Genomic DNA, 57,671 nt, shown 5'->3' on the forward strand with positions numbered 1-57,671 from the left:
GGACGAAAAACAACTGGCACAACCTGAGCGAATCTTGGACTTGTGTACAGGTTCTGGCTGTATTGCCATTGCGTTGGCAAGCCGTTTTCCAGATGCCTTTGTTGATGCCAGCGATATTGACAAAAACGCCCTTGAAGTGGCAGGCGTGAACGCCAATCACCACGAAGATATCACCCATCAGTTAAACTTGATTGAGTCGGACTTGTTTGCCAAAATCCCTGCCGAAAATCAGTACGATTTAATCGTTACCAATCCGCCTTATGTGGATTCGGCAACGATGGCGGACTTGCCACCTGAGTTTTTGTACGAGCCTGACCATGCCTTGTCCGCAGGGCAGGACGGTTTGGATATCGTTCATCAAATCTTGTTCCACGCTCCAGATTATTTAACACGTGATGGTCTATTGGTGTGCGAAGTGGGCGATAGCGAATGGGCGTTACGCCAAGCCTATCCCGACATTCAGTTTGATTGGCTGATCTTTGCCAATGGTGGTAGTGGTGTGTTTGCGATGGACTTTGACGAATTGATGGAAAACCGTGAATATTTTCGCCATTATGTAGAAAAATTAAACAAACTTTGATTTTAAAAGGGCTTTACCATGAGTATTGATTTTAGTGCAAAACGTTTATCTTATGAACAAGGCGAACTTGATGAACAAGGCTTGCCCACCACGCCTTATCCGTTAATCCAAAATTGGGTAAACGAAGCCCTAGAAAAGTACCAAGGCGAAGCCTACGCCTTTTTTTTGGCGACTTGTGGTGATGACAATTTGCCATCGGTGCGAACGCTGTTGATGCGTGAAATTGTATCGCTTGACGATGACAATATCGGCTTGATTTTTTATAGTAACTATGACAGCCAAAAAGGGCAAGATTTGGACAATAATCCCAATGCTGAAGCCTTGTTTTTTTGGGCAAGTTTAGAGCGTCAAGTGCGTTTGACAGGCAAAGTGAGCAAAATTAGCCGTGAACAATCCGCCCAATATTTTCACTCTCGCCCAAAAGACAGCCAGCTAGCGGCATGGGTCAGCACGCCACAAAGTGGTGTAGTCGCCAGTCGTGATGTGATGAATGAGCGGTTTGAAAATTTGGCAAATCAATACCAAGATAGCGAAATTCCATTGCCAGATTTTTGGGGCGGTTATCAATTAACGGTTGAAAAAATTGAGTTTTGGCAAGGACGAGCCAACCGTATGCATGACCGCATTGTTTATCAAAAAAATGGCGACAATTGGCAAATTTTGCGTTATTTGCCTTAGCCTTTTTTTGCTTTTTGGGTGTTGTTTGAGCGACTTAAATTTTCGGATGTTCTACGTAATTTTAGGCTTAACAACACCGCAATGCCACGCAAAATTTCAATGCCAATGCGTGGATAATCGGTCAAAATCGTTTCAAAATCTTTTTTGGATAATTTTACCAAAGCCGTCAACTCGCTTGCCTTGACCGTTGCCGAGCGTGTCAACATGTCAATCAACGCCATCTCGCCAATGCTGTCGCCTTGTGAAATATTGCCAATTTGGGTCAGTCCGCTATCGTTGGCATTATTTTTTAAAATCGCCAAATTACCAAGTAACACAAACGCCAAATAATCGCCGTGTTCGCCTTCGTTAAACAAAATTTCATTGGGGACGAGTTCTTGAAATACCAAATGTTGCTCCAAAATTTGAAACATAAAAGGATCAAGATTGGCAAAAATTGGGCTGTTTTTTAGGTGGTCATATAATAAATTTGACATATCAATTGGCTTTTTAAATTTTTTTATAAAAATAGTTTAAGGATTTTTAACATCAAAACGCTGACTGGCAAACAAATTAATTTGATTACGAAAGCGATTTTGTTCATCATTATCAAAATTTGCTACGACAATTTTTGCGGTATCAGGATATTTTTCATCACTCAAATAGTTTAAAATACTGGCATTTGGCAAAAATGTGCTGGCAAAATGGCTTAAAGGCAAATTTTTGAATAAATCTGTTAAATCTTGTTGGCTATTTGGCGGTAAAAATTCATGAGAAATTGGCTCGCCAATGCTTTCACCAAAAGCATTTATCATGTGGCTATGTCCCCACGTTTCTCGTTGATTGACTCCTTTTGACGTGTTAATCAGATGTTCGCCACCTTGTGCCGAACCGACTACCAAGCATTGACTGTCCAACGCACGAGCGGTCAAAAGTGTTTGCCAATGGGCTTTGCCAGTGGTAAAGGTAAAGGCGGACGGAGCGGTCAAAATGTCGGCATTTAACTGGCGTAAACGTGTGGCAAGCAAGGGAAAACGCAAATCAAAACACACCATCAAACCGATATTGCCCATCGCTGTCTTGGCGACAACAGGCGTATCGCCCGCTTCAAAAGTCTGCCCTTCGTCATAATTGGCGGTTTTGTCATTGACGGTCGCTTTAAACAGATGAATTTTATCATAACGAGCCAACAAATTGCCATCAGGCTCAAACAACAGCGAGCTTTGGCGAAACTTATTATCCGCTACAGGCGTACCATCTGGGCGATACGGACAAGGTAGCGTGCCTGCGAGCAGATGAATTTGGTAATGATTGGCAAGTTTGCCACACCAATTTTTTAAATCCTCAAAATACTGACTAGCCAACCCTTGTTTGCCAAAACAAAACGCATTTTCGGGCAACACCACCAAATCAAGCGGTAAATTTTTGGCAGAAAAATGCTGTTTTGCGGTGATGATGGCGTGTTCAATTTGGATAATATTGTCCAAAATATTGGTCTGACTGTTCAGTTCAATATTAGCGATAGTTGGCATATCTGTCCTTATCATTGGTAAATTTGGCAAATATTTTACCACGTTTAACAAAAATATCCGCCAAAAATTGTCTTGTATCGTTTATTTTGCAGGTTTTATGCCAACAATGCAATCAAATCTATACCAATTTGTTAAAAATAGGTTAAAATATTGCCAAATAATGACGAAATAGTAATATAAGTTTTAAAAATGTTGTTAAAAAAATTAAATAATCTATGTGAAAAAATAGGAGCGTGCCAATGAAAATGGGATTAGGGGCAAAGCTGTCCACAGGCATGACCTTAACGCCACAAATGCAACAGGCAATCCGTTTGTTGCAGTTGTCAAGCCTTGAACTAGAGCAAGAAGTCCAACAAAAACTGGACGAAAATCCGCTTTTAGAACGGATTGAAGAAGACAATTTTGAACAGGCTGATTTTGATGACAATTTTTTTGACAATCATACAGACACACCAGAATACAGCAGTGAGAAAACCTTAGACGATTTTAACCAAGAAAATTTGCATGACTTTGATAAGGGATTTGATAAAGATTTTGACGACAATTTTGATAATGGCAGTTTTGATAATTTTGATAAACAAAATGATGACTGGCAATCCGATTGGCAAAATAGCCTAAGCAAATCTAGCGATAACTCACGCAATTTGGACGATGGTTATGACAAATATGGTGGGCTAGATGGTAGTTTCTCGGACAGTGATTTTTTGGACAATGATTTTCAAGATTTTGGTTCAGATGCGATAGACAGTAGCGAGCATTTTGCCAGTGATAATTTGGAAATGGTGGTGGATACGCAGTGGGACGAGATTTATACCAATGAGCCGACAGGTTTGTCAAAGGTGGATGATGATTTTGATGATGATTTTAAATTTAGCACGCAGGGCAATATCCAAGACCATGTACGTTGGCAGTTAAATTTTAAACATTTGTCCGATATTGAAATGATTATCGCCGAATATTTGATTGATAGTATGGACGATAAAGGTTTTATCCATCTCCCGACTGATGAGCTGTTTCATAGTTTGGATATGATGTTGTCCTTTTATCAAATTGATGAAGTGGAATTGGATTTGGACGATATTGAAGTGGTGATTAAGCAAATCCAAAGCTGTGAACCGCTTGGCGTAGGGGCGAGAAATCTGTCGGAATGTCTGTGTTTGCAGTTGCAACGCTTGCCAAAAGATACGCCTTATTTGGACAAAGCCAAACAATTATTACAATATTCTGACTTAATTATTAGTAATAATATTAAAGATTTATTAAAAAATACCGATTTAAAATTGGACGATATTCAGCCGTCTTTGGCATTGATTCGTACGCTTGACCCAAATCCTGCATTAAGCTATCAGCAGTCACAAAGCCATTTGGACTTTGCCCCAGACAGTTATGATGTGCCTGATGTGTTGGTCAGTCCGTTTAAAGATGGTTGGCAAGTTACCTTAAATCCTGATACCTTGCCAAAACTGCGTGTCAATAAAGAATACGCCAGTTTAATCAAACGCAATGATGACAGCAAACAAAATAATTATTTGCGAGAACATCTGTATGACGCACGATTATTTATTAGAAGTATTGAAGAAAGAAATCAAAATTTGTTAAAAGTGGCAAGTTGTATTATCAAACGCCAACAAGCCTTTTTGGAACAAGGCTCAATCGCCATGCAACCGATGATTTTAAAAGATGTGGCGGACGAAGTGGGCTTGCACGAATCCACCGTGTCGAGGATTACCACCAGTAAGACAATTTTAACGCCCAAAGGTTTGTTTAGTTTAAAATATTTCTTTTCCAGTCAAGTGTCAAACGAAGAGGGCGATGGCGTGTCATCAACGGCGATTAGTGCGATGATTAAGCAGATGATTGACAACGAAGACCCCAAAAAACCGCTATCAGACAGCACGATTATGGATAAGTTAAAACAAGATGGCATTGATATCGCAAGACGAACCGTAACAAAATACCGTGAAGCGATGAATATCGGCTCATCAACTCAGCGAAAACAACGGTTTTAACAAAAAAATCAACCTTGCCAATTACCCACACCATAAAACAGCACTTTTGCTTGTTCGGTGCAACGTTTCACATAGGCGGTTTTTTCATCGTTTTGTTCTGGCGTGAATTTTAGCCATTGATACACCCACGAAAAAAATAAATTCACGCCCATATCCGCAACTAATAAGCGAATATCTTCTGATAAACCTTTAAATGCAGGTTGTAAGCCCAAGTCATCGCTCAAACTTTTGACAAAAATACGAATTTGTGACTCTAAGGCTTGATACACCGCTTGATTGCCACCATAACGCTCAGACACGATAAAATGCCAATACAAAGGCGACTGACTAATTGACTCAAAAAATAACGCCACCGAGCCTGAAATCTGTCCATCATGGGTGCGAGTTTTACCCAGTTGTAAATGCTCACGCAACGTATGCAAAGCCGAGCCTAGTTCTTCATTGACAAGGCTTTGTCCCAAATCGTTCATGTCTTCAAAATGCCGATAAAAAGCTGTTGGCACAACGCCGACTTCACGAGCGACATGGCGTAAAGAAATCGCTGAATAAGCAAAACCTTGAAAAGATAAATCTAAAATGGCTTGGAAAAAAGCTTGTCGGGTTTGGCGTTTTTGTTCGTTTCTTGGGATACGGGTTTTGGTTGTCATGTTATCTTAAAATGGTTGTGTATTAACAGCGTGAAAAACCGATATTTTAAGGCGATTGATGATAAATTACAACCCAAAATCATGACTTTAGCGACAAGATAAGTACAAAATCATTAAAAAAAGTTATCAAATTGATAAAAAGGATTGATAAAAGCGATTAAATAACCCATTAAAATGACAAACGGTCTCGCAAAAAAATTATTGTTATAATTATGTAACATTTAGCAGTTATAATGTTAATAATCAGATAACTTTGTAAAGTTTTACCATAATAACACATTGTGTTTTGTTGTAGGAAAATCAAAATATATGGTTCAACCTACCATGAATAATAAAACCAGTCCAAATCATAACACTAAAGGAAACAATGCGATGTTAAACCCAAGCAATGCACCCTTAAATCATGATGATATCCGTCCTGTTACCAAGCCAACTGTAACCATGCACAGTTTTGTTTGGGTGTTGGTATTGATGATTGTGTTTAGTTTTTTGTTTGTGGCAGGTTCCAGTTTGTTGGGAACAATTTAACGATTAGTAAACTATTAGTAATCTTTTTTTGATAAAGCCTGATAGCGATTTGGCAAAAATTTTTGCTATAATGTGCCATTTCGTTAACTGATAAGTATGATTTGGCGACAGGACAACCGATTGACCCAATTGGCTTGGCAGAACCCAACAAAAATCCAAAATATCCGCAACGATATGCCAAGCTGATGGGCGGTTATCTGCCACAATCACCGACCAAAAGTGTTACGCCCAATAGCCTAGATGATACAGTGATTAACGAATTGACAGCGATGGAAGTGGGTTGGATAAAAGATTAATAAGATAAAAAATTGATAAAACCTAGCAGTTAATCCATCAATTGATAAACGCCTGCAAAAATTTGCCCCATTTTTTTATATTTGAAAGCGGTAAGATTATTGTTATACTCGCCCAAAATCTGTTGATGTTCTTGATTGGCTTCAATGTAAATTAAGCTATTTTTATCAATTAATTGATTGTCTAATAAAATTTTTAATAAATCTTGCCAAAGGTTTAACGCATAAGGTGGGTCTAAAAATACCACATCAAAGGTTTGTTTGGGTAAATTTGGCAAAATTTGTTCGGCACTACCACATTGACAGTTTAATTGACTATTAATATTTAATGTTTGTTTGGTAATAAGCAGTTGTTCAAATTGTTGGCGGTTTGGCTCTATCATGACCACTTCACTTGCCCCACGAGACAAACTTTCAAAGCCAAACGCACCGCTACCTGCACAGCAGTCCAGTACACGTGCATTTATCAAGTCATCATTGAGCCAGTTAAAAATGGTCTCTCGTACACGGTCAGGCGTGGGGCGTAATCCGTCAGCATCTACAAAGCCGATGTTACGTCTGCGGTATTGCCCTGCGATGATGCGGATTTGGCTGATGTTTTTGGGGCTTGATTTCTTTGTTTTGCTTTGTTTGTTTGCTTTCATGGGTTTTTGGTTGGGCGTTGTGGTTGCTTGTGTATTAGAAGCAATGCCAAGTTGTTTTATTGTTTGGCAAGTTCTTCAGTTTTTAGTTTTGCCTTTTGTTTTTCTTCATAAATTTTGGTAAGTTCTTCAATGCTAGGCGGTACAATCGGGTTTTTTTCACGTTGTAGTATCCAGTAATCTAAGACTTTACGAGCCAGTGGGGCAACATGGCTACCACCACGTCCATTTTCTACAATAATGGCAAGGGCGATTTGTGGATTGTCCGCAGGGGCAAAGGCAATAAACCAGCCGTGGTCACGGTGGCGTTCGCTTAGGGCGGCTTCGTTGTAGCGTTTGCCTTGGGCGATGGATTTGACTTGTGCTGTCCCTGTTTTACCTGCTAGGCGGTATTGACTGGTATAAACTTTTTTGGCTGTACCACTTTTGACGGTATCTTCCATCGCATTTTGCATTCTTAGCCAGTCTTGTTCTGTGCCTTTGAAGGGGATTTTACCGTCAGGTCGGTTTAACACTTGCACATTGACCGCACCTGTGGATTTTTTTAGGATATGTGGGGTCAAATGCTGTCCTTTGGCAGCGAGCATGGCGGTGGCATTGGCAACTTGTAACGGCGTTGCCAAAAAATACCCTTGTCCGATACTTGCTGAGATGGTTTCCCCCGGTAGCCATGCTTTTTTGTAGGTTTTCATTTTCCATTCGCTTGATGGGTAGACACCTGTTTTTTCACCAGGTAAGTCAATGCCTGTTTTTTTGCCAAAATTAAAACGTACCATCCAGTCATGTAAACGGTCAATCCCCATTTGATAAGACGTTTTATAATAATAAGTATCTACCGATTGGGTGATGGATTTGTGCAAATTCACCGTACCATGTCCAGATTTTTTCCAATCACGAAATTTGTGCGTATCGCCCGGAATGCTAAAATATCCGGGGTCAAAAATGGTGCTATTCCACGTCATCACACCAGCGTCAATCAGCCCAAGCCCTGCAAATGGTTTGATAGTAGAAGCAGGCGGATATTGCCCTTGCAAAGCTCGGTTGTACAGTGGCATATCAGGGTCTTCACGCAAGGCTTTGTAATCTTTACCACTGATACCAGAGATAAACGGATTGGGGTCAAAACTAGGATTGCTGACAAATGCCAACACCTCACCTGTGTTCGGGTCCATCGCCACAATCGCCCCACGCTTGCCTGCTAAGGCTTCGTGAGCGACTTTTTGCAAACCATAATCAAGACTTAAATACAAATCATTGCCAGCAATGGGTGGTTTGGTGTCTAATTTTTTGATAACATCGCCATAGGCATTCGTTTCAATGGATTGATAACCCGGTTTGCCAAGCAGTAATTCTTCGTACTGCTTTTCAATGCCCAATTTACCGATTAAATCCGTCCCTGCGTACAGTTTTTTGTCCAAGGTTTCGCTTTCTTTATCATTGATTCGTCCGACATAACCAATCACATGAGCGAATAACTCGGCGTGCGGATAACTACGAGTGAGTTTACTTTGGATACTCACGCCTGTCAAAAACGGTTTTCGCTCACTAAACTGGGCGACTTGTTGCTCGGTCAAGCCGATTTTGATGGTAACAGGTTCGTTTTTGCTCTTTTTTAGAGCTTTTAAACCTTGTTCCACTTCTTCTGGGGTTAATTGAAAAATAGGCGTTAATAATTCTAAAGTTTTAACAGGGTCTTCAATTTCGTCAGGACTGACAACGGCGGTAAAAACAGGGTGATTGTCCGCCAACAAATAACCATTGCGGTCATAAATATAACCACGGCTGGGCGGTGCAGAGATGAGTTTGATGCGATTATTGTCCGATTGGATGGCATATTTTTCATGACTATAAATTTGTAAATAGGCATAGCGAGTTACCAAACCTGCTAACCCAAATAAAATAAAAAAGCCAGCAAAAATCACTCGGTTTTTAAAAACCAAGTTTTCTTTTTGTTGGTTGTCTTCTTTTAATGCTTTCATCGTCAGTCAAAAATGCCTTTATGTTATGTAAATATTGCTAAACAGTTGTGAGAGTGTAACTAACTATTTTAACAAATCAACAACTGTTTATCAAAATCACTAGATGTGATTAAAATAATGATTTTTATAGAAAAAATTTTATTTGTTTTAAAAAATATTGGCTATTTTAACATATTTTTATCAGAAAAAAATTTCAATTTTTTAAGTTTTTTGGTAGGATAGCACATTAAATATAGATTTGAGATATTTTTCCCAAAAATATATAATTAGATAATTTTTGTTGGGTTTTTTGTTGTGCTTTTAATATTTTTTTATTGATAATAGGCGTTTTTATGTTGAGCCAAATTTGGCAAAATCTTGTCCATCACCCCCAATTTTTTGCAATGATGACCATTCCGTTTGTGACGGCGGTGGTGACGTGGGGTCATGTCTGGATGGCGTTAAAAATGCTGTTTTATCCCATCACTTTTTGGGGTATTCCCATCAAAAATTTTCCGTTTGGCGGTATTGGTTGGCAAGGCATTGTCCCACGCAAGGCAGGCAAGATTTCGGGTGTTATCGTAGACCAAGCCTTGTCAAAATTGGGTTCGGTTGATGAATTTTTGCAAGCCATGCACCCAGAAGAAGTGGCGGATTATATCAGCCAAACCATGAATGACAATTTGGAAAATCTGATTGATGAAATCATGAATGAGCGTTCGCAAGCCTTGTGGGCGAGCCTGCCGTATGCGGTGAAACGCCGAATTTACGCCTATGGACATGAACAGTTGCCTGATGTGATGAAACATCTTGTTATGGAATTGACCGAAAATGTGGAAAATTTGGTTGATATGCGAGAGATGATTATCAACCGAATGGAAGGCGATAGAGCCTTGATGGTGCGAATGTTTTTAAAAGTTGGACAAAAAGAAATCAACTTTATTTGGCATATCAGTGCGTTGATTGGGTTTTTATTTGGCATTATTCAGATGGCGATTTTTTGGTTTGTGCCACAGCATTGGACAGTGCCATTTTTTGCGTCTATTTGGGGATTTTTAACCAATTGGATTGCGATTTGGATGGTGTTTAATCCGATTGAACCGCATTATATCCGTATTCCAAAATTTTTTAGCCTAAGCAAAATTTTTCCTTTTATTCGTTTTGAAAAACCGCACATGGGCGTGTATAACTGGCAAGGCGGTTTTATGAAACGCCAAGAAGAAGTGTCCGAAGTGTTTGCCGAAATTGTCGTCAAAGACTTGGTAACGCTTAAAAACATCATGCAAGAAATGATGTACGGCAGTCGTGCCAGCCAAACTCGTGGTTTAATCAAAGTGCATATTCATCAAATTTTGGAATCGCAAGTGATTCAAACAACGCTAAAATATGGGCTTGGGCGTAAAGAATTTGGACAATTAAAACACACCATTATTGATAAATCCATTGAAGCAACCATGATTCCGATGAGCAATCCTGAATTAAACCAAAGCCGTGCGGACAAGATTTTTGGTATGTTTCGAGACCGTATTCGGGCGTTGACTCCTGCGGAGTTTCAAAATCTGTTGCGACCTGCATTTCGTGAAGATGAATTGACCTTGATTATTTTGGGTGGGGCGACAGGATTTTTGGCAGGTTGGTTACATTTGATTGCGGTTTTTTATTAGTTTTTTTATTTTAAATTTATTACATTTTAGCAAACGTTTCGCACACAGGCGACAGGAGCAAAAAAGTATGTTAATCACAGAGTTGGGCTATGTGGCTCTAGTGTCAGCCTTAGTGATTGCGATGTTGCAAGTCATTTTTCCGACTATTGGCGTGTTAAAAAATCAACCTGCTTGGCAAAAATTGGCAGGCAGTTTGGCAGTTTCCCAGTTTTTTGCGGTTGGTTTTTCGTTTTTGGCGTTGATGTATGGTTTTTATGCCAATGATTTTACCTTAAAATATGTCGCAGGTCAGTCAAATTCGCTGTTGCCTTGGTATTATCGTCTGTCGGCAACGTGGGGCGGACATGAGGGTTCGTTGTTGCTGTGGGTTGCGATTTTGGCAACGTGGGGTATGGCGGTTGCTTTATTTAGTAAAAGTTTGCCATTGGCAATGCGGGCTCGTGTGTTGGTGATTATTGCAGGTGTACAGCTTATGATGGTGGCGATGGTGATTTTTGTGTCATCGCCATTTGACCGCAGTTTGCCAAATATCCCTGTTGATGGTAAGGATTTAAATCCGTTATTACAAGACCCCGGTTTAATTTTTCACCCACCCATGCTGTATATGGGCTATGTTGGCTCGGTTGTGCCGTTTGCGTTTGCGATGGCGGCGTTGTGGGCGGGTCGTCTTGATGCGGTGTGGACTCGTTGGAGTCGTCCTTGGACGCTGGCTTCGTGGGCGTGTCTGACCGCAGGGATTTCCATTGGTTCTTGGTGGGCGTATAATGAGCTTGGCTGGGGCGGTTGGTGGTTTTGGGACCCTGTGGAAAATGCATCTTTAATGCCTTGGCTTGGTGGTACGGCGTTATTGCATTCGCTAATCGTTACCGAAAAGCGTGGGGTGTTCAAGGCTTGGACGATTATGCTTGCGATTTTTACCTTTGGTTTAAGTCTGTTGGGGACGTTTTTGGTGCGTTCTGGTGTGATTACCTCTGTTCATTCGTTTGCTGCTGACCCAACTCGTGGTTTGTTTATTTTGACGATTTTGGGCATTGTGGTGGGCTTTGGTTTGGCAATGTTTGCATGGCGTGGCTGGCGTTTGACCCAAGAAAGCCATTATCAGCTAAAATCTCGTGAAACTTTGTTTGTGATTAACAATGTGATTATTTTGGTTGCCACCATTGTGGTGGTGATTGGTACGTTGTATCCTATGCTTGCTGATGCTTTTAAACTGGGGCAAGTGTCTGTCGGTACACCGTATTTTAATGCTTTGTTTGTGCCTTTGACGTGGTTGTTATTGGTATTTTTGGCATTAGGGCCGATGAGCCGTTGGAAAAAAGACACACGCCCATTTTTGGGAGCATCGCTTGCGATTTTGGCAAGTAGTGCGGTGTTGGGTGCGATTATCAGTTACTTTTTGGCAAATTTTGTTAATTTTAACATTGCGGTTACGCTCTCGTTGTGTATTTGGGTGCTGATTTGGATTGGCATTGATATCAAAGACAAAACTCGCCATGCCAAAACCTTTGTACAAGGGCTAAAACGCCTAAATTTAAGCTATTGGGGTATGCACTTTGCACATATTGGCATTTTGTTAATGGCGATGGGAATTGCGATTACCACCAGTTTAAGCATTGAAAAAGACATCGCCATGACCGAAGGCGAAACGGTGAATGTACAAGGTTATGATTTTACGTTGGCGGATTTTAAAGCGGTGCATGGCTCAAATTTTGATGCGACCCAAGCCGTTGTCAATGTCAGCAAAAATGACAAAAAAATCACCACCTTATACCCTGAAAAACGCCATTATGTCGTGAGCCAAATGCCGATGACCGAAGCGTCCATTCATTACAATCCATTTCGTGATGTGTATATGGCGTTGGGCGAGCCGATTATTCAAGGCAAAGATACCGAATACACCACCAAAACATGGTCGGTGCGTATCTATGTCAAACCTGCTATCCGTTGGGTTTGGTGGGGTTCTGCGGTGATGATTTTTGGGGCATTGTTGGCAATGCTTGACAAACGTTATCGTAAAGTTTCACAACAAAGTCTGTTAAATGAAAATGTATTAAATCAAACAACATTGCTAAACAAGTAACAAAAGAGGTGTGATATGGTGTTAAAGAAAAAACAAATTTGGTTTATTGTTCCATTGATTGCATTTGCCGTGGTGGTGGTACTGTTTTATTCTCGTCTTGGCAAAGATACCACCGTTGTTACCAGTGCCATGTTAAATAAGCCTTTGCCAAACTTTAGTTTGCCATTATTAACCCAGCCTGACAAAATGATAACACCAGCCGATTTGCCAAAAAATCCTTATATTTTAAATATTTGGGGTTCTTGGTGTATCACGTGCAAAATTGAGCACCCATTTTTATTACAAATGAAAGACCAAGGCGTTACCATTGTCGGTGTCAATTACAAAGACGAAACGGCGGACGCACTGAACTACTTGAATGAACACAAAGACCCATTTTTGTTAAACGTGCAAGATAGCGGTAGTTATGGCATTGATTTGGGTTTGACAGGTGCACCTGAGAGCTTTGTCGTGGACAAAACAGGCGTGGTACGTCAGCATATCATTGGCGAAATTAATGAAGAACGTTTTAACAATCAAGTGCTACCTTGTATCACAGCTTTACAAAAAGACGTGTCTGAAAGCCAAATGATGAAGGCTTGTCAAAAATCATAACAAAAACAAATGTGAATGAGATTTTTAGATGAATTTTAAACAAAAGTTTGGTATAATCGCTTTGTCTTTGGCAATTAACAGTGTCGCTGTGGGGGCGATTGATGTGTATCATTTTGACAACCCACGCCAAGAGGCCCAATATCGTGCCTTGATTGAAGAATTTCGCTGTCCAAAATGCCAAAATCAAAACCTAGCAGGCTCGGACGCACCGATTGCCAAAGATTTAAAACAAAAAACCTATGAAATGGTGATGGACGGGCGTACCGATGGCGAAATCCGTGATTATATGTTTGAACGCTATGGCGATTTTATCAGTTATAAACCGCCCATGCGACCATCAACGTGGATTTTGTGGTTTTTTCCGCCGATTTTGTTGGTGGTGATTTTGTTTGCATGGTTTGTTAAAAATCGCAATCAAAACAAAAAGATACAGCACATTGACAATGAAACAAAACCACTTTCCCAAGCCGAACAACATCAGCTTGAACAATTGTTAAAATCTGACCCAAACGCCGACAAACAGTCACAAGGAAACTGATAAAACATTATGCCAACTTACATTTTATTTATTCTGTGTGCCATCATTTTGGCGTTGTGTTTGGCGGTGATTATCATGTTGCCGTGGTTTCGTTATCAAGCCGAAAGTCGCAATGACAATCAACTGTTGGCACTTAATATTGATGTGTTCAAACAGCGTTTGGCAGAGTTAGAAAACGATTTTAACGAGCAACAAATTGACCAAGCGACTTATGACAGCCAAAAATTAGCCCTAGAGCGACAATTATTAGACATTAACCAAAGCACAAGTGTTCATAGTTTTGTACCAAATTTTAAAAGCCGACTAATTTTTATTATTTGGATTCCGTTTTTGGTGGCGATGGCGTATTATATTATTGCCGACCGTTCCGAAACTTTTAAACTGTGGCAATCGCAAGACCACATTGGCAAAGTGGCGGACGATTTATTAACAGGCAAAATCAGCACGCCACCTGAGTCCGCTGCCAAAGATGCGATTGGGCTTATCAACACCATGCAAACCAACGTCCACCACAATGCGACCGACCCTATGCGATGGTTTAGAATGTCAGAAATTTATATGGCATTAGAAGCCCCAGAGCAAGCGTTAGAAGCGTTGGCTCGTGCTTATCGTCTAAATCCTGATGATGAAAAAATTGCGATTACTTATGCACAGACCAGTTTTTTTGCACAAGGCGGTGTGTTAAGTCAAAACATTCGTCAAGTATTACAAAAAGTGTTAGCCAACAATCCAACGCACCAAGGGGCTCAAATGCTGATGGTGATGGGTGAAATGAAAGATGGCAACTATGCCGAAGCCAGAAAATGGCTCAATATAGTGAAACAAGCAATTTTGGCAAAAAATGGCGATCATTCTGAAGCAGTCAAAAGTTTGGCAGATTTGGAAAAAAATATCAACGAGCGTGAAGCCCAAAGCAAACAAGCCATTATCGTACAAGTAAACATCACGCCAACGATTTTGGGTCGTGTCAAAAAAGGCGATACTTTGTTTGTAAACATTCGTCCAATCGCAGGCGGTGTCCCTGTTGTCGCCAAAAAAATCTCGGCAGATGACTTGCATAAAGAGGGCTTAAGCCTAAAAATTAGCGATATTGACAGCATTATGCCAACGGCATTATTAAGCCAAGCCATTGTTTCTGGGCAACAGTTGGGTATTACGGCACGTGTTAGCACGTCAGGCGATGCTATGCCACAGTCGGGCGATTTGACAAGCAATCCTGTACCGCTTGATGTCAAAGCCAACAGTGCGACTGTTTTGATTGATAAAGTTGTGCCATAATTTTATGCGATAACTATAGCATTTTTATGTGATGATAAAATAAAACTTGGCATAAAACTAAGCAGTTACGAAAAAAACTTGCTATTTTATCGGATAAAGCGTATTGTTAGACAGTCATTTATTTTTAAATTTTTTTAGTAGGAGTAAAATATGAAACGTATCATTTTATTAGGACCACCGGGGGCAGGTAAAGGCACGCAAGCACAAGTCATTACCAAAGAATTTGGTATTCCACAGATTTCTACAGGTGATATGCTACGCTCTGCCATCAAAGCAGGCACAGAGCTTGGTAAACAAGCCAAAAGCGTCATGGATGCTGGTGGACTGGTATCAGATGATTTAATCATTAACCTTGTTAAAGAACGTATCAGCCAGCCAGACTGTGCCAACGGCTGTATTTTTGATGGCTTTCCACGCACCATTCCACAAGCACAAGCCTTGGCTGATGCAGGTGTGCATATTGACAATGTGATTGAAATTGACGTGCCAGATGAGCAAATCGTTCAACGTTTGTCAGGTCGTAGAGTTCATCAGGCGTCTGGTCGTACTTATCATACCGTTTATAATCCGCCAAAAGTTGCCGATGTAGACGATGAAACAGGCGAAGCATTGATTCAACGTGATGATGACAAAGAAGAAGTGATTCTTGACCGTTTGGCGACTTATCACAAATTGACCGCAACTTTGATTGGTTTTTATCAAGATTTGGCAAAAACAGGTGAAAATGCCCCACGCTATGCCAAATTTGACGGTACGCAAGATATTGCCAAAGTTAGCGAACAAATTTTGACAGAATTAAAAGCCTAATCTATTTGTCAAATTATCATCAAATTAAACAGACAAAAAAACAAACCACCTTTTTGGTGGTTTATTTTTGCACAGCTATAAAGAATTAAAACTGTGAAAAAAACGTTCTAGCAGTTGCCATACAGTAGGGTGCAGCAGTGTTATGATATTTTGACATCACTGCATAAGTAGCCGCACTTTGCGCAGTGGTTTGTTTTTGTGCGTCAGTTAGATTTGGTACACTTGCCAGTTGAGCCATTGCACTTGCTGCTGCATTTTGACCGATTAATTTAATATTTTGGGTGAAGGCTTGTTGCATTTTTTCGGCTTCGGCTTTGACTGCATTATCAGCCACTGTTGCCAAACCTTGAGTTTTATAAACATCACGGTTACGAGTGGCTTGATTAGACACATCTAAATCCACCATACCAAATTTGTAACCGCCAGTTTTGCCATACAGATTTGACCATAGACCATGCGTCAAAGTGGTGTTCACATCAAAAAATACCATTGGGTCTTGATTACCACCGCACAGGATAACAGGGGCTTTTGGCACATAATCACGCAAATCATTGGCTTTTAACGCTTGACGTAACGTATTTTCAGGATTGCTTGCCACCACAGGAATCACACTGGTATTGCCTTTAAAATAAGGAATTGACCAATCAGGATTTTTTTGCATATCTGCCAAATAACTGGCACGATAAGTGGTATTTAATAAATAATTGGCATTGTCAAAGCCAAACGCAAATTTTGGGTCGGCAGGCGATACCGCATCAATGGTTGTGATACCTGTATTATTTTGGAATAACGCACTGGTCGGCAGTTTGCCTGTGATATCCGCTTTGGCAGGTAGCAAACTCATCATTGTACTGGCATATTGAGGTGCAAATAGCTCATTGGCGTTGATATTGCCAAATTGCTCTTGGAAACTGCGAGCCATCAATGGGGCAAAATAAGTACCGCCCACCATCACATTACCACCAAATACCACATCACCAAACGCACCCATCGCATAAGGGCCGGACATTGGCATTAAAGCGGTAACAGCCTCATGAATTTTTTCAAAATATTTGGCAGTTGCCAAAGCGACATGACCGCCTTGCGAATAGCCTGTTAAAAATAGCTTACCGTTGTCTTTGACACCCAAATTGGCGACTTTATTTAGCACTTCACGCCCAGCTTTTAGGGCATCGCCCATTTCATGCGATTGTTGTTCGGCATTTAAATAAGGGTGATAATCTAATTTTGACTTATCATAACCCGCATAGTTGGGTGCAATCACAATATAGCCTTGTCCTGCAAAAATATTTGCCATAGACGTAGCACGCAAACCTGCTTCGTTGCCTGGATTGCCGACTTCCGCAAAGTTAAAATTCTGTTGAACTGCTGTGCCGTGTGCGTGTAGCACCACAGGGCGGTTGCCTTTACAGCTTGGGTCATTACCAGTCGGCACAAATACCGCACCTGTCGCATCGGTTGGTTTGCCTTTGGCATCAAGCGTATCATAGTGCATATACTGCACACTCACGCCACATTTTGGGTCGCCAATAGCATTGGCAGTCGCTGGCTCAATTGACAACGTGGCTTGTTTGATTTGTTCAGGCGTTAGGGTTTTAAAAGTGCTTGGCTCAGCCAATAATTTGCCAGTCGCCAAAGATTTTACGCCACTGGTATTTGGTATTGATGTGTTATTTGATGTTGTTGAACCGTTATCACTGCCACCGCAAGCGGTTAAAATTAGACTGGTTGTTACTGCTAATGACAATGTGCGAAGATGAAAGTTTGCCATAATCATATCCTTTGATAGTGAAATGTTTGAAAAATCCTGTTAATTGAAAAACTCATTTACAAACATACAAACATTTGTAAACTTAAAAATATAATGCTACTTTTTATAACAATTGTCAATCTATTTTTTTATAAAAATAAAAAATTATAACCCATTGATTTATATGTGTTTTTAAAAGAATTGAGAAAAAAAATATTTTTTTTGCAAAAAACACTTGCACAAAAAATAAAAATGTATATAATAGGCAACCACAAAGACGAGATAAACAAAACGTCTTATCTTTAACAACTTATTTGGGGTCGTGGCGAAATTGGTAGACGCACTGGATTTAGGTTCCAGCGGGGCGACCCGTGAGAGTTCGAGTCTCTCCGACCCCACCATTTTTATTCTTTAAAGTCAATAACTTACGTTATTGACTTTTTTGTTTTGCACATTTTTGACACACTTTTTTAGGGCGGTGTGGGTGTATATTAGGAACGCCGTGAACGTGGGTGGGCGTTGTCATATACTTTTGACAAATGTGCAAAATCCAAATGCGTATAAATCTGCGTGGTGCTGATATCTTCATGCCCCAACAGCTCTTGCACGCCACGCAAATCACCACTACCGCTCAAAATATGCGATGCAAAACAATGTCGCAACAAATGCGGATACATGGTTTGAGGAATGTTGGCTCGTTTGGCATGATGTTTGATACGCAACTCCACCGTGCGAGTGCTGATGCGTTCGCCTTTTTGACTGATAAAAACGGCAGAGCTAGACGTTTTTAGCCACGTTTGACGGATTGGCAGATAGTTTTGCAAGGCTTGCCAAGCTTTGCGACCGATTGGCACAATGCGAGCCTTATCGCCTTTGCCGATGACGTGAATCAATTTGTCATGCGAATTGATATCGGACAAATTAAGCCCAACAAGTTCACTTACTCGCAGTCCGCTACCGTATAATAACTCAAACATGGCTTTATCCCTAAGCCAAAGCTGACGTTGTTTTGCGTTGTCGGGTTCGGCTTGTTCCAGCAGTTGATTTAAAGTATCGATATCCACCAAGGTTGGCAAATTTCTGGCAGAACGTTTGATTTTGTGGGCTAAAACAGGATTCTGATGGATAAATTCATTTTTGATAAGCCAATGAAACAATTGGCGTAAAACGGTTAATTCATGTTGAACACTCACTTTTGCCATTTTGTCTTTGTCAATGCGTTTGGCAAGATAATCGCTGATATGTTGGCGGGTGATTTTGTCAAAATCATGTATATTGGCGTGTTGTAAAAATGCCAAAAAAGGTTGTAATGATTGGTGATAAGTGCGAATGGTGGTGGCTTTGTAGTGTTGAACGGTGAGTTCGTGAAGCCATTGTTCAATTAAATTTATCATAAACAAATACAAAATCCCATTTACAAAAGCGAAATGGGATTTTTAAAAACAATATCATTCAAAAGTTTCTTGATTTTCATCAAGTACATGTTGATTGACAGGTTTTAACCCCGCTCCAGCCATTAACCCTTCTGGGCTAAACACACCCTCATACACAAAAGTTGCAGGGCCTGTCATGTATACAGGATAGCCATCTTGCCAACGCACAATCAAACTACCGCCATACAACTGGGCTCTGATATCCACACCTTCATCAAGCCAGCCCTCACGCACACCTGTAACCACAGCCGCACACGCCCCTGTGCCACACGCTTGGGTTTCGCCCACGCCACGCTCATACACACGCAGGCGGATATGACGGTCATTCATCACTTGCATAAAGCCGACATTGACACGCTCTGGAAAAGCTGGGTGGCTCTCAATCGCCTTGCCAAGTCGCCCCACTTCGGCGGTCAATACATCATCAACCTTAATCACAGCGTGCGGATTACCCATATTTGCCACATACAAGGTTACAGGCGTGCCGTCCACATCTAAGCGATACGAGTTTTGCACTTTGGTGATGGCTTTTGGGGCGAATGGGATTTGTTCTGGTTCAAACTTTGGTTTGCCCATGTCCACTTGTACCCAGCCATAATTATCCGTGCTTAAGGTGATAATGCCACTTGCGGTTTCTACTCGGATTTTTTGTTTAAATGACAGCTTGCGAGCTTGCACAAAACGGGCAAAACATCTTGCCCCATTGCCACATTGTTGTACTTCTGAGCCATCTTTGTTAAAAATGCGATAACGAAAATCCACATCAGGCTGGCTTGGCGGTTCTACGATTAACAACTGGTCAAAGCCAATGCCTAAATGTCTATCGCCTAATAATTTGACAAATTCAGTGGTTAGGTTCAAACGCTGTGTAACCAAGTCTATGACCATAAAATCGTTGCCTAGACCGTGCATTTTGGTAAATTCAATTAACATATTATTTCCTTTATTTTTTGGTTTTATTATCGTTATCTTATCATAATTGCTTAAAATTGATAAGTGATATTATTTATAACATTTGTTCACGTTCCCACAGGCTTTCTACGGTTTCACGCTCACGGATAAAGTGAACATTTTCACCATCAACCAACAACTCGCACGCACGTGGACGGCTGTTATAATTGCTTGACATAGTAAAACCATACGCCCCAGCCCCAGTGATTGCTAACACATCGCCTTCACTCAAAGAAAGCACACGATTTTTTGCCAAAAAGTCTCCCGTTTCACAAATCGTACCCACAATATCCCATTGTTTTTTATCTATATTTTTGGCGTTTGATAAATTGGTTGGAATCACCGCCATCACCGATTCGTACAAAGTCGGGCGGATTAAATCATTCATCGCACCATCAACCACCGCAAAATTTTTGTGTTCGGTCGGTTTTAAAATATCAACTTTTGTCAATAAGACCCCTGCATTTGCCACAATGCTCCGCCCTGGTTCAAGATACACTTTTAAACCCAAATCTTGTAATTTTGGCAACAAAGCATTGGCAAAATCCGCCACCGCCACAGGCGTTTCGTTGGTATAACGCACGCCCAAGCCACCGCCCAAATCAATGTGTTTTAGTACGATATCTTGTTGTTTTAACTGATGAATTAATTCAATCACCTTATCCAACGCATCAACAAAAGGCTGAACTTCTGTCAATTGTGAACCGATATGGCAATCAATCCCCACAATCTCAAGGTTCGGCAAATCTTTGGCGATTTTGTACACACGCAAGGCATCGTCATGACTGACACCAAATTTATTTTCTTTTAAACCTGTAGAAATATAAGGGTGAGTTTTAGCGTCCACATCTGGATTGACACGCAACGAAATTGGTGCAGTTTTGCCAAGACGTTGTGCGACCTTGCTAATGCGGTGCAATTCGCTTTCGGATTCCACATTAAAACAGGCAATTTGTGCGTTTAAAGCGGTTTCAATGTCGCTTTCGGTTTTGCCAAGTCCTGAAAATACGATTTTGCTAGGGTCGCCACCTGCCTTTAACACACGAGCCAACTCGCCACCTGTCACCAAGTCAAAGCCCGCCCCAGCCTGTGCCAACAGTTGCAATACCGCAAGGTTACTATTGGCTTTTACCGCATAACAAATCTGATGTTCCACTGCCCCAAACGCCTTGTCATAGGCTTGATAGGCTTGTAAAATGGCGTTTTTGCTATATATATAAGTCGGTGTGCCAAATTGTTCGGCAACTTTTGTTAAGTTTACCTGCTCCATTGTTAAGTGATTGTTCACATAATCAAGGCTTGATAAATGGGCAACGTGGTCGGTTGGATTAATATCTAAAACTGATTGCGTGGTATTAGTAGTCATTTGTTGAATCCTGTGTTTGTGTTAAATCTTGATTTGTCAAATTTTGTTCATTTGAATGTTGCTGTGTTGTGTCTTGATTTTCGTTTTGTGTGGCAAGTTGTTTTGTCACTGTTTCTGTTGGCAAATACAAATCACCTTTTTGTCCGCACGCTGACAAACCCATCACCAACACACCAAAACCAAGCGATACCGCCAAAGTCTGCACATTTTTTTTCATATTTTTCATGTTGTTATCCATTTGTTAAAATCAATTTAGAGACCCTTTATTCTAACGTTTTTTATTCGTATTTAACAGCGTTACTACAATTTTTTTGCCAATTTTTTATGATTATAAAACTAAAAATAATCCTTGCTTTTTGGCAAAAATTTACCTACAATAGCCATGCTTTTGATAGCACCCACTACGCTGATAGCAACAAGTTTTTTAGCTAAATCTGGTCTTATTTTGTAAATTTTCTTTACAATAATCATTTAAGCATTGTGATATTTTTTAAAGTTTTTCAAAACTTTTTTCTACTTTGTCATACCAACAATTCTCATTGAGAATAATTCTTTTTTGAAAGTGACACTTGAGATTGCAATGCTCAAATAACACGATTTGTGTTGAATTTGCTAATTGATTTTTCATCATTTAGCCCTAGAGTTTTGCTTTTTTGCGTGTAATTTTTACACTTAAAATTTACATTTATCCAACATTATTTTGGTTTTTTAGCCAAAATAGTCTGTTATTTGTGTTTTTTTCACAAATACACTGGGCGTGTTTTTTTAAGTTTTTTTAAAAAAGGTTTTTTATGACAAATATTGATAATTTTTTTGATAACGCTACGCTTGATAAAGCGAATAACGCTGACACAATCAGCAAAAATAACGAACAAAGTGTCGCTAACACCGATACGCAAAACAACCAAACCCAAGCAAAAAATGACGATGTATCAGCATTTGCTGAGTTGGGTTTGTCTCATATTTTGTTAAAAAGTATTGCCAAAACAGGCTACACCAACCCAACACCAATCCAAGCCAAAGCCATTCCATCAGCAATTGCAGGACGTGATTTGTTATTATCTGCTCAAACAGGTAGCGGAAAAACAGCGGCGTTTGTCTTGCCAATTTTGCAACATTTAAGCGAACAGCCATCACAGCCCAAAGCCGGCAAAACCGAACAAAAATCTGCAAAACACAAACGCCATCAACCCAAAATGGTAAAAGCCTTGATTTTAACACCGACTCGTGAATTGGCACACCAAGTATCGGACAGCATTCGCAAATATGGCTCGTCTATGCGTGATTTGTTTAGCGTGCCGTTGGTCGGTGGTTCGCCTTATAATGGACAAATCCGTGCCTTAAAAAAAGGCGTGCAAATCATCATCGCAACACCGGGGCGATTGCTAGACCATATCAATGCGGGTCGTGTGGATTTATCTGAGTTGTCTATTTTGGTACTTGATGAAGCCGACCGTATGCTAGATATGGGCTTTGCCGATGATATTGAAGCGATTTTACAAGCTACGCCAGAACACCGCCAAACCATCATGTCATCAGCGACTTGGGACGGTGAAGTAGGCAAAATCGCCGAAACTTTTACCCAAAATCCAGAACGCATTAGCATCAAAGTGGAAACCGCTCACATTGATGAAAAAGTGTATTTTTGTGATAATTTTGACCACAAAAACAAATTGTTAGAGCATTTGATTTGTGACCAAGACCGCCAACAAGCGATTATTTTTACCGCAACCAAACGCAGTACCGAAGAACTTGCCGAACGCCTAGAAGACTGGGGACACAAGGTTTGTTATCTGCATGGCGACCTGCCACAAGGCAAGCGTAACCGCATTGTCGCTGACCTTCGCAATGGACGTTATCAGTTGGTCGTGGCGACTGATGTGGCGGCCCGTGGTATTGATTTACCAAACATTAGTCATGTATTTAACTATGACTTGCCACGCCAAGTTGAAGATTACGTTCATCGTATCGGCCGTTCTGGACGTGCTGGTCGTACAGGCGTTGCCATTAACCTATGTAGCCGTGATGACCGCAGACAATTTGCCAATATCAACCGTTATTTAAAACGTGATATGGTAGAAGCGACTGTGGAAGGGCTTGAGCCAAAATTTGTTGAACGCAATGAACGCCCAAATCGCAGTCGTGGACGCAATGGCGGTAATGGTGGCGGACGTGATAGATTTAAATCAGGCGGACAGCGTTTTGACAACCGTTCTGACAATCGCTTTGAAAACCGTGGTCATCGCTCTGACAGCCGTTTTGACCGCTCAGAGCGTTTTGACAAAAAACCACGTTTTAAAGATGACAAGCCAAAATTTGAACGTGGTGAACGTTTTGAACAACATGGTGAAAAACGTTTTGATGACAAACCACGATTTGCAAAAAATGAACGTTTTGACCGCAATGACCGCTTTGAACGTAAAGAGCATTTTGGTGAGCGTGGCGAACGCCATTTTGACAAAGCGGACAAAGGTTTTGACAGACGAGAAAAGTCAGATAAAAAATTTGGCAAACGTTTTGATGAAGACAATCGCCATTTTGACAAAAAACCACGCAAATTCGGCTCTGACGATGGTTTTAACCGTTCATCAAGTTTTGAGCGTGATAATCGTTCGCATGATAAATTTGACAAAAAACCACGCAAAGATACAAAAAAAGACGCAAAATCAGATTTTCCCCCACGCAAAAAAGGCGTGAAAGAAGAATTATACGGTGCAACCGCACCAAAACGCCGTTTTCGTTAATCGGTAACAAAAAAAAGACAAGTGATAATCGCTTGTCTTTTTTTTAGAGCCTGTATTCATAATGTTGTGAATACAGGTTCTTATTTTTTAAGCAACATCGCCAATGCCATTTTATCTAGTTTTGCTAATTTTTTATCCAAATCCGTATTGCTTACCACAATTTCATCTTTTAATACGAGATATTGCTGTTTATTGTTATCATCCAGAAGTGGAAAAACTATGCTATAATCTATCAGAATAGACACTTTTTCTTGACTAACAACATGATGATAAAGTTCATCAGAATAGCGATTTAATACATCATGAATTTGTTTGATGTCTTTTCTTAAATTTCTTTTAAATATTGGCTCATGATGAAAAGCTCGGTTTCTTAATTCTCGGATATTGTCAATACAAGTGTGTATTATAGCAATATGTTCAGCTATCGTTTTACTTCTATCAAAATTGGTAAAAACCGTTTCAAATTGTTTTTTCCAAACTCTATCTACAAACTTTTTACTAAATAATTCTTGCCAAAAACCCAAACTTAAATCCGCAACAACATTATCTATTGGTAAAAATCCCGAATTATGTTTATATTTTTTAATAGAACTTTGTATCTTTTCTCTATTTTGTTGAGATAACATATAATGCAATGTATTGTTTTCTAACCAATTTTCACCGTAAGTTGCCAAAAATGCTTGTTGAGCTGCTGTTCTTATCATCACTTCAAAATATTCAAGTGGTAATTTAAACAAACCACCTACTTCTGAATTAATATCGTATAATTTGATGGATAAAGTTTTGCAATTTGTCGCTAAAAAATAGGTTTTCATTCTTTCTTTTGGCAAAAGGTCAAAAATTTTTTCATATTGGCTAGACATTATGGTTCTTTTCCTGTATTATTAACCTGTGTGCCAAAGGGTAAGTTCCGTGTAATCTTCGGATATGCACGCCCCCTTTGGACAACTTTTTTTTAAATCATAGAAAAGTCCGCCATTGGTGGGCTTTTTTATTTGAATTATTTTAATTCATTTGCTAGCCAATCACCAAGTTTTTTTCCTTTTTGGTGGTTAATAGTTCAATTTCTCATTACTTGGCAAGTTAAAAGGCGGATGCGTCGCCACATCAACCAACACAATCGTATCATCATAGCGGATATAGTGCAAAATCATCTCACTGGTAAACTCACCGTTTGCTTGTTCCACATATTCAGGCAGTCCGATATGATAGTGCCATAGACAATTTTTTTGGGCGTGTTTAAAATTCGCTCGTTGCCTTTTGGTGTGAGGATTGGGTATCGCTGATGATTTGTTACGCCCTTTTAAGCCTTTAAAGCCATGCGTTTCTACATGGCTTGCAAAATCAAAAATGGCTTGTTGCACGCTTTCATCTAAGCTACCCATTTCACTATCCAGTATATCAGCAAAAATAACCTGCATTAGCGTTGCTCCAACCATTGTTTAAAAGCTTTAAAGTCTTTAAGAGCGGATTTTGGGACGACACGCCCATTTTTTAAAGCCAATTCTTTGGTTTCATAGCCTTTGATACGTTCGCTCATACGGTCAATATCGTATAACGGCTCATCGTCATAGTCGTTTGTCAAAAACAACTGTTCCAGATACGATACAGGGCTTAAATCATGCTGTTTTGCCCGTTCTATGATAACCATTTCTAATTGTGGTGGGATATCTATCATAATTTTTTCCTTTTTGGTGGTTAATAGTTCAATTTCTCATCACTTGGCAAGTTAAAAGGCGGATGCGTCGCCACATCAACCAACACAACACAATCATTCAACCGCATATAATGCAACACCATCTCACTGGTAAACTCACCGTTTGCTTGTTCCACATATTCAGGCAGTCCGATATGATAGTGCCAAAGACAATGTTTTTGAGCGGTTTTAAACCTTGCCATGCCTTTTTTTGTTGTACTTTCTATCGCTGATGATTTATTACGCCCTTTTAAGCTTTTAAAACCATGCGTTTCTACATGGTTTGCAAAATCAAAAATGGCTTTTTGTATTGTCTCGTCAAGTTGGCTTAATTGACTTTCAAGAATTGTGGCAAATTTTATGTTCATGCGTTATTTCTTCCAATCCAACGTTTAAAACTATCAAAATCTTTTAACGCCGATTTCGGCACTTCCACACTATTCGCCAACACTTCTTCCACGCTATCGGCATAGCCCAACGCCTTTTGCATACGCTCAAGGTTAAACGGATAGTTATCATCGTATTCATCGGTGATAAAAGTTTTTTCAAGCAAAGCGGTAGGGGACAAGCCTTGAGCGGTGGCTTGAGCGACGATAATTTGTTCTAATTGTGGTGGGATATCTATCATAATTTTTTCCTTTTTGGTGGTTAATAGTTCAATTTCTCATCACTTGGCAAGTTAAAAGGCGGATGCGTCGCCACATCAACCAACACAACACAATCATTCAACCGCATATAATGCAACACCATCTCACTGGTAAACTCACCGTTTGCTTGTTCCACATATTCAGGCAGTCCGATATGATAGTGCCAAAGACAATGTTTTTGAGCGGTTTTAAACCTTGCCATGCCTTTTTTTGTTGTACTTTCTATCGCTGATGATTTATTACGCCCTTTTAAGCTTTTAAAACCATGCGTTTCTACATGGTTTGCAAAATCAAAAATGGCTTTTTGTATTGTCTCGTCAAGTTGGCTTAATTGACTTTCAAGAATTGTGGCAAATTTTATGTTCATGCGTTATTTCTTCCAATCCAACGTTTAAAACTATCAAAATCTTTTAACGCCGATTTCGGCACTTCCACACTATTCGCCAACACTTCTTCCACGCTATCGGCATAGCCCAACGCCTTTTGCATACGCTCAAGGTTAAACGGATAGTTATCATCGTATTCATCGGTGATAAAAGTTTTTTCAAGCAAAGCGGTAGGGGACAAGCCTTGAGCGGTGGCTTGAGCGACGATAATTTGTTCTAATTGTGGTGGGATATCTATCATAATTTTTTCCTTTTTGGTGGTTAATAGTTCAATTTCTCATTACTTGGCAAGTTAAAAGGCGGATGCGTCGCCACATCAACCAACACAACACAATCATTCAACCGCATATAATGCAACACCATCTCACTGGTAAACTCACCGTTTGCTTGTTCCACATATTCAGGCAGTCCGATATGATAGTGCCAAAGACAATGTTTTTGAGCGGTTTTAAACCTTGCCATGCCTTTTTTTGTTGTACTTTCTATCGCTGATGATTTGTTACGTCCTTTTAAGCCTTTAAAACCATGCGTTTCTACATGGTCAATAAACTGTGCAATCGCTTGGCGTACAGCAATATCCCATGTTGGGTATTGCGTGTTAAAATGGTGAGATTGTAGAATATTCATGCTCGTTCTCTCATCCATTTATCAAAAGCTTCAAAATCACGAGCAAGCCCTTTCGGCACTTCCACACTATTCGCCAACACTTCTTCCACGCTATCGGCATAGCCTAACGCTTTTTGCATACGCTCAAGGTTAAACGGATAGTTATCATCGTATTCATCGGTGATAAAAGTTTTTTCAAGCAAAGCGGTAGGGGACAAGCCTTGAGCGGTGGCTTGAGCGACGATAATTTGTTCTAGTTGCGGTGGGATATCTATCATAATTTTTTCCTTTTTGGTAGTGATTTTGTCATGATAGCAATTCATTTTATAAAAATCAATTGATTTAGGATTGGCGATTTGTACGCAATTTTGTCGGTTTGGTATGGGTTCTATTGACATTTTTTGTCACTCCTTAATTTTTTTATGGCTATAATTGGTCAGTGTGGCTGACATTTTTTGTCAGTTTGTTACTATTTGACATTTTTTTGTTAGTTTTTTTGTGGGTATAATGAGTGATATTTTATTGGTTGGAGAATTTTTTATGTTTTTTTTGAGTATTTTTTATGTTTTGTTGATAATGATTGTTGTTTTGGGCATTTGGGCATGATTTTTTTGCGAGTTTTTTGTGATTGGGTATGTTTTTTGCAAGTATTTGGTTGTTAGTGTCTGTGTGATAGGTTACGAGATTGACTGGGCTTTTTGTGTGAGTTTCGTGATGTGTTGCTAGGTCTAATATTTCATTGATTATTGAGGGATTTCATTATGAATCACGTTTATAAAGTTGTTTTTAATAAGGCGACGGGTACGTTCGTTGCTGTGGCTGAGTTTGCAAAGGCTCAAGGTAAAAAGTCTAATGGGGTGAAGTCATTGGTGTTTACGCCTGTGATGAGTACGGTGCGTTTTGTGTTAACGGCGATGGCGTCGGCGTTTGTGCTAGTCAATGGTGCAAATGCGGCGACAGGTACAGAGTATAATCAAACAGATGACAAGGTTTGTTATTTTGATACAGCAACAAATAGTGTAATTTGTGGTGATTCTAGCACAAATGCTAATGGTAAAAATACCATTGCAATTGGTCATGGTGCCAAAGCTGGTAACTCTACCATTACTATTGGTGCAAACACAGCGAGTGCCGGTGTTCAAGGCAGTATTTATGTTGGTAATAACATCACAACAGTATCAGCTATGACAGGTACAGTTGCTGTTGGTAACAGTGTTTTTGCAGGTTTAGGTGGTGATACTGGCTTTGGTACTGCAGTTGGTACAGGTGCAGGTGCGTTTACAGGTTCAACAGCAATTGGTGCGATGGCTTATATTGATAACTTTAATACTAAAGCTGAGGATATAGGTAGTCTATCGTCTACGGGTATAGGTGCTGGTTCACGTGTTACCAATGTTAACTCATCTACAGCATTGGGTGCAAATACTTACGTTAGTTCTAGTGATGCTACCGTTGCTGGTGCAAACTCAACTGCAGCAGGTGTCGGTGCTAGTGTATTGGGTGCGAATGCTTATGCATCAGGTACAAATGCGACTGCAGTTGGTCGTGAAGCTTATATTTCTAAAGGAGGTGAGAGTGCAACAGCGATTGGTCATCAAGCAGGTGCGTACTCCCAAAATGCCATTGCCATTGGTAAAAATGCTACTGTACAAGGCACAAATGCTGAACTAGGCATTAGTGGTATACGTCCTGTAGAAAAGATTCGAGTTGCTGCAGATGATATGGAAAAAAGCGTTAAGGCATTTATTAATAGTGATAATCCAGTGTTTAATAGAGATTTTGCTGTAAAACTGGATGATGCTTATATCACAGCAGTAGATGGTCTTGCTAAGGGTGTAAATGCTCAATATACCATGGATAAATTTAATGAGTTAGTAGCTTCAGCAAAAACAGAATATGCGAACGAACCTAGCGAACAAAATGCTTTACTTGTAGCGAAATTAACACAATATAAAGGTCGTTTAGCACAAATACAAACGATTGCTACAACTATGCAAAAAGAGTATGGTAATAATGCAACGACTAACTCAACGGCTATCGGTACAAACTCAATCGCCTATGGTAGCAATGCCATCGCAATGGGTACAACATCATTAGCAGCGAATAATGATACTGTTGCGATTGGTAATTCTGCAACCGCTATGGGAAAAAATTCAACTGTGCTTGGTTTAAACGCACTATCTACAGCCGAAAGTGGTATTGCTATTGGTGATGGTGCAAAGGTAGAACATAAAGATCTTACTGACGCTAAAAACGCATTGAACACAGCACAAACAGCCTATGATAACGCTGTGAAAGCAGGTGGTCTCTCACCAAGTGATGAACAGAAAGCAACCATTGCTGCCGCCAAAACAGCATTGGATACAGCGAAAACCAACTATACTACAGCAGCAGACCTAGCCAAAAACTCTATCGCTATTGGTAAAGGTGCCCAAGCCAAGGCAGAAAACACCATCTCAATCGGTACAGGCAATATTGTCAATGGGGCAAGCTCTGGTGCGATTGGTGACACAACTACTATTAATGGCATAAACAGTTATTCTGTCGGTAATAATAATAATATTGCAAAAGATAAAACAGATGTCGAAGATAAAACAGATGTCTTCGCACTGGGTAACAATATTACAAAGACTGCAAGCCAATCAGTATTTTTAGGTTCTAACTCAGCCTATACTGCTAAAGGTGAAACAACAGATGGTATAGCTGCTGTAACAGAACCTGTTACCGTGAATGGTGTGCAATACGGCGGTTTTGCAGGCAAAACGCCAGTTGGTGTCGTATCTGTTGGTGATGTTGGTAAAGAACGCCGTATCCAAAACGTCGCCGCAGGTCAAATTTCGGCAACATCAACCGATGCGATTAACGGTAGTCAATTGTATATGGTCGCCAAAGGCACGCTAGACCAAATGCCAGTTGTATACACCAATGCAAGCGGCAATAAACTAGTCAAATCACCTGACGGTGAATTTTACCCTGCAGGTTCAGTAGTATTAGATGGCAAAACTTATCCAGCAGGTACAACACTAAATGACAAAGGTGTACCTACCAAAGACGGACAACCTGCTCAAGCCTTAACAGCAACACCAAAAGATACGGTTATCGCATCGATGAACAATGGTGGTAACAGCACAACCGCACCAACCACATTGGCGAACGTCAAATCAACCTTAGCACCGACAATCAACGATATCAAGAATGATCCAAGATTTGTAAAAGGTGCTGATGACAAATATTACCCAGCTGGCACACAAATGGGTACTGACGGCAACCCAATTGACAAAAACATTCCATCGATTACTGTTAGTGAAAAAGGTCCTAACTACACAACAGCACAACAAGCCCCAACCCTAACAGCGAACCAATACAATAACGCTGCCACTGTTGGCGACGTGCTAAATGCAGGTTGGAACTTACAAAACAACGGCGAAGCCAAAGACTTTGTCAAACCATACGACACCGTAAACTTTGTCAACGGTACAGGCACAACCGCAGTTGTAACCACAAATGCAGATGGCAAAACTAGCGACGTAACCTTTAACACCATCATCGCCTACACAGACGCACAAGGCAACCAACTGGTACAAGCCAAAGACGGCAAATACTATCCTGCAGGAACAACCTTTAATCAAGACGGTAGTCCACAAGCGGTAGATGGCGTAACACCACAACCAGTAACGCCAAGCCAAATCAACCTAGTCAATGGCAACAACAGCACAACCACGCCAACAACACTAGGCAACGTAGCGGCAGGTAGCCTAACTTACGCAGGTGATAAAAACGTAACCAAAGTAGGCGACAAATACTACAACATCAGCGACGTAGTAAATGGCGTACCAGTTGCAAAAGCAACACCTGTTGCAGAACCAACAACCAAAACTGCCTATGACGGACTAGCAAACCTAAACAACTCAAATCCGACTAACGTTCTAACCGTAGCCGATGCCAAAAACTTAGGCTGGGTAGTATCATCTGACAAAACCACAGGCGACTTAGGCAAAGCTTACGCAGATAACGTACGTAACGCCAACGAAGTCAAATTTGTCGGTGTTAATGGAGCAACCGTATCAGGTAAAACTGATGACAAAGGCGTTCGCACCATTACCGTTGATGTCAATGCACAAAACGTAGCAGAAACAGCACAATTACCAGTTGTTTACACCAATGCAAAAGGTGATAAACTAACAAAAATTGGTGATGAATTCTACCCTGCAGATTCAGTAGTATTAAATGGCAAAGCTTATCCAGCAGGCACAACATTAGTAGATGGTGAACCTAAAAAAGACGGACAACTTGTTGAAGCCTTAAAAGCAACACCAAAAGATGATATTATCGCATCGATGAACAATGGTGACAACAGCACAACCGCACCAACCACATTGGCAAATGTGGCAAGCACACTACCAAATACATATAACACTGATACGAAGTTGAACCCAAAAGCGGAAGCAGTGACTACAAGTGCATCTTTGCCAGATGATTTTGATGTGAAAGCATTGAATAACGCTGCTACCGTTGGCGACGTGCTAAACGCAGGTTGGAACTTACAAAACAACGGCGAAGCCAAAGACTTTGTCAAACCATACGACACCGTAAACTTTGTCAACGGTACAGGCACAACCGCAGTTGTAACCACAAATGCAGATGGCAAAACTAGCGACGTAACCTTTAACACCATCATCGCCTACACAGACGCACAAGGCAACCAACTGGTACAAGCCAAAGACGGCAAATACTATCCTGCAGGAACAACCTTTAATCAAGACGGTAGTCCACAAGCGGTAGATGGCGTAACACCACAACCAGTAACGCCAAGCCAAATCAACCTAGTCAATGGCAACAACAGCACAACCACGCCAACAAAACTAGGCAACGTAGCGGCAGGTAGCCTAACTTACGCAGGTGATACAAACGTAACCAAAGTAGGCGAACAATACTACAACACTAGCGAAGTAGTAAATGGTGTACCAGCTGCAAACGCAACACCTGTTGAAAAACCAACAACCGCAACTGCCTATGACGGACTAGCAAACCTAAACAACTCAAATCCAACTAACGTCCTAACCGTAGCCGATGCCAAAAACTTAGGCTGGGTAGTATCATCTGACAAAACCACAGGCAACTTAGGCACAGCTTACGCAGATAGCGTACGTAACGCCAACGAAGTCAAATTTGTCGGTGTTAATGGAGCAACCGTATCAGGAACAACTTTGACTGACGGTACACGTCAAATCACAGTTGATATCAACGCACAATCAACCGTTGAAACAGCGCAAACACCAGTGGTTTATACCGATGCAAACGGTAATAAACTAACAAAAATTGGTGATAACTTCTACCCTGCAGGTACAACACTAAATGCCAAAGGTCAACCTGTTGATACTAATGGTAGTACTGTACAACCTGTAGATAAAGGCGATATCATCGCATCAATGAACAACGGTGGCAACAGCACAACCACACCGACAACATTAGCGAACGTCAAATCAAACTTACCATCAGTAGATGATACAAGCACAGTTATCACAAAACCAGATGGCACAACCGTTGCAGTAGCACCTGCTAACATTACCAAAGCACCATTAACCGCAACAGAAGCGGCTAAGATTGCTAACGGTGCAGGCAAAAACAACGCAGCAACAATTGGCGACGTGCTAAACGCAGGTTGGAACTTACAAAACAACGGCGAAGCCAAAGACTTTGTCAAACCATACGACACAGTGAACTTTGTCAATGGTACAGGCACAACCGCAGTTGTAACCACAAGTGCAGATGGCAAAACTAGCGACGTAACCTACAACATTGCTGTGGACAACACAACGACACAAATCGTAGATGAAAAAGGCGACGTACTTGTTCAAAGCCTAGACGGTAAATACTATCCTGCAGGAACAACCTTTAATCAAGACGGTAGTCCAAAAGCGGTAGATGGCGTAACACCAAAACCAGTAACACCAAAAACAACCAAAGTTGCAGCCAAAACAACCACACTAAAACCAACAGCAACAACAGCTGACGGCAAAGCAGTAGACCCTGCAAATACAGTTGTTATCAATGGTAACGTGTATAACGTAGCAGATGTAACCGATGGCGTACCAAATAAAGATGCAAAACCGCTAGTCAATACAGGTAAAGTAGCAACCCCTGCTGCACCAAACAGCCTAGTAAATGCAGAAACAGTAGCCAATGCGATTAACAACTCAGGCTTTAACATCACAGGTGCAGGTAATAATGGCGGTACAACTGAGTTTACCAAAGAGTTGATTAAGCCAAGTGATACCGTTACCCTAAAAGCAGGTAACAACTTGACTGTTAAACAAAAGGCTGGTGAGTTTGAATTTGCAACGACAGATACACCTGAATTTAAATCTGTTAAAGTAGGCGATACAGCAGCCGTACCAGCAGTAAACTTAACCACTACAAAAGCAACCCCTGCTAGCAACAACACAACAGCACCAACAACAGCATTGAACATTGCTTCAGGCACAGGTACAGATGCCAAACCAACGCAACTAACAGGCGTAGGCTCTGTGTTGAACAAAAAGCCAGTTGAAGGTGTAGCAACCCCTGCAGATGCTGATTTGGTTGACCTAAAAGGCACAGCTGACGCACCAGTTAACAAAAACGCTGCAGCAACTGTTGGTGACTTGCAAAACATGGGTTGGGTCGTATCAGCTGAAAACAACAAATATAAAGACACTGTTAAAAACGCCAACGAAGTTAAATTCGTGGGTCTAAACGGCACAGAAATCAAAGGTGAAACTGTTAACGGCGTACGTACTATCAGCATTAATGCAGTGAAAACCATTAATAGCAACGTGGTTGTCGGTGGTGATAACATCAATGTTACAGTAGACGATATTTTGGTTGATGGTAAACCACAGCTAGATGCCAATGGTAATCCAATCAAACAGTTTACCGTTAAAACTAACACCACGCCATTAACCGTTAGCGAAGCACCAACGACAACAAATAACCAAACACCAACAGGTCAAGTACAAGCCCCTGCAAACCCTGGTTATCTAGTAACCGCAGGTGATGTTGCCAATGCGATTAATAATAGTGGATTTAACATTGCTAACAATGGTACAAACCCTAAATTAATGAAAGCAGGTAATACAGTTGACTTTGTTAATGGTAACTACACCACTGCCAAAACAACACCAACAGCGACAGGCACACAAGTAACCTTTGACGTGAACCCACAAGACGTTACGAATGCAAGCCGTTTACCAGTTGTTTACACAAAAGCAGATGGCACACAGCTATACCCAATCGCAGATGCAGCAGGTAATGTAACCTATAATACACAACCAGATGGCAAAGGCGAAGAGGTTGCCAAAGGTGATGTAATTACTTCTGTTAACGGTCCAGATGGTACAGCTGCTCCAACTACTTTGGCAAATGTAGCTAGCAACCTAGAACCAAGCACATCAAGCACAACCTTGATTGGTAAAGACGGTAAACCAACAACCGTAACAGAACCAACCAAAGCAATGACAGCACCAACACAAGCACAAGCGATTGCCATGAACAACAAGGCTGCAACCGTAGGTGATGTATTAAACGCAGGTTGGAACTTACAAGGCAATGGACAAGCAGTTGACTTTGTCAAACCTTATGACACCGTTAACTTCAAAGATGGTAAAGGCACAACCTTAACCAGCAACACTGATGGCACAACCAGCACCTTGCAATATGATGTGAAAGTTGATGGTAACACCATTACTGTCAATGACAAAGGCGAATTAGCGGCTAATATTACCAAAGTTAATAACGCTGTGTTACAAGGTAGCAAAACCATTAACGTGGTTGACGGTGTTGTAACAGCCAATACAGCAGAATTGACAAATAACAATGGTAAAGTTAATACACCATCACAAGTTGACGGTGAAAAATTGGTAACAGCCAATACCGTTGCCAATGCAATTAACAATTCTGGTTTTAACATCACAGGCGCAGGTAACAATGCAGGTTCTGCATTTAGCAACGAACTCATTAAACCAAGTGATACCGTTACCCTAAAAGCAGGTAAAAACTTGACTGTTAAACAAGTTGGCGGTGAATTTGAATTTGCAACCGCAGATAACGTAACCTTTAACAATGTTAACACAAACACATTGTCAATCGGTAACACAAGCCCATCAGCACCTGCTAATGCCCCTGTTGTGAACTTCAAAGCAGAAACTGCAACACCTGCTAGCAACAACACAACAGCCCCAACAACAGCATTGAACATTGCTTCAGGTAAAGATGCCAAACCAACGCAACTAACAGGCGTAGGCTCTGTGTTGAACAAAGCACCAGTAAACGGTGTGGCAACCCCTGCAGATGCTGACTTAGTTGACCTAAAAGGCACAGCTGACGCACCAGTTAACAAAAACGCTGCAGCAACTGTTGGTGACTTGCAAAACATGGGTTGGGTCGTATCAGCTGAAAACAACAACTATAAAGACACTGTTAAAAATGCCAATGAAGTCAAATTCGTGGGTGAAAATGGTGTTACCGTGACAGGTCAAACGGACGATAATGGTATCAGAACCATTACTGTTAAAGGTACTGGCACAGGTACAGGTGGTATTAAAGTTGATGGTAGCGCGAATGCAGGTGCAAACGCCAATGATAAACAAGGTTCTGGTACAACATTGGTTAATGGTCAAGGTACATCAGTATCTGTAAATAAAGGTACAGGTGTTATTAAAGTTGACAGCCCAATGGCATATGTCAACCAAGCAAACCTTGCTGATACCTCTACTGCAACAGATACGGTTAAATTGATTGGTAAAGATGGACCAGTTAAAATGACTAATGTGGCAAGTGGTGTGTTAAGACAAGGTGAAAATCTAAACGATTTAACCCCAGAGGTGATTGCTCAACGTGTACAAGCTGCACAGGGCGATACTTTAAATAACGGTGCAACTATCCGTGATTTACAAGGCCTTAACCAAAATATCAACAACAGTATCAACCAACTTGGCTACCGTCTTGGCGATATTGAAGACAATGCCAATGCAGGTACATCAGCTGCGATGGCAACTGCTGCCTTGCCACAAGCTTACTTACCAGGTAAATCAATGTTATCAGGTGGTATGGCAAGTTACAACGGTCAAGGTGCTGTCGCTCTAGGTATCTCAAAACTATCGGACAACGGTCGTTGGGTTATCAAAGTGAACGGTACAGCCGATACACAAGGTAACTTCGGTGGTGCGGTTGGTGCAGGTTTCCACTGGTAATTTGCATAATGTGATTGTAACAAAACGGATTAATCTTTTTAACAAAGGTTAATCCGCTACCAAAATGTAAAATACAATTAAATTTTAGGAAAAAACATGAAAAAAATTCATTCATTTAGCGTTTTAGCCCTATCTGCATTGGCTTTGACAGGCTGTATGGGAACAAAACACCTAAGCCAAAACATCACAGACGAAGGCACAGTACAAGCCGAAGACATTGCTTTTCCAGAGCTTGACAAAGCATGGCAAAAAGATGGTCAATTCCCAAATACTGAAAACCTAAACAAAATCCGTCCCGGCATTGCCAAAGATGAGCTATATCAACTGATTGGTCGTCCTCATTTTAGCGAATCACAACACGCACGTGAATGGGACTACATCATGAAGTTCTATCGCCCAGACGAAACGGTACAAATTTGTCAATACAAAGTGATTTTTGACAAAGAATACAAAGGTCAAGAGTTTTATTGGAAACCTGCCGATTGTGCCAACTATGTCAAACCAATCACCCCAATGCACGCTGATATGCCAGTGGTAGCAGCACAGCCGATTATCAATGAAACCATTGATTTATCAGCCGATGCCTTGTTCTATTTTGACAAATACAAAACGCAAGATATGCTACCAAAAGGCAAACCAGAGCTAGACGCATTGGCACAAAAATTGGCAAACTACAGCCAAAAAGGACGTATGCAAGTGATGGTAACAGGGCATACCGACCGTTTTGGTGATGATATGTACAACATGAACTTGTCATTACTACGTGCCCAAACGGTACGTAACTATTTGATTGACCGTGGTGTGAGTGCAGGTAGCATTTGGGCGACAGGTGCAGGCGAGAGCCAACCTGTTAAACATTGCAGTGAAAGTATGCCAAAACCACAAGCGATTGATTGCTTGCAACCAAACCGCCGTGTGAGCGTACAAGTCAGCGTTTACAAATAATTATCGCTGAACCATAAAATAACCCAAAAAAGGCAATGTAGGTACATTGCCTTTTTTATAATTTATTATGCTATGTTTATTTGTTATAATAAAATTTTTCATCACACTTGCACGACATAAGGAAATCTAATGAATGAGCAAGATTATTCTGATGAGATTTTTGAGTGGAATATTGAAAAATCCCAATTAAATATTATCAAACATGATGGCGTGAGTTTTGAACGTGCTAAAAATGCCATTCTTGATGAATATGCCCTTGTTAATGAATATGAAATTGAAGGTGAGCAACGTTTTGCAAGTGTTGGCATGAATGAATTTGGCGAGATTTATGTGGTCGGTTGGCTATTTCGTGGCGAAAAAATCCGCATTATTACCGCTTGGAAAGCTGACAAAAATAAACGGAGACAATATGAACAAAGACGCTATTTTTGAAGATATAATAAATGCTGATGACTTTAGTACAGCAAAATCTGCAACAACCATTCCGAAACTGAATGCCTTGCGTGAACGTGCTAAACTCAAAGAACAAACACAAGCTATAGCCAACAATGTGCTAGATGATGACGTTATTTATTGGCTAAACCACCAAGATAATAGCACCAAACGCCATATTAACGAAGTTATTCGACATTTTATGGCATTTAAGCCGTTACCGATATAAAAATTTGTAAAATATGATTGTGTAAAGGAAAAAATTATGATTACCTACACGCTAACCGCCCATAACATTACAGCCGATGATGTGCCATTTTTACAAGAAATGTGTAAACGCTTAAAACTCACAGATGTTTTGATAGAGCAATATGAGTAAAGATGCGTTTTATGCCAAAATTCACAAAGCTCGTGTAACTAAGCCTATTAAAATGACACGTCAAGAATTAAAAGGCAGAATGCTCAATGCTCAATGAGTTATGAAATTATAGAAAGCGAAAACAAAGTCGTTATTTTGCTAACTTGTTATGGACATTATGACGATGACGATAAGTAAGGTTTTAAACGATTTTTAATCAAATTTAAGGAAAAATATGCAACGAACCGCAGTGATTATTGGGGCGACAGGTTTGGTCGGACGTTCATTGTTGTTACAATTAACCAGTTTATACAAAAAAGTGATTATCATCGCACGCAGTCAGCCCAAAGGTATGAGCGAAAATATGCACTTTTATCAATTAAAAGATTTTAACCAACTAGACAATCTATTGACAACGCTAAATTTGGACAATCAAGTGGACGCTTTTAGTTGTTTGGGTTCAACCTTAAAACAAGCAGGCAGCGAAGAAGCGTTTTATCAGATTGATTTTGAATTTAATTATGCTTTTGCCAAAACGTGCCGAGAAAAAAATGTGGAACGCTTTTTTTTGCTATCAGCGATGGGTGCGGACAAAGACAGCCGATTTTTTTATAACCGTGTCAAAGGTGAATTAGAAGATGCGGTGATTACGCTTGGATTTCAGCGTTTGGCGATTTTTCGTCCGTCTTTCTTGTTAGGCAAACATGACAATCGTAAACTAGAAAACCTTGCCCAAACTGCATTTGGTATTATCAAACCGATTATTCCAAAAAAATTGTCCGTGCGTCCGATAGAAGCCGAGCGTGTGGCGATGGCGATGGCTTTGACCGCTAATCAGTGGTACATTGCCAATACCTATCATGTGAGCCAAGTGCAACGCAAAAAAGACAACAGCCCACAAACCAAAGTCGTGAGCAATGCCGATATGCTGACGATGACAAGTTTTAACAGTTAATTTTTTAACAAATATTTTATTATCAAAAAAAGGACTGACTTATGAATAAAATTATCACCGATTTTGTTACCTGTGATTTGTTAGACGACAATCCCGACTGCCAAGTATGTATGCCAAATATGGAAGGCAAACGTTTTTATAACTATGGCGGACTGTCAAGTTTTGGCGGTGAAGTGGTTACGGTCAAATGCTTTGAAGACAACAGCCGTGTTAAAGAATTGCTTGCAACCGCAGGCGATGGCAAAGTACTGGTCATTGATGGCGGTGCGTCTATGCGTTGTGCTTTGCTTGGCGATATGATTGCCCAAAGTGCTGTGGACAACGGCTGGGCTGGCGTGATTGTGTACGGCTGTGTGCGTGATGTGGATATGATTGCCAAAATGTCTATCGGCGTAAAAGCCCTTGCCAGCACCCCTAGAAAATCTAACCGCAAAGGCGTGGGCGAAGTGGGCGAAACTTTACAATTTGGTGGCGTTATCATCAAACAGGGCGATTTTATTTATGCTGATAACAACGGTATTATCATCAGTCAACAAGCTTTGATTTAATTTTTTTTAAAATTTATTAATGATTGGTTTTACAATCCACTTGCGGAAAAAAGATATCTCGGACAAATGCCAAAAATTCATACATGGCTCTGCGAGAATGTTTTAAATTTTGTCCGATTTTATGCCAATCGGTTGGCTCGTTTAACTCGGCGATATAAGGCGTGGTCGCAATGTCGTATAACGCAAATTGACGGCGGGCTCGGTTCATGTGATACGGGTCTGTTACCAAAATAACGTTGTGAATTTTTACCGTTTCGGCGGTAAATTTGGCATTTTCGCAGGTGTTAACGCTGTTTTTTTCAGGAACGACCCACCACACATCATGGCGTTGTAGCCACGCCATCATCCATGGGGCTTCTTTGCCACTCACCACGATAGGTAGTTGGGTTTTTTGGTGCAGATTGACGGCGGTTTTTAGCCTAGCTTCGGTATATTGATTGACGATGATATTATTTTGTTGGTCGTTGGTTAAACCACCGCCTAACACGACAATAGCTGTCGTGGTATTGGACAAATTGGCACGTTCTGGCAACGTAATTTCGTTTAACACCGATAACATACCTTTTGAAAACAAAGGCGTAAAAAAACTTGCCACCAACAAAATGCCAAAAATCATCGCCACCGTCAAAAAACTGCCGAGCGTTTGAAAAATACGAGTTAAGGTTTTAATGAGTTTGGCGAATACTTCCATCAGCTTCAATCCATACGGGCTCAGGCTCTAAACGAATAGAAAACTTTTGTTCAACGGTATCTTGTATCAGTTGCATGGCATTTTTGATATCCTGCTGACTGGCAGAAAAAGGAGCATGATTGGTCAAAACCAAGGCTTGATTAATATGGGTCAAAATCGGAAACACGCCTTTGCCTTTTAAACCTGATTGGTCAATCAGCCAACCTGCTGCCAATTTAACATCGTCCGAATGGGGCATAGCAAAGGTAACCAAATTGGGAAATTGGTGTTTTAAGTCAGTCGCAATAGCTTTTTTGACAATCGGATTTTTGAAAAAACTGCCACAATTTGGCAAATCTTTGACATCAGGAATTTTGCTTTGGCGGATTTGGATAATCGCTTGCATGGTATCTTTTGGCGTGATAATGTGGCGGTTATCAGCAGTAGCAATCTCTCTGGCAGTCTTTGCCACATCGCCATATTTGGTATTGATAAGCGGTTTTTTGTGTAGTTTGAAAGTAACGCTCAAAATTAGCCATTTTCCGACTTGTTGTTTAAAAATACTATCACGATAGCCAAACTGACAGTCGGCTTTGCTTAGGGTTTGAAAGGTCATGGTGGGAATGTGAAATGCCGTTACCGACTCCAGCACGTCTTCTACTTGTACGCCATACGCCCCAATGTTTTGCACAGGACTTGCACCGACCCAACTGGGAATGAGTGCCAAATTTTCCAAGCCGTACCAGCCTTTTTCAACGCTTGCCACCACAAAATCATGCCAAACTTCGCCTGCCATCACTTCTAAATGAACAAAATCATCATCTTCAAACAGCATATTTTGCCCTGTTAAAGTGGGAGAAATCACAGTCGCATCAAGGGTTTTTGGCAAAATAATATTGCTACCATTAGACACAATGACAAAGGGCATATTGTTTTGGTTTAAACGTTCAAACAATGGCAAAACGTCATCAATACTATGCAAACAAACCAATTCTTTGGCATGGCAGGTCAATGCCATCGTGTTTAATGGGCTAATATCGGCAGAAAAAGTCATAAAAAACTCAAATGATTAATAAAATAACCGAATAGTCTAGCACTTTTTGCCAAAAGTGAAAAGGTAAAATGATAATTTTTCGCAATTATCATTTAATTTGGAAAATCAATGGACATCGTCAGAACTGTCAATATTTTCAATCAAAGGATTGGCAAGATGAAAAATCATAAAAGTGAACAAGCTAATCAACACCGCAATCTCAAGTCGTCCCATCGCAACCGCCACGCCGACACAAACTGCCGACCAAATCGCTGCTGCTGTAGAAGTCCCTTTCACAATACCATCTTTTTTCAAAATCGCACCGCCACCGACAAAGCCAATACCCGTAATAATACCGCCTAGCACTTCGCCCATAGTACTGTTGTCTTCAGTATTTAACTCAAAACCAAGCAACATAAAAAATCCATAGGGCAAAAAAAGGACGCTTGTATTAGCAAATTTTTTGGTTAGAAGTTATCAAAAAATAAGGAAATAAACAAATATTTAAATAAATCTAAACAAAAAACAATTGCTTTTTTGCTATCATCATCAAACAATAAAAATAAAACAGTAGCGTTTTTATCAAAAACTATCACTCAAATTTTGCAAAAACAATGTGTTATTGTAAAATCTTCACAAAAAAGCGATAAAAAAGCATTTTTTTTGTTGTGATATTTTTACATACCGCTTACAATAGGCGGTATTTTATTTACACTTTAAAACCCCTACGTATTAACGTTCGTGAAAAGTTTTGGAAGATATACTATGCGTAACCCTGCCATCTTTGCCCTTGCTCCTTTAGCAATTATCGCAACCACTGCCCAAGCGGTAGATTTTACGGTGAGTGATATTCAGTTTAACGGCTTGTCTCGTCTGTCGGCGGACAGTCTGTATCCGATTGTCCATATTAACGCAGGTGAAGTGGCGACCGATGCCAGTATCGCCCAAAGTATCAAATCCTTGTATGAAACGGGTAACTTTGCCGACATCAAAGCCAATAAAGTCGGCAATAATTTGGTTTTTGATGTAGTAGAGCGTCCAGTGATTGCCAGTGTTGATTATGATGGCAATAAACTCATTCCAAAAGATGCCTTAACTGAAGGGCTAAAACGCATTGGCATTGCAGAAGGCAATGTGCTAAAACAATCCACACTGGAACAAATCCAAAACGAATTAAAACAACAGTACAATCAACAAGGCTACTACAACAGCGATGTTAAAGTAACCAAAACAGAACTGGATAATAACCGTGTGGCGTTAAAATTTGACTTTACCGAAGGCAAACCTGCACGTGTCGTTGAAATCAATGTGTTGGGCAATCAACACTTTAGCGATGAAGATATCAAAGATGCTATGAATATCAAAGAAACGTCATGGAAAAATATCATCAGCAAATCCGACCGTTATGCCAAAGAAAAACTCAACGCAAGCCTAGAAAATGTAACCGCACTTTACCAAAATGCAGGTTTTATTAAATTTAACATCAATGACGCAGTGCTAAACATTAGTCCAGAAAAAGACAAAGTTTATATTGAGTTAAATGTAACCGAAGGCGAGCAATATCAATTTGGTCAAGTGAACTTTTTGGGTAATCCAAGCTATGATATTGAAAAATTAAAAGAAAATGTCGCCTTTAAACAAGGTGAGCAATATTCACAACGCCAAATCACCACCACATTACAAAATTTTAATACTTTGTATAGCAATGATGGCTATTATTTTGCACAAATTCGCCCTGTACCACGCATTGATGATACCAATAAAACCGTGGATATGGACTTTTTTATTGACCCTGTACGCCCTGTATATGTCCGCCGTATCAATTTTACAGGTAATACCAAAACTGCTGATGAAGTGTTACGCCGTGAAATGCGTCAAATGGAAGGGGCGTTGGCATCAAACGAAAAAATTGAATTATCTCGTGCAAGACTTATGCGAACGGGCTTTTTTAAAACTGTGAATATGGAAGTCAGACCAGTAACCACCACGCCTGACCAAGTAGATATCAACGTTGCAGTAGAAGAGCAACCATCAGGCAGTAGTACTGTGGCAGCAGGTTATTCACAAAGTGGCGGTGTTACTTTCCAAGCAGGTCTAAGCCAATCTAACTTTATGGGAACGGGTAATCGCGTCAACTTGCAGTTATCACGTTCAGAAACGTTGGACAGCTATAGTATTGGTTATACCAATCCGTACTTTACACCAGATGGTGTTTCACAAACTGCCAACATTTATTGGCAAAAAACCAAATACGACAGCAAAAATATCAACAGCTATGTAACTGACTCTTTGGGTGGTATATTGGGCTATAGCTATCCAATTGACGAAAACAAAAGCCTAAGTGCAGGGCTAAATATTGACAGAACGACAGTTAAAGGTGGTCATAATTTAGCCGTTGCACATTATGATTATCTCAACAAACAAGGCAAGTTGAAAGTTGACCAAACGAACGGTATTCCAAGTTTTGAGGCAGGTTTTAACACGTATAGCCTTAACTTGGGTTGGAATATGAATACGCTAGACAGAGGGCATTTTCCGACCAAAGGTATGTCGCACAATGTGGATTTAAACCTAGCCTTTGGTGATGTGGATTATCAAAAACTGGTATATCAAGGCAATTATTACCACCCATTTTATAAAAATACGGTGTTGCGTGGTTATACCAAGCTAGGTTATGGTAATGACTTGCCATTTTGGAAAAACTTTTATGCAGGTGGTTATGGCTCGGTACGTGGCTATGACAATTACACTTTAGGGCCACGCAGCCAGCGTTATCGATATGCAGGGAAGGATACCTATCCTGAAGAGGTGGGCGGTAACGCCTTGGCACAAGTCGGTGCTGAATTGATTTTACCAATGCCATTTAAAGGCGATTGGGCAGACCAAATTCGTCCAGCCTTGTTTATTGAAGGGGCACAAGTATTTGACACCACCAATAAATATGACGAAAAAATTAGCGTCAATGGCAATGAAGTTGCTTTATTAGAAAAATTAGACGGTCAAAAAGACACCGATATGCGATTTAGTGCAGGGCTTGGCGTTACTTGGATTACACCAATTGGACCAATCTCATTAAGCTATGCAAAACCATTGAACAAAAAAGATACTGACCAAATTGACGAAGTACAGTTTGAGATTGGACGTTTGTTCTAATTGGATAAAATTAAATTTGTATTTGTGGCGTGGGTTAGCGATAGTGTAACCCACCGAAGTCCTTGATTTAATGAAAAAAAGAGAAAATGATGAAAAAAATCGTGTGTGTTTTTACTGGAATAATGTTTAGTTCTTTGGCGTTTGCCAACAATGTGGGCGTGTGGGATTCGTATCAAGCCATCACCAATAGCAACTTTGCCAAAGCCAAAATCACCGCAACCCAAAATGCGATTAAACCAAAACAGCAACAACTCAAAACCTATCAAGACAACCTTGAACGGTTACAAAAACAATATCTGAGCCAAGCAGACAAACTGACAGACACCCAAAAAACCGATTTGGCAAAACAAATTCAGACCAATCAACAAAATTACGCCCAGCTGGTGAACCAAATCCAAACCAGTGTGGAAACAAGCGAAAAAGAAATTTTGCAACAAGTTGCCCCAAAATTGCAAAATATTACCCAAACCATCATCAAACAAAAAAATATTGATGTGCTGATTGATAGTCGCAATACCGAAGTTACCTTTGCCAAACCTGAATGGGATATCACCGCTGATATCACCAAAGCGATTAACGAACAAGTCAAATAATGTTGAATAATATGTTAGACGTGGAAAAATTGTTGGCGATATTGGCAGATGATTTACAAAATGGTGATGAAATTCACGCATTTTTTGCCAAAAATCCCAATGCCAGTATTGCAGGACTTGCCCCATTAAATACGGCACAGCCAAATCAGTTGTCTTTTTTGGCAAATCCACGTTATCAAGAACAGCTGACCCATACCAACGCAATGGCGGTTTTGCTAACTACTAATGCTAAGCCATTTTGTCCCACCCATGTTTTGCCGATTGAGGTTAAAAATCCGTATTTGGCATTTGCCAAATTAACCCAAGTTTTTGCTTATACACCTGATATTTTGCCTGATATTCACCCAACTGCCATCGTGTCACCCACGGCTGATATTGGTAAAAATGTGCAGATTGGGGCGTATTGCGTGATTGGTGAAAACGTTGTGATTGGTGATAACTGCCAATTATCCAGTCATGTGGTGATTGAAGATTTTGTTAAAGTTGGACAGTCTTGTCAATTAAAGACACACACATTTGTCGGTCATCATTGTGAAATGGGTGATTTTGTGGTATTACACAGCCATGCCAGTATTGGCAATGATGGTTTTGGTTATGCACCAAAAGGCTTGACGGACGAAAAAGGTTGGCAAAAAATTTATCAACTTGGCAAAGTCGTCATTGGCAATCATGTGCGTATCGGTAGCCAAACCTGCGTGGATAGGGGGGCGTTGGGCGATACTTTGATTGGCAATCATGTGATTATTGATAATTTGGTGCAGATTGCTCACAATGTACAGATTGGCGATGGTACAGTGATTTCGGGCTGTGTTGGCATTGCAGGCAGTGCAAAAATCGGTAAACGTTGTGTCTTGGCAGGTGGTGTGGGCTTGGTTGGACATATTGAGATTTGTGATGATGTAACGATTACAGGCATGACCATGGTAACCAAAAGTATCAAACAACAGGGTAGTTATTCATCAGGCACGCCCATGATGCAAACCAATCTTTGGAAAAAAATGGCGGTTAAAATCAAGCAATTAGTCAAAGAATGATGATAAATTTTAACAAAATAAATTGAATGTGTTATCAAATCATGTGTAAAAAGTTTTTTTAAAAAGTGTAGAAAAAGGAATATTTATGGATACCCAAAACATGACAGAAGCCGATTTTCAAGCCCTGTCCGACCGCAATTTAACCTTACCCATTAACATCATGACTTTGCGAGAGTATTTACCGCACCGTTATCCGTTTTTATTATTAGACAGAATTACCGCCTGTCGCTCAGATGAGTGGATTACCGCTATCAAAAATGTATCGGTCAATGAGCCGTTTTTTAATGGACATTTTCCAGAAGAGCCTGTTATGCCGGGGGTTTTGATGATTGAAGCCTTGGCACAGTCGGCAGGCGTGTTACAATTTATCAGCAAAAATAAAAAACCCCAAGATGGTATTTTGTTTTTATTTGCAGGGGTGGAAAAGGTACGTTTTAAACGCTTGGTTATCCCTGGCGACCAGTTGATTTTACGAGCTCAACGCACGATGGAACGCCGTGGTTTGTCAAAATTTAGCTGTACGGCACACGTTGGCGATGAGTTGGCGGTGAGTGCCGAAATTATGCTGAGCGAACAAATTCGTCAATATGGCAAACCAAATTAATGTTAAAAATGTTAAACTCGTCGGATATTTGGCAATTTTTATCCAAAATGCTATAATCGCAATTTTTATTAAGGAATTTTCATGCACATTCACCCAACGGCAATCATTGACCCAACGGCTGAGATACACTCCAGTGTCAAAATTGGGGCGTATTGTATCATTGGTAATGATGTTACGATTGGTGCGGACAGCGTGTTACATTCTCACGTGGTCGTTGCCAAAAATACTCGCATTGGCGAATGCAATGAGATTTTTCAATTTGCCAGTATCGGTGAAGATTGCCAAGATTTAAAATATCAAGGCGAGGTCACTTGGCTTGAGATTGGCGATTATAATAAAATCCGTGAAGCTTGCAGTTTTCATCGTGGTACAGCCCAAGACAAAGGTTTGACAAAAATTGGTAGCCGTAATTTATTTATGGTGAATACGCATATTGCCCATGATTGTGTGGTGGGCGACGACAATATTTTGGCAAATAATGTCGGTGTGGCAGGTCATGTTACGATTGGCAATCATGTGATTGTGGGTGGCAATTCGGGCATTCATCAGTTTTGCCGAATTGATGATTACAGCATGGTTGGCGGTGCAAGTTTGATACTAAAAGATGTGGCTGCGTTTAACATGGTGTCTGGTAATCCTGCCAAAAGTTATGGCTTAAATATTGAAGGTATGCGAAGAAAAGGCTGGTCAAAACAGACGATTGACACGCTAAAAGACGCTTATAAAATTGCCTTTCGTTCAGGTTTAATCAAACAAGAAGCGTTAGACGAGCTACAAAAACTGCTCACCTTAGAACCAAAAGTACAATTGTTGATAGATTCGTTATCTCGTAGTGAGCGTGGTTTGATACGTTAAATATTTGTTTGATTTTTTTAATAAAAAATAATTGGCTATTTTGGTGATATTTCTATTATAATGTAACTATTTATAATGTGAATATGCAAAGCATTACATGAATTTTTGCCAAGGAGAAAATGATGAGTGAACACATTAATCAAGAACAATTCCAAGAACTAAAAGACTTGTTAGAAGATGATTTTATTGATTTAATTAACACTTATGTGGCAGACAGCGAAAAACGCATTATTGAGATGCAAACAGCGTTTGACAATGAAGATAACCGCATGGGTTTTGAATCAGCTCACAGCCTAAAAGGGGCAAGCTCAAACTTAGGTGCGACCAATTTGACCGAAATGTGTTATCAATTACAAGAAATCTGTCGTGAAGGTCAACTTCACAAACACCAACAACTGATTGATGACATCAAAGCCGAATCACAAGCTGTCAATGCGGATATTCAAGCCCAATTGGACGCTTAATCTCAGTGAATTTTTTTGATTTTTGATGGCTGATTTGTCCCAACCTACCTTGCAAACTTGGCAACGTGCCTTGTTAGACAGTATTCACATTGTCATGGTGAATACCACGTTGCCTGCCAATATTGGCTCGGTTGCTCGTGCCATGCACACGATGGGGCTAGAACATTTAACGGTCGTTTCACCAAAAAAACCACTAGATGATGACGCTTATGCGTTTTCGGCTGGTGGTCGGCATATTTTGGATAATATGAAAGTCGTGGCAAATTTACCGCAAGCGATTGGCGAGATGAACCATGTTTTTGCGACCAGTAGCCGTCAGCGACATATTCCAAAACCTGTGTTAAGCCCACGTCAGTCTGCTGTATTGTTGGTAAATGGTGGCTTAAAACATCTACAGCAACAACAAGCTTTGCCAAAAATCGCTTTTGTGTTTGGGCGAGAAGATAGGGGGCTTACCAACGATGAGTTAAGGCTTGCCGATTATCATGTGCAAATCCCTGCCAACCCTGATTACAGCGTACTTAATGTGGCGATGGCAATGCAAGTCATTGCCAGCGTGTTGTATGAAGAGATTGAAAATGCAACCGTTTTGCAAGATTTGCAAAATAACCAACACGCTCATATTGATTTAACCATTCGCCAAACATGGGACGAACCTGCCATTAACCAAGCCCAAAAACAACAATTAGAACAACGCTTGTTAAACCTGTTATCGCAACTTACCATTTATGACCCAAATCAATCAAAAGTGATGCCTGAGCGTGTCAATCGTTTGTTAGGACGGCTACAATTAGATGTGAAAGAATATCAACTATTACAAGCGATGATAGCCAAAATAAATCAGCGATTAGAGCAATGATATGCCTTAAGGCTTGATAAAAACACTTTTGTAACCATATTGAATACTCATGAGTAATTTTTTGTAGTCGTGAAATTGGTAAAAAATGGCTATAATGCCGTTTTTTAGAACCTGTATTCATAACGTTTCTGCAATGAAAAATGAGATAAATCGCCAGCTTTTCAAGGAAAAAACGCAGACTGATAGTCATTCTACCAGGCAAGTTTTTGATATCGAGCCGCAAGATTTAGCCATTTTTCATGCAAAAGCAAATAAATATTTATTAAAAAACCTGTGAAATTTTACTGCGTAATGTTGTAAATACAGGTTCTTGTTTTTAAATGATAAATTTTAAAAAAAATTGGGCAAACACATGAAAAAATTAGAAGAAACATTCCAAAAAGTTGATAAATATGGCAATTTGATTACCAATAAATTGCTTCGCCGAAAAGATTTAGACAGCCTAAAAGGGGTTGGCAAGGGCAAAACCGTCCTTATCACAGGGGCAAGCTCTGGCATTGGGGCGATGATGGCACGTTATTTTGCTTATTTGGGCTATGATTTGGCGATTTGTGCCAGACGAGAAGAACGCTTAAACCAAATCAAAGAACAACTTGAAAGCGAATTTGGTATTCAAGTATCGGTAAAAACCCTTGACGTTACCAAGCATGAACAGATTTTTGCAGTATTTGACGCTTTTGCCAATGAGCTTGGCAAAATTGACCGTATTGTTGTCAATGCAGGGGTGGGCGATAGCCGAGTGATTGGTTTTGGGCGTTTTGAAACCAATCGCAACACCGCCGAGATTAACTTTATCAGTGCGTTGGCACAATGCGAATCCGCTATGAAAATTTTCCGCAAACAAAATAGCGGACATTTGGTGGTGATTTCGTCCATGTCTGCGGTGCGTGGTTTGCCACGTCATTTGACAACGTATGCCGCCGCCAAAGCAGGGCTTGCCAGCCTTGCCGAAGGTATTCGTGCCGATATGTTAAACGAAAAACTGCCGATTCATGTGTCCACCATTTACCCTGGTTATATCCGCACCGAGCTGAACATTGGGGCAAAATATTTGCCATTTGAAAGCAGCGAAGAAGACGGCGTAAAAGCGATTGTAGAGGCGATTGAGGCAAAAGTTGATGAAGCGTATGTCCCTGCGTGACCTTGGTTACCAATTGGCATTGGTATGAAAGTGCTGCCGTTAAAAATGATTGTGAAATTTTTATAACGCAAAAATTGCATAACTTTATTACAAACGGTAATAGAAAACATTGGCAAATTTTTGTAAAATGATAAGGTGTTTGAGAAAATCAAACGCCTTTTTTTATCACATTTTTAAACCTTTTACATTTTTTTAACCACTTTTTAACAACTATTTTTTAGCAAAAAAGGAATCATTATGACAAATTTTACCAGTACCGCCATTTTTGAGAACAATGCCGAGGCGATTGGCAACACACCGCTTGTGCGTTTGAACCGTTTAATGCCAAAGGGCGTGACCGTTTTGGCAAAGATTGAAAGCCGAAATCCTGCTTTTTCGGTCAAAGACCGTATCGGTGCGAGCATGATTAGCGATGCTGAGCAGTCAGGCAAACTCAAAGCTGGTATGCACATCGTTGAACCAACTAGTGGTAATACGGGCATTGCGTTGGCGTTTGTGGCGGCGGCAAAAGGCTATCCGATTACTCTTGTTATGCCTGCGTCTATGAGTATGGAACGCCGAAAAGTCTTGGCGGCGTTGGGGGCAAATTTGGTTTTGACCGAACCTGCATTGGGTATGAAAGGGGCTGTGGAAAAAGCCAACGAAATCGCCAATAGCGACCCAAGTCAATACTTTGTGCCACAGCAGTTTGACAACCCAGCCAATCCAGCCGTTCATGTAAGAACCACCGCACCAGAGATTGATAATGCGACCAATGGTAATGTGGACGCTGTGGTGGCAGGCGTGGGTACAGGCGGTACGATTTCTGGGATTGCCAAATATTTTAAACAAGTTAAAGGCAAAAATATTCATGCGGTTGCCGTTGAGCCAGCAGAATCACCGATTATCACCCAAACCTTAAATCACGAAGAAATCAAACCTGCACCGCACAAAATTCAGGGTTTAGGGGCGAATTTTATTCCAAAAAATTTGGCGTTGGATTTGTTAGATGATGTGGCTCGTGTGTCTAGCGAAGAGGCGTTAGCATTTGCAAGACGTGCGATGACCGAAGAGGGGATTTTGTGTGGCATTTCGTGTGGTGCTGCGTTAAAGGCGACTTATGATTTGGCAAGCCGTCCAGAGTTTCAGGGCAAAACTATTGTGGTGATTTTGCCAGATGGGGGCGAGCGTTATTTGTCAAGCGTGCTGTTTGATGGTGTGTTTACAGGTGAAAATTTTGCCTAAAATAATACCATTCCCAAAATATAAAGTGCTTTTGTGGGTTGGGTAGAGCAAAGTGATACCCAACTCTTTTAAAAATATATTAAGAACCTGCATTCACAACATTACGCAGTAACATTTTACAAATTTTAAAAGTAGATATTTATTTGCTTTTGCATGAAAAATGGCTAAATCTTGCGGCTCGATGTCAAAAACTTGCCTGATAGAATGACTATCAGTCTGCGTTTTTTCCTTGAAAAGCTGGCGATTTATCTCATTTTTCATTGCAAAAACGTTATGAATACAGGTTCTAAAAATGTTGGACGTCATTGTTCCACCCAACTTATTTACGATTTTTCATTTTTGGGTACAGATTATAACTTAGGGTTAATTACTTGTAAAATGATAGTAGTTTACTGACAATACTCAAAAAATCAACAGGAAAACCCCACCATGACCACCGTCAATCTTAACTTACGCCTAGACAAAGAACTAAAAGATGAAGTAGCCGTGATTTTTGAAAACTACGGCATGACCACCGCAGGGGCGTTAAAAATGTTTTTGGTAAACGTTGCCAAAACCAAAACCGTACCTTTAACATTCACCTATCAAGCGGACTTTAGCGATGACGAAATCACCACGATTAAGCACCGCTTGCACGATACGGATAACATTCGCACCACCACGCTTGACGAGCTGTTTGCATGACTTACACTATCAAAAGATACGATGATTTTGTCAAAGATTTAAGCAAACTGGACAAAGCCGTCAAAGACCAGTTACGCAAAAAACTAGAAAAAATTGTAGAAAATCCACACATTCCAAAAAACTGATTGGGTGGTGAACTCTCTGGACTGTACAAAATCAAACTGCAACGTGCGGGTATTTGTCTTGTTTATGCGGTCAATGATGACGAGATTTATATTTTGCTATTAACTGTTGGCAAACGTGCAGATAGCGAAGTTTACGAAACCGCAAAAACATGGCTTTGAGAACAAGTCATGTTATCTCATGTTATCGTGCGTACAATACTGTAAAATATTCTGTGTGAATTTTTGTTGTATATTGGGTTTTGTGCAGAATATTTTTTTCTTTTAATTTGTTATTAAATATTTGTTTGACATAATTACCATGATTTTTTGTCATGGTAATTTTTTTGTCAAAAATTACGACAAACAACCCATTTATTTTATGCAGTGCTTGCTTTATAATGCCTTATTGATTTTATTGTAAAAAAGAGAAAAACAATGTCTGAAACTACCCAAATTCAAGCCAATCAAACCGTTACGCCACAAATGCCTGACGTACCGTTAAACACCCCAACCCCGCAAAAAATCTACCTAAAAGACTACACGCCACCTAGCTTTCATGTTGATAATATTGATTTAACCATTCAATTGTATCAAGACAACGCCAAAGTTACTGCCACTTTAAACATGACCCGCAAAACGGCAGGTGATTTGGTGCTATTGGGTCGTGAATTGCAACTGGAATCGATTCATTTAAACGGTCAATTATTAACCGAAAACGATTATCAATTAGACAGTGAGCAACTGGTTATCAAAAATGCCCCAGATACTTGTATTATCAATACGGTGGTAACGATTGTGCCACAAAAAAATACCAGTTTGGAAGGCTTGTATCAGGCAGGCGAGGGTGAAGACAAAATGTTTGTTACCCAATGTGAGCCAGAGGGTTTTCGCAAAATTACCTTTTATCCAGACCGTCCAGACGTGCTTGCTACTTTTACCACTCGTATTGAAGCGGATAAAAAATTTCCAACTTTGTTGGCAAATGGCAATTTGATTGATAAAGGCGATTTGGACGACAACCGTCATTTTGCGGTTTGGCAAGACCCGACCAAAAAACCAAGCTATCTGTTCGCTTGCGTGATGGCGGATTTGGCGGTTTTGACTGACCATTATACCACCATTGAAGGGCGTGATGTTTTGTTAGAATTGTACGCCAAGCCCAAAAATATTGAGCAATGCCATGTCGGTATGCAGGCGTTAAAAGACTCAATGAAATGGGACGAAGACAACTACGGACGAGCCTACGACCTTGACCGTTATATGATTGTGGCGGTCAGCCAGTTTAACATGGGGGCGATGGAAAACAAGGGTTTGAACATTTTTAACACCGCTTGTGTGCTGTCAAGCCCAGAAACGACCACCGATAGACGCAATTTTAACGTCAAAGCCGTTATTGCTCACGAATATTTTCACAACTGGACAGGCAACCGTATCACTTGCCGAGATTGGTTTCAGCTATGTTTAAAAGAAGGCTTTACTGTTTTTAGAGACCAGTCGTTTTCTGCCGATTTACATTCGCCTGCAGTGCAACGCATTGATGACGTGGCGGTACTAAAAGCCCATCAATTTGCCGAAGATGCTAGCCCACTTGCCCATCCACCACGCCCAGACCATTTTGTTGAAATCAACAATTTTTATACCGCAACCGTGTATGAAAAAGGGGCGGAAATCGTGCGAATGATTGCCAACACGCTAGGCAAAGAAAAATTCCGCCAAGGCACAGACGAATACTTCCGCCGTTATGACGGACAAGCCGTTACCGTGGAAGATTTGTTATCCGCTTTAAGCGTATCTGGTACAAATGTTGAGCAATTTTTGGACTGGTACACCCAACCTGCCACCCCTGTGGTATCAGGCTATTGGCTGAAGGATGATAAAAACTTAACAATTCACTTAGCCCAAAAAATCCGCAAAGTCGCCAATTATCCAGAACCCAAAAACCTACCAATTCCAGTCAAAACCGCCATTTTTAACCGTCAAACAGGCGAATTGGTCAAAGAAGATTTGTTACTTTTAACCCAAAGCGAACAAGATTTTACTTTTGAAAATCTGTTTAACGAACATGACTTTGAGCCTGTGATTTCGTTGTTGCGAGATTTTTCCGCCCCTGTTATTTTGCAATTTAACTATAGCGATGACGACTTGGCATTTTTGGCGGAACATGAAACCAATGGCTTTAACCGTTGGCAAGCGGTACAAAGTTTGGTAAATAAAATTTTGTTAAATAACCAAAGCAGTACCGCTTATTTAACCGCTTTGGCAAATAGCATACCAAGCCTTGCCAATAGCGATGCCATGCTTGCCAGTCGCTTGTTGGATTTGCCAAGTGAACGAGAGTTGGGTAGTGTAATTCAACAAAATTATGACCCTGATTTTGTCAAACAGCAACGAGATAAAACCAAACAAAAAGTGGCAAATCATCTGAAAGATTTTTGGCAAACGGCTTATACACAACTGCCAATCCAAGACTACCAAGATACCGCCAAAGCCATGGGAGAACGTGCGTGGCGAAATACCGTGCTAGATATGGTGCTATGTGTTAATGATGGGGGTGCAAACCTAGATACAGCAAGCCAATGGACAACCGAGCAATACCACAAAGCGACCTGTATGACGGAGCGTTATGGGGCATTAGTTGGTGCGGTGCAGTATAATTTGCCAAATAAAGCCGAGTTATTAGCCGACTTTTATCAGCGTTTTAAACATGACGACTTGGTGATGGATATGTGGTTTGGCGTGCAGGCAAGCGATGAATCAGCAAGTGTGGCGGATATTTTTGCCTTGACTGAGCATGGCGACTTTGATATCAATACACCAAACCGTGTGCGAGCGGTGCTGGGCGGTCTGTTATCACAACCGACTAAACTGTGGACAAATGACGGCTTGGTGCGTTATTTGGATATGATGGTGGTGCTTGATAAACGCAATCCGTTGTTGGCATCTCGTTTGTTACAAGGCTTGTCAAATTGGCAAACGTTGGTTGATGATAAAAAGGCAATGGCAAAAGCGTTGCTTAACGATTATCAAGCAAAATTTGAATCCAAAAATGTTAAAGAAACCTTGCAAAATATGTTGAATGTTGAGTAAGGGAAAAAATGCTAAAACTTACATTAAATGATAAAAATCTGTTGATTAGCTCAGCAGATTTTTCACACTAAATTGATTTTGGCATTGCCAATATTTGTCAAATTTTGGCAAGCGTGCCACCGAGTGAAGTCGCTTGGGAAAACGCCATTATGCAAATTGAAGATGCCATTTACAAAAATAATTAGTGAACTTATGACACCAAAAAATTTAACATCGCTGATTTTTAAACTTGTGGAACAGCCTGTTCGTTGGTTTGAGTATTTTACCAATGTAATAAATGACAAAGACAATGCAGAAAAGTCCGAGTTGGTTTTGACTGATGAAGATATTGAGCAACTACAAAAACAAGGCTTGAACAAACAGACGATTGACAAAATAGCCGATGAAGTCAATGAACAATTAAGCAGTAATGCCAATGTTGAAATTGAGCCAAAAAATCCGTCAGAAACCGTCAAATCGGACAATTTTTCCAATGCCAATTTGGCAAAATCTAACCTAGAAAAATCTTCAGAAAATACTGAATATTTGTCATTAAACCAAATTGACAAAAAAATCGCTGATGAAGTTGAAAAGCAACAAGCGGAACAAGAAGCCAAACGGCAAGCTGAGCAAGAAGCCCAATACGAAGCCTTTAAACAATATCTTGCCAAAAAAAATAGCCAAAAAGAAGTGGACTATCGGCAAGTACGGATTGATATTGAGTCCGGGGCATTGCCGACCAAGATGTTTTATTTGTTAAATGGGTTGGCGGCAGTGATTGCAGGCTTTGGCTTGCTTGCAAATTCGCCTGCGGTAGTGATTGGGGCGATGTTGGTCGCCATGCTGATAGGTCCGATTAGTGGCATTGCATTAGCGGTGATTGACGCACGTTTTGCCTTGCTAAAAAAATCGCTTGGGACGTTGGTATCAGGTGGGGTGCTGATTTATTCGGTGGGGCTTGTGTTGGGGTGGTTATTTCCAGAGCAGTCCTATTCGCATGAAATTATCGTCCGTACTGCCCCCAATACGATGGACGTGATGGTGGCATTGGCAGGCGGGACGGCAGGGGCGTATGCGATGATTTCGCATAATTTGTCAGTGGCTGTGGTTGGTGTGGCGGTGGCGACTGCCCTTGTACCACCTTTGACGGCAAGTGGCATTTTGTTTGCCAATGGTGAATATTCGTTGGCGTGGGGTGCATTTTTATTGACGCTGACCAATATTTTGGCGATTCAGTTTACCAATGCGTTGGTGCTGTGGGTGGCAGGGTTTCGCCGTTTGGATATTGATGAAAGTGAAGATGAGCGTGTCAAAGATTCCAAAGTGCGACAGGTGTGGTTATTTTTGCGTAGAAATGCGGTGACGGCGGTGCTGTTGGTTGGGATTAGTGGTTATTTGACGTACAATTTTTATCAGCAAATTGACCAACAACGTTATGAAAAATCGGTGAATCAAATCATTGAAAAGGGCATTGAACATCAGCCCAGTTATGTGCTAAATAGCAGTTTTCAACAAGAAAAAAATCCGTACGCTGATGGCATAACGCCTGATAAATATTATGTGATTCGTGTTACTATGCAAGGCTTGGTCGCCCCAAAGCATACACAGGTGGCAAAGATGGAAAAGCAGATTCAAGATTTGACCGACAAACATTTTAAACGTCCACCTGTCAAATTGCAGGTGCGTTTTGTGCCTGAACAAGTGATTGAAAGTCAGCCAATTACCAAAAATGATGTCAAGCTTGATGATAAAGCGATTAATCAAATGACTGACACAAAAAAATAGTTACAGATAGTTCCACATAAAAAATGAACCAACTATCAACATCACAGGCGTGCAGAGCAAAATCAAGGCGATGATAAGCCGATTAAGTTTACTTGCAGGAACTGTTTGGGCAGAGAGCCACAGTTCATGACTGGTTTCAAGCTGTTGATTAAAGGCTGAGTTAAAATTATTGGGCGTGAGCGTATCGGTGGGCGACATTAACTCCAAAAAAGTCGCTTCATCAGATTGTTTTTGTAAAATACAATACGGCTGTGGCGGTAAGTCGTCCACAGGATTGATTGGCTTGAGTACTGAAACAAGACGAAAATCCAATGCCACGATATCAGGCTTGAACGTGCTAAAAATATCAGCCAAATGCACAGGCATTGTAAAGTTGTGCCATAGTTCAAAGGCTGGCTGTTGCTGATTGGTAAATTTGATGAGTAACAATTTTTGTCAAATACCCATATAGGTCGCCCCAAATAACAGGACAACCACAAATACCATCTAGCCAATCGTTTCAAGCATTGAATTTTCCTTTAACAAGCCGTTATTTAGTTATCAGTTGAT

The 57,671-nt window shown here is 40.5% G+C and carries 56 protein-coding genes, 1 tRNA gene and 1 pseudogene (2 of these 58 cut by a window edge); 34 read left to right on the forward strand and 24 right to left on the reverse strand.

What is annotated here, in order from left to right; genetic code table 11:
* Together ACGTJS_RS09675 and pdxH are read left to right on the forward strand one after the other, a co-directional pair.
* Nucleotides 1-580: the 3' portion of a HemK family protein methyltransferase gene (locus ACGTJS_RS09675; RefSeq protein WP_410473255.1), read on the forward strand. It extends 479 nt beyond the left edge of the window; only the last 580 of its 1,059 coding nucleotides appear in the window; the start codon falls outside the window, past its left edge; the stop codon is at nt 578-580.
* Nucleotides 581-598: 18 nt separating this feature from the next.
* Entirely contained in the window at nt 599-1,258 is a 660-nt protein-coding gene (pdxH, locus tag ACGTJS_RS09680) for a pyridoxamine 5'-phosphate oxidase (RefSeq protein WP_410471909.1), read from the forward strand.
* On the opposite strand, the gene ACGTJS_RS09685 is transcribed toward pdxH, so the two are convergent.
* Both ACGTJS_RS09685 and ACGTJS_RS09690 read right to left on the reverse strand, forming a co-directional pair.
* Entirely contained in the window at nt 1,255-1,734 is a 480-nt protein-coding gene (locus ACGTJS_RS09685) for a cyclic nucleotide-binding domain-containing protein (protein WP_410471910.1), read from the reverse strand. The genes pdxH and ACGTJS_RS09685 overlap by 4 nt on opposite strands.
* A gap of 36 nt (nt 1,735-1,770) precedes the next feature.
* Entirely contained in the window at nt 1,771-2,769 is a 999-nt protein-coding gene (locus ACGTJS_RS09690; protein ID WP_410471911.1) for a nitrilase-related carbon-nitrogen hydrolase, read from the reverse strand.
* A 239-nt stretch (nt 2,770-3,008) separates the two neighbouring features.
* Between ACGTJS_RS09690 and rpoN the strand changes: the two genes are divergently transcribed.
* Nucleotides 3,009-4,778: an RNA polymerase factor sigma-54 gene (rpoN, locus tag ACGTJS_RS09695; protein ID WP_410471912.1), complete on the forward strand. Its 1,770-nt coding sequence runs from the start codon at nt 3,009-3,011 to the stop codon at nt 4,776-4,778.
* A gap of 8 nt (nt 4,779-4,786) precedes the next feature.
* On the opposite strand, the gene ACGTJS_RS09700 is transcribed toward rpoN, so the two are convergent.
* A complete protein-coding gene (locus ACGTJS_RS09700; protein WP_315040977.1) occupies nt 4,787-5,425 on the reverse strand; it encodes a TetR family transcriptional regulator in 639 nt (212 codons plus the stop codon).
* 309 nt (nt 5,426-5,734) lie between these two features.
* On the opposite strand from ACGTJS_RS09700, the gene ACGTJS_RS09705 reads away from it, so the two are divergent.
* Together ACGTJS_RS09705 and ACGTJS_RS09710 are read left to right on the forward strand one after the other, a co-directional pair.
* Nucleotides 5,735-5,953: a hypothetical protein gene (locus ACGTJS_RS09705; protein ID WP_315040975.1), complete on the forward strand. Its 219-nt coding sequence runs from the start codon at nt 5,735-5,737 to the stop codon at nt 5,951-5,953.
* Nucleotides 5,954-6,054: 101 nt separating this feature from the next.
* Complete coding sequence (locus ACGTJS_RS09710; protein WP_315040973.1) at nt 6,055-6,249, forward strand: hypothetical protein; 195 nt, start codon at nt 6,055-6,057, stop codon at nt 6,247-6,249.
* 29 nt (nt 6,250-6,278) lie between these two features.
* Here the strand turns inward: ACGTJS_RS09710 and rsmD are convergent, their stop codons facing one another.
* Complete coding sequence (gene rsmD, locus ACGTJS_RS09715) at nt 6,279-6,890, reverse strand: 16S rRNA (guanine(966)-N(2))-methyltransferase RsmD (protein ID WP_410471913.1); 612 nt, start codon at nt 6,888-6,890, stop codon at nt 6,279-6,281.
* A gap of 56 nt (nt 6,891-6,946) precedes the next feature.
* On the reverse strand, nt 6,947-8,866 hold the full coding sequence (gene mrdA, locus ACGTJS_RS09720) for a penicillin-binding protein 2 (protein ID WP_410471914.1): 1,920 nt from the start codon (nt 8,864-8,866) through the stop codon (nt 6,947-6,949).
* 332 nt (nt 8,867-9,198) lie between these two features.
* On the opposite strand from mrdA, the gene ACGTJS_RS09725 reads away from it, so the two are divergent.
* The 6 genes from ACGTJS_RS09725 to adk all read left to right on the forward strand — a co-directional run bounded on the left by ACGTJS_RS09725 (nt 9,199) and on the right by adk (nt 15,806).
* Nucleotides 9,199-10,509, forward strand: a complete 1,311-nt coding sequence (locus ACGTJS_RS09725) for a hypothetical protein (protein WP_315040967.1) — start codon at nt 9,199-9,201, stop codon at nt 10,507-10,509.
* A 67-nt stretch (nt 10,510-10,576) separates the two neighbouring features.
* Complete coding sequence (locus ACGTJS_RS09730; protein ID WP_410471915.1) at nt 10,577-12,589, forward strand: heme lyase CcmF/NrfE family subunit; 2,013 nt, start codon at nt 10,577-10,579, stop codon at nt 12,587-12,589.
* A gap of 15 nt (nt 12,590-12,604) precedes the next feature.
* On the forward strand, nt 12,605-13,183 hold the full coding sequence (locus ACGTJS_RS09735; RefSeq protein ID WP_410471916.1) for a DsbE family thiol:disulfide interchange protein: 579 nt from the start codon (nt 12,605-12,607) through the stop codon (nt 13,181-13,183).
* Between the two features lie 28 nt (nt 13,184-13,211).
* Nucleotides 13,212-13,721, forward strand: a complete 510-nt coding sequence (locus tag ACGTJS_RS09740) for a cytochrome c-type biogenesis protein (RefSeq protein ID WP_315040961.1) — start codon at nt 13,212-13,214, stop codon at nt 13,719-13,721.
* A gap of 9 nt (nt 13,722-13,730) precedes the next feature.
* Nucleotides 13,731-14,999 carry a c-type cytochrome biogenesis protein CcmI gene (gene ccmI, locus ACGTJS_RS09745; protein ID WP_410471917.1) on the forward strand — a complete coding sequence of 423 codons (1,269 nt, stop codon included), beginning with the start codon at nt 13,731-13,733 and terminating at the stop codon, nt 14,997-14,999.
* Nucleotides 15,000-15,149: 150 nt separating this feature from the next.
* On the forward strand, nt 15,150-15,806 hold the full coding sequence (adk, locus tag ACGTJS_RS09750; RefSeq protein ID WP_315040958.1) for an adenylate kinase: 657 nt from the start codon (nt 15,150-15,152) through the stop codon (nt 15,804-15,806).
* An 85-nt stretch (nt 15,807-15,891) separates the two neighbouring features.
* Here adk and ACGTJS_RS09755 read toward each other — a convergent pair whose 3' ends face one another.
* A complete protein-coding gene (locus ACGTJS_RS09755; protein ID WP_410471918.1) occupies nt 15,892-17,577 on the reverse strand; it encodes an alpha/beta hydrolase family protein in 1,686 nt (561 codons plus the stop codon).
* 295 nt (nt 17,578-17,872) lie between these two features.
* Between ACGTJS_RS09755 and ACGTJS_RS09760 the strand changes: the two genes are divergently transcribed.
* A tRNA-Leu gene (locus ACGTJS_RS09760) sits at nt 17,873-17,957 on the forward strand.
* 90 nt (nt 17,958-18,047) lie between these two features.
* Here ACGTJS_RS09760 and ACGTJS_RS09765 read toward each other — a convergent pair.
* The 4 genes from ACGTJS_RS09765 to lptM form a co-directional block, all read right to left on the reverse strand.
* The gene (locus tag ACGTJS_RS09765; protein ID WP_410471919.1) at nt 18,048-18,950 is read right to left on the reverse strand and encodes a tyrosine-type recombinase/integrase; all 903 of its coding nucleotides are present in this window, start codon (nt 18,948-18,950) and stop codon (nt 18,048-18,050) included.
* A gap of 54 nt (nt 18,951-19,004) precedes the next feature.
* Entirely contained in the window at nt 19,005-19,922 is a 918-nt protein-coding gene (gene dapF, locus ACGTJS_RS09770) for a diaminopimelate epimerase (protein WP_315040950.1), read from the reverse strand.
* A 73-nt stretch (nt 19,923-19,995) separates the two neighbouring features.
* Entirely contained in the window at nt 19,996-21,306 is a 1,311-nt protein-coding gene (gene lysA / locus ACGTJS_RS09775; protein WP_410471920.1) for a diaminopimelate decarboxylase, read from the reverse strand.
* On the reverse strand, nt 21,296-21,532 hold the full coding sequence (gene lptM / locus ACGTJS_RS09780) for an LPS translocon maturation chaperone LptM (RefSeq protein WP_315040946.1): 237 nt from the start codon (nt 21,530-21,532) through the stop codon (nt 21,296-21,298). The genes lysA and lptM overlap by 11 nt, the downstream gene beginning before the upstream one ends.
* A 565-nt stretch (nt 21,533-22,097) precedes the next feature.
* On the opposite strand from lptM, the gene ACGTJS_RS09785 reads away from it, so the two are divergent.
* On the forward strand, nt 22,098-24,050 hold the full coding sequence (locus tag ACGTJS_RS09785; RefSeq protein ID WP_410471921.1) for a DEAD/DEAH box helicase: 1,953 nt from the start codon (nt 22,098-22,100) through the stop codon (nt 24,048-24,050).
* 80 nt (nt 24,051-24,130) lie between these two features.
* Here ACGTJS_RS09785 and ACGTJS_RS09790 read toward each other — a convergent pair whose 3' ends face one another.
* From ACGTJS_RS09790 to ACGTJS_RS09830, 9 genes are all read right to left on the reverse strand, one after another.
* A complete protein-coding gene (locus tag ACGTJS_RS09790; protein ID WP_410471922.1) occupies nt 24,131-24,913 on the reverse strand; it encodes an Abi family protein in 783 nt (260 codons plus the stop codon).
* A 189-nt stretch (nt 24,914-25,102) separates the two neighbouring features.
* Entirely contained in the window at nt 25,103-25,435 is a 333-nt protein-coding gene (locus ACGTJS_RS09795) for a hypothetical protein (protein ID WP_410471923.1), read from the reverse strand.
* 35 nt (nt 25,436-25,470) lie between these two features.
* Entirely contained in the window at nt 25,471-25,728 is a 258-nt protein-coding gene (locus ACGTJS_RS09800; RefSeq protein ID WP_410471924.1) for a hypothetical protein, read from the reverse strand.
* 20 nt (nt 25,729-25,748) lie between these two features.
* Nucleotides 25,749-26,114: a hypothetical protein gene (locus ACGTJS_RS09805; RefSeq protein ID WP_410471925.1), complete on the reverse strand. Its 366-nt coding sequence runs from the start codon at nt 26,112-26,114 to the stop codon at nt 25,749-25,751.
* On the reverse strand, nt 26,111-26,374 hold the full coding sequence (locus ACGTJS_RS09810) for a hypothetical protein (protein ID WP_410471926.1): 264 nt from the start codon (nt 26,372-26,374) through the stop codon (nt 26,111-26,113). Before ACGTJS_RS09810 ends, ACGTJS_RS09805 begins: the two co-directional genes overlap by 4 nt.
* Before the next feature lie 20 nt (nt 26,375-26,394).
* Nucleotides 26,395-26,760 carry a hypothetical protein gene (locus ACGTJS_RS09815; RefSeq protein ID WP_410471925.1) on the reverse strand — a complete coding sequence of 122 codons (366 nt, stop codon included), beginning with the start codon at nt 26,758-26,760 and terminating at the stop codon, nt 26,395-26,397.
* Nucleotides 26,757-27,020, reverse strand: coding sequence for a hypothetical protein (locus ACGTJS_RS09820; RefSeq protein WP_410471926.1), 264 nt, complete (start codon nt 27,018-27,020; stop codon nt 26,757-26,759). The genes ACGTJS_RS09815 and ACGTJS_RS09820 overlap by 4 nt, the downstream gene beginning before the upstream one ends.
* A gap of 20 nt (nt 27,021-27,040) precedes the next feature.
* Nucleotides 27,041-27,406, reverse strand: coding sequence for a hypothetical protein (locus ACGTJS_RS09825; protein WP_410471927.1), 366 nt, complete (start codon nt 27,404-27,406; stop codon nt 27,041-27,043).
* Nucleotides 27,403-27,663, reverse strand: coding sequence for a hypothetical protein (locus ACGTJS_RS09830; protein ID WP_410471928.1), 261 nt, complete (start codon nt 27,661-27,663; stop codon nt 27,403-27,405). Before ACGTJS_RS09830 ends, ACGTJS_RS09825 begins: the two co-directional genes overlap by 4 nt.
* A gap of 483 nt (nt 27,664-28,146) precedes the next feature.
* Here ACGTJS_RS09830 and ACGTJS_RS09835 point away from each other — a divergent pair, with 483 nt between their 5' ends.
* The 6 genes from ACGTJS_RS09835 to rraA all read left to right on the forward strand — a co-directional run bounded on the left by ACGTJS_RS09835 (nt 28,147) and on the right by rraA (nt 39,853).
* A complete protein-coding gene (locus tag ACGTJS_RS09835; protein ID WP_410471929.1) occupies nt 28,147-36,615 on the forward strand; it encodes a YadA-like family protein in 8,469 nt (2,822 codons plus the stop codon).
* A 96-nt stretch (nt 36,616-36,711) separates the two neighbouring features.
* A complete protein-coding gene (locus ACGTJS_RS09840) occupies nt 36,712-37,560 on the forward strand; it encodes an OmpA family protein (protein ID WP_410471930.1) in 849 nt (282 codons plus the stop codon).
* 129 nt (nt 37,561-37,689) lie between these two features.
* A complete protein-coding gene (locus ACGTJS_RS09845; RefSeq protein WP_315040924.1) occupies nt 37,690-37,992 on the forward strand; it encodes a BrnT family toxin in 303 nt (100 codons plus the stop codon).
* On the forward strand, nt 37,970-38,221 hold the full coding sequence (locus ACGTJS_RS09850) for a hypothetical protein (RefSeq protein ID WP_410471931.1): 252 nt from the start codon (nt 37,970-37,972) through the stop codon (nt 38,219-38,221). Before ACGTJS_RS09845 ends, ACGTJS_RS09850 begins: the two co-directional genes overlap by 23 nt.
* A 364-nt stretch (nt 38,222-38,585) precedes the next feature.
* A complete protein-coding gene (locus ACGTJS_RS09855; protein WP_410471932.1) occupies nt 38,586-39,305 on the forward strand; it encodes an NAD-dependent epimerase/dehydratase family protein in 720 nt (239 codons plus the stop codon).
* 41 nt (nt 39,306-39,346) lie between these two features.
* On the forward strand, nt 39,347-39,853 hold the full coding sequence (rraA, locus tag ACGTJS_RS09860; RefSeq protein ID WP_410471933.1) for a ribonuclease E activity regulator RraA: 507 nt from the start codon (nt 39,347-39,349) through the stop codon (nt 39,851-39,853).
* 16 nt (nt 39,854-39,869) lie between these two features.
* On the opposite strand, the gene ACGTJS_RS09865 is transcribed toward rraA, so the two are convergent.
* The 3 genes from ACGTJS_RS09865 to ACGTJS_RS09875 form a co-directional block, all read right to left on the reverse strand.
* Nucleotides 39,870-40,544, reverse strand: coding sequence for a YdcF family protein (locus ACGTJS_RS09865; RefSeq protein WP_410471934.1), 675 nt, complete (start codon nt 40,542-40,544; stop codon nt 39,870-39,872).
* A complete protein-coding gene (murB, locus tag ACGTJS_RS09870; protein WP_410471935.1) occupies nt 40,519-41,577 on the reverse strand; it encodes a UDP-N-acetylmuramate dehydrogenase in 1,059 nt (352 codons plus the stop codon). Before murB ends, ACGTJS_RS09865 begins: the two co-directional genes overlap by 26 nt.
* A gap of 105 nt (nt 41,578-41,682) precedes the next feature.
* Nucleotides 41,683-41,973, reverse strand: a complete 291-nt coding sequence (locus ACGTJS_RS09875; protein WP_410471936.1) for an MgtC/SapB family protein — start codon at nt 41,971-41,973, stop codon at nt 41,683-41,685.
* 348 nt (nt 41,974-42,321) lie between these two features.
* Between ACGTJS_RS09875 and bamA the strand changes: the two genes are divergently transcribed.
* From bamA to ACGTJS_RS09950, 15 genes and pseudogenes are all read left to right on the forward strand, one after another.
* A complete protein-coding gene (bamA, locus tag ACGTJS_RS09880; protein ID WP_410471937.1) occupies nt 42,322-44,709 on the forward strand; it encodes an outer membrane protein assembly factor BamA in 2,388 nt (795 codons plus the stop codon).
* 122 nt (nt 44,710-44,831) lie between these two features.
* Nucleotides 44,832-45,302, forward strand: coding sequence for an OmpH family outer membrane protein (locus ACGTJS_RS09885; RefSeq protein WP_315040910.1), 471 nt, complete (start codon nt 44,832-44,834; stop codon nt 45,300-45,302).
* Between the two features lie 11 nt (nt 45,303-45,313).
* The gene (gene lpxD / locus ACGTJS_RS09890; protein ID WP_410473256.1) at nt 45,314-46,336 is read left to right on the forward strand and encodes a UDP-3-O-(3-hydroxymyristoyl)glucosamine N-acyltransferase; all 1,023 of its coding nucleotides are present in this window, start codon (nt 45,314-45,316) and stop codon (nt 46,334-46,336) included.
* Between the two features lie 85 nt (nt 46,337-46,421).
* Entirely contained in the window at nt 46,422-46,940 is a 519-nt protein-coding gene (fabZ, locus tag ACGTJS_RS09895; RefSeq protein ID WP_315040904.1) for a 3-hydroxyacyl-ACP dehydratase FabZ, read from the forward strand.
* A gap of 81 nt (nt 46,941-47,021) precedes the next feature.
* Entirely contained in the window at nt 47,022-47,795 is a 774-nt protein-coding gene (lpxA, locus tag ACGTJS_RS09900; RefSeq protein ID WP_410471938.1) for an acyl-ACP--UDP-N-acetylglucosamine O-acyltransferase, read from the forward strand.
* 122 nt (nt 47,796-47,917) lie between these two features.
* Nucleotides 47,918-48,259, forward strand: coding sequence for an Hpt domain-containing protein (locus ACGTJS_RS09905; protein WP_315040898.1), 342 nt, complete (start codon nt 47,918-47,920; stop codon nt 48,257-48,259).
* A 25-nt stretch (nt 48,260-48,284) separates the two neighbouring features.
* The gene (locus tag ACGTJS_RS09910; protein ID WP_410471939.1) at nt 48,285-49,118 is read left to right on the forward strand and encodes an RNA methyltransferase; all 834 of its coding nucleotides are present in this window, start codon (nt 48,285-48,287) and stop codon (nt 49,116-49,118) included.
* An 85-nt stretch (nt 49,119-49,203) separates the two neighbouring features.
* Nucleotides 49,204-49,395 carry a hypothetical protein gene (locus ACGTJS_RS09915; RefSeq protein WP_410471940.1) on the forward strand — a complete coding sequence of 64 codons (192 nt, stop codon included), beginning with the start codon at nt 49,204-49,206 and terminating at the stop codon, nt 49,393-49,395.
* 228 nt (nt 49,396-49,623) lie between these two features.
* Nucleotides 49,624-50,256, forward strand: a pseudogene (locus tag ACGTJS_RS09920) (SDR family oxidoreductase); the annotation flags it as partial.
* 240 nt (nt 50,257-50,496) lie between these two features.
* Nucleotides 50,497-51,483 carry a cysteine synthase A gene (cysK, locus tag ACGTJS_RS09925; RefSeq protein WP_410471941.1) on the forward strand — a complete coding sequence of 329 codons (987 nt, stop codon included), beginning with the start codon at nt 50,497-50,499 and terminating at the stop codon, nt 51,481-51,483.
* Nucleotides 51,484-51,912: 429 nt separating this feature from the next.
* A complete protein-coding gene (locus ACGTJS_RS09930) occupies nt 51,913-52,167 on the forward strand; it encodes a type II toxin-antitoxin system RelB/DinJ family antitoxin (protein WP_315042187.1) in 255 nt (84 codons plus the stop codon).
* Complete coding sequence (locus ACGTJS_RS09935; RefSeq protein ID WP_315042189.1) at nt 52,164-52,292, forward strand: hypothetical protein; 129 nt, start codon at nt 52,164-52,166, stop codon at nt 52,290-52,292. Before ACGTJS_RS09930 ends, ACGTJS_RS09935 begins: the two co-directional genes overlap by 4 nt.
* Nucleotides 52,293-52,451, forward strand: coding sequence for a hypothetical protein (locus ACGTJS_RS09940; RefSeq protein ID WP_315042191.1), 159 nt, complete (start codon nt 52,293-52,295; stop codon nt 52,449-52,451). It abuts the gene before it with no gap.
* A 303-nt stretch (nt 52,452-52,754) separates the two neighbouring features.
* Nucleotides 52,755-55,358, forward strand: a complete 2,604-nt coding sequence (gene pepN / locus ACGTJS_RS09945) for an aminopeptidase N (RefSeq protein ID WP_410473257.1) — start codon at nt 52,755-52,757, stop codon at nt 55,356-55,358.
* Nucleotides 55,359-55,550: 192 nt separating this feature from the next.
* Nucleotides 55,551-57,122, forward strand: coding sequence for a DUF389 domain-containing protein (locus ACGTJS_RS09950; protein ID WP_410471942.1), 1,572 nt, complete (start codon nt 55,551-55,553; stop codon nt 57,120-57,122).
* Here ACGTJS_RS09950 and ACGTJS_RS09955 read toward each other — a convergent pair whose 3' ends face one another.
* Complete coding sequence (locus ACGTJS_RS09955; protein WP_315042196.1) at nt 57,123-57,551, reverse strand: hypothetical protein; 429 nt, start codon at nt 57,549-57,551, stop codon at nt 57,123-57,125.
* Between the two features lie 100 nt (nt 57,552-57,651).
* Nucleotides 57,652-57,671: the 3' end of an MFS transporter gene (locus ACGTJS_RS09960; protein ID WP_410471943.1), read on the reverse strand. It continues 1,291 nt past the right edge of the window; 20 of the gene's 1,311 nt are visible here — the last part of the coding sequence; its start codon lies beyond the right edge, outside the window; it ends in the stop codon at nt 57,652-57,654.

The sequence above is a fragment of the Faucicola mancuniensis genome (assembly GCF_046523945.1).
Classification (GTDB): Bacteria; Pseudomonadota; Gammaproteobacteria; order Pseudomonadales; family Moraxellaceae; genus Faucicola; species Faucicola mancuniensis.

Bases quoted from the DNA above. Each gene is read 5' to 3' on its own strand.
- pdxH (WP_410471909.1), top strand. From the start codon at position 599: ATGAGTATTGATTTTAGTGCAAAACGTTTATCTTATGAACAAGGCGAA.
- ACGTJS_RS09685 (WP_410471910.1), bottom strand. From the start codon at position 1,734: ATGTCAAATTTATTATATGACCACCTAAAAAACAGCCCAATTTTTGCC.
- ACGTJS_RS09690 (WP_410471911.1), bottom strand. From the start codon at position 2,769: ATGCCAACTATCGCTAATATTGAACTGAACAGTCAGACCAATATTTTG.
- rpoN (WP_410471912.1), top strand. From the start codon at position 3,009: ATGAAAATGGGATTAGGGGCAAAGCTGTCCACAGGCATGACCTTAACG.
- ACGTJS_RS09700 (WP_315040977.1), bottom strand. From the start codon at position 5,425: ATGACAACCAAAACCCGTATCCCAAGAAACGAACAAAAACGCCAAACC.
- ACGTJS_RS09705 (WP_315040975.1), top strand. From the start codon at position 5,735: ATGGTTCAACCTACCATGAATAATAAAACCAGTCCAAATCATAACACT.
- rsmD (WP_410471913.1), bottom strand. From the start codon at position 6,890: ATGAAAGCAAACAAACAAAGCAAAACAAAGAAATCAAGCCCCAAAAAC.
- mrdA (WP_410471914.1), bottom strand. From the start codon at position 8,866: ATGAAAGCATTAAAAGAAGACAACCAACAAAAAGAAAACTTGGTTTTT.
- ACGTJS_RS09725 (WP_315040967.1), top strand. From the start codon at position 9,199: ATGTTGAGCCAAATTTGGCAAAATCTTGTCCATCACCCCCAATTTTTT.
- ACGTJS_RS09730 (WP_410471915.1), top strand. From the start codon at position 10,577: ATGTTAATCACAGAGTTGGGCTATGTGGCTCTAGTGTCAGCCTTAGTG.
- ACGTJS_RS09735 (WP_410471916.1), top strand. From the start codon at position 12,605: ATGGTGTTAAAGAAAAAACAAATTTGGTTTATTGTTCCATTGATTGCA.
- ACGTJS_RS09740 (WP_315040961.1), top strand. From the start codon at position 13,212: ATGAATTTTAAACAAAAGTTTGGTATAATCGCTTTGTCTTTGGCAATT.
- ccmI (WP_410471917.1), top strand. From the start codon at position 13,731: ATGCCAACTTACATTTTATTTATTCTGTGTGCCATCATTTTGGCGTTG.
- adk (WP_315040958.1), top strand. From the start codon at position 15,150: ATGAAACGTATCATTTTATTAGGACCACCGGGGGCAGGTAAAGGCACG.
- ACGTJS_RS09755 (WP_410471918.1), bottom strand. From the start codon at position 17,577: ATGGCAAACTTTCATCTTCGCACATTGTCATTAGCAGTAACAACCAGT.
- ACGTJS_RS09765 (WP_410471919.1), bottom strand. From the start codon at position 18,950: ATGATAAATTTAATTGAACAATGGCTTCACGAACTCACCGTTCAACAC.
- dapF (WP_315040950.1), bottom strand. From the start codon at position 19,922: ATGTTAATTGAATTTACCAAAATGCACGGTCTAGGCAACGATTTTATG.
- lysA (WP_410471920.1), bottom strand. From the start codon at position 21,306: ATGACTACTAATACCACGCAATCAGTTTTAGATATTAATCCAACCGAC.
- lptM (WP_315040946.1), bottom strand. From the start codon at position 21,532: ATGAAAAATATGAAAAAAAATGTGCAGACTTTGGCGGTATCGCTTGGT.
- ACGTJS_RS09785 (WP_410471921.1), top strand. From the start codon at position 22,098: ATGACAAATATTGATAATTTTTTTGATAACGCTACGCTTGATAAAGCG.
- ACGTJS_RS09790 (WP_410471922.1), bottom strand. From the start codon at position 24,913: ATGTCTAGCCAATATGAAAAAATTTTTGACCTTTTGCCAAAAGAAAGA.
- ACGTJS_RS09795 (WP_410471923.1), bottom strand. From the start codon at position 25,435: ATGGGTAGCTTAGATGAAAGCGTGCAACAAGCCATTTTTGATTTTGCA.
- ACGTJS_RS09800 (WP_410471924.1), bottom strand. From the start codon at position 25,728: ATGATAGATATCCCACCACAATTAGAAATGGTTATCATAGAACGGGCA.
- ACGTJS_RS09805 (WP_410471925.1), bottom strand. From the start codon at position 26,114: ATGAACATAAAATTTGCCACAATTCTTGAAAGTCAATTAAGCCAACTT.
- ACGTJS_RS09810 (WP_410471926.1), bottom strand. From the start codon at position 26,374: ATGATAGATATCCCACCACAATTAGAACAAATTATCGTCGCTCAAGCC.
- ACGTJS_RS09815 (WP_410471925.1), bottom strand. From the start codon at position 26,760: ATGAACATAAAATTTGCCACAATTCTTGAAAGTCAATTAAGCCAACTT.
- ACGTJS_RS09820 (WP_410471926.1), bottom strand. From the start codon at position 27,020: ATGATAGATATCCCACCACAATTAGAACAAATTATCGTCGCTCAAGCC.
- ACGTJS_RS09825 (WP_410471927.1), bottom strand. From the start codon at position 27,406: ATGAATATTCTACAATCTCACCATTTTAACACGCAATACCCAACATGG.
- ACGTJS_RS09830 (WP_410471928.1), bottom strand. From the start codon at position 27,663: ATGATAGATATCCCACCGCAACTAGAACAAATTATCGTCGCTCAAGCC.
- ACGTJS_RS09835 (WP_410471929.1), top strand. From the start codon at position 28,147: ATGAATCACGTTTATAAAGTTGTTTTTAATAAGGCGACGGGTACGTTC.
- ACGTJS_RS09840 (WP_410471930.1), top strand. From the start codon at position 36,712: ATGAAAAAAATTCATTCATTTAGCGTTTTAGCCCTATCTGCATTGGCT.
- ACGTJS_RS09845 (WP_315040924.1), top strand. From the start codon at position 37,690: ATGAATGAGCAAGATTATTCTGATGAGATTTTTGAGTGGAATATTGAA.
- ACGTJS_RS09850 (WP_410471931.1), top strand. From the start codon at position 37,970: ATGAACAAAGACGCTATTTTTGAAGATATAATAAATGCTGATGACTTT.
- ACGTJS_RS09855 (WP_410471932.1), top strand. From the start codon at position 38,586: ATGCAACGAACCGCAGTGATTATTGGGGCGACAGGTTTGGTCGGACGT.
- rraA (WP_410471933.1), top strand. From the start codon at position 39,347: ATGAATAAAATTATCACCGATTTTGTTACCTGTGATTTGTTAGACGAC.
- ACGTJS_RS09865 (WP_410471934.1), bottom strand. From the start codon at position 40,544: ATGGAAGTATTCGCCAAACTCATTAAAACCTTAACTCGTATTTTTCAA.
- murB (WP_410471935.1), bottom strand. From the start codon at position 41,577: ATGACTTTTTCTGCCGATATTAGCCCATTAAACACGATGGCATTGACC.
- ACGTJS_RS09875 (WP_410471936.1), bottom strand. From the start codon at position 41,973: ATGTTGCTTGGTTTTGAGTTAAATACTGAAGACAACAGTACTATGGGC.
- bamA (WP_410471937.1), top strand. From the start codon at position 42,322: ATGCGTAACCCTGCCATCTTTGCCCTTGCTCCTTTAGCAATTATCGCA.
- ACGTJS_RS09885 (WP_315040910.1), top strand. From the start codon at position 44,832: ATGTTTAGTTCTTTGGCGTTTGCCAACAATGTGGGCGTGTGGGATTCG.
- lpxD (WP_410473256.1), top strand. From the start codon at position 45,314: ATGTTAGACGTGGAAAAATTGTTGGCGATATTGGCAGATGATTTACAA.
- fabZ (WP_315040904.1), top strand. From the start codon at position 46,422: ATGGATACCCAAAACATGACAGAAGCCGATTTTCAAGCCCTGTCCGAC.
- lpxA (WP_410471938.1), top strand. From the start codon at position 47,022: ATGCACATTCACCCAACGGCAATCATTGACCCAACGGCTGAGATACAC.
- ACGTJS_RS09905 (WP_315040898.1), top strand. From the start codon at position 47,918: ATGAGTGAACACATTAATCAAGAACAATTCCAAGAACTAAAAGACTTG.
- ACGTJS_RS09910 (WP_410471939.1), top strand. From the start codon at position 48,285: ATGGCTGATTTGTCCCAACCTACCTTGCAAACTTGGCAACGTGCCTTG.
- ACGTJS_RS09915 (WP_410471940.1), top strand. From the start codon at position 49,204: ATGGCTATAATGCCGTTTTTTAGAACCTGTATTCATAACGTTTCTGCA.
- cysK (WP_410471941.1), top strand. From the start codon at position 50,497: ATGACAAATTTTACCAGTACCGCCATTTTTGAGAACAATGCCGAGGCG.
- ACGTJS_RS09930 (WP_315042187.1), top strand. From the start codon at position 51,913: ATGACCACCGTCAATCTTAACTTACGCCTAGACAAAGAACTAAAAGAT.
- ACGTJS_RS09935 (WP_315042189.1), top strand. From the start codon at position 52,164: ATGACTTACACTATCAAAAGATACGATGATTTTGTCAAAGATTTAAGC.
- pepN (WP_410473257.1), top strand. From the start codon at position 52,755: ATGCCTGACGTACCGTTAAACACCCCAACCCCGCAAAAAATCTACCTA.
- ACGTJS_RS09950 (WP_410471942.1), top strand. From the start codon at position 55,551: ATGACACCAAAAAATTTAACATCGCTGATTTTTAAACTTGTGGAACAG.